General features: G+C 73.8%; 54 protein-coding genes, 1 pseudogene and 3 riboswitches (1 of these 58 only partly in view). Of the genes and pseudogenes, 31 read left to right on the plus strand and 24 right to left on the minus strand.

The annotated features are described in order from the left end of the window. From OO48_RS16300 to OO48_RS16310, 3 genes are all read left to right on the plus strand, one after another. A partial coding sequence (locus OO48_RS16300) for a cytochrome c oxidase subunit I (protein ID WP_033216770.1) occupies window positions 1-613 on the plus strand: 613 nt, incomplete at its 5' end. Next, window positions 610-1,026 (plus strand): cytochrome c oxidase subunit 4, encoded by a 417-nt coding sequence (locus OO48_RS16305; RefSeq protein ID WP_033216773.1) that lies wholly within the window; start codon window positions 610-612, stop codon window positions 1,024-1,026. The genes OO48_RS16300 and OO48_RS16305, both read left to right, overlap by 4 nt. Before the next feature lie 221 nt (window positions 1,027-1,247). Further along, the gene (locus OO48_RS16310; protein WP_033216774.1) at window positions 1,248-2,495 is read left to right on the plus strand and encodes a L,D-transpeptidase; all 1,248 of its coding nucleotides are present in this window, start codon (window positions 1,248-1,250) and stop codon (window positions 2,493-2,495) included. A gap of 46 nt (window positions 2,496-2,541) precedes the next feature. Here OO48_RS16310 and OO48_RS16315 read toward each other — a convergent pair whose 3' ends face one another. Further along, window positions 2,542-3,996: a purine-cytosine permease family protein gene (locus OO48_RS16315; protein ID WP_051732201.1), complete on the minus strand. Its 1,455-nt coding sequence runs from the start codon at window positions 3,994-3,996 to the stop codon at window positions 2,542-2,544. Between the two features lie 109 nt (window positions 3,997-4,105). Here OO48_RS16315 and OO48_RS16320 point away from each other — a divergent pair, with 109 nt between their 5' ends. After that, window positions 4,106-4,738 (plus strand): TetR/AcrR family transcriptional regulator, encoded by a 633-nt coding sequence (locus OO48_RS16320; protein WP_033216777.1) that lies wholly within the window; start codon window positions 4,106-4,108, stop codon window positions 4,736-4,738. Window positions 4,739-4,763: 25 nt separating this feature from the next. After that, window positions 4,764-6,371 (plus strand): amidohydrolase, encoded by a 1,608-nt coding sequence (locus tag OO48_RS16325; protein ID WP_033216779.1) that lies wholly within the window; start codon window positions 4,764-4,766, stop codon window positions 6,369-6,371. 112 nt (window positions 6,372-6,483) lie between these two features. On the opposite strand, the gene OO48_RS16330 is transcribed toward OO48_RS16325, so the two are convergent. From OO48_RS16330 to ctaE, 5 genes are all read right to left on the minus strand, one after another. Further along, entirely contained in the window at window positions 6,484-6,849 is a 366-nt protein-coding gene (locus OO48_RS16330) for a GntR family transcriptional regulator (RefSeq protein WP_033216783.1), read from the minus strand. 105 nt (window positions 6,850-6,954) lie between these two features. After that, complete coding sequence (gene qcrB / locus OO48_RS16335; RefSeq protein ID WP_033216789.1) at window positions 6,955-8,616, minus strand: cytochrome bc1 complex cytochrome b subunit; 1,662 nt, start codon at window positions 8,614-8,616, stop codon at window positions 6,955-6,957. Then, window positions 8,613-9,668 carry a cytochrome bc1 complex Rieske iron-sulfur subunit gene (gene qcrA / locus OO48_RS16340; protein ID WP_245194676.1) on the minus strand — a complete coding sequence of 352 codons (1,056 nt, stop codon included), beginning with the start codon at window positions 9,666-9,668 and terminating at the stop codon, window positions 8,613-8,615. Before qcrA ends, qcrB begins: the two co-directional genes overlap by 4 nt. A gap of 8 nt (window positions 9,669-9,676) precedes the next feature. Beyond that, a complete protein-coding gene (gene qcrC / locus OO48_RS16345) occupies window positions 9,677-10,498 on the minus strand; it encodes a cytochrome bc1 complex diheme cytochrome c subunit (RefSeq protein ID WP_033216791.1) in 822 nt (273 codons plus the stop codon). Window positions 10,499-10,590: 92 nt separating this feature from the next. After that, window positions 10,591-11,211, minus strand: a complete 621-nt coding sequence (gene ctaE / locus OO48_RS16350) for an aa3-type cytochrome oxidase subunit III (RefSeq protein ID WP_030460978.1) — start codon at window positions 11,209-11,211, stop codon at window positions 10,591-10,593. A 305-nt stretch (window positions 11,212-11,516) separates the two neighbouring features. On the opposite strand from ctaE, the gene OO48_RS16355 reads away from it, so the two are divergent. The 3 genes from OO48_RS16355 to OO48_RS16365 all read left to right on the plus strand — a co-directional run bounded on the left by OO48_RS16355 (window position 11,517) and on the right by OO48_RS16365 (window position 14,836). Continuing rightward, complete coding sequence (locus OO48_RS16355; RefSeq protein ID WP_033216796.1) at window positions 11,517-11,942, plus strand: response regulator; 426 nt, start codon at window positions 11,517-11,519, stop codon at window positions 11,940-11,942. Between the two features lie 130 nt (window positions 11,943-12,072). Beyond that, window positions 12,073-13,146, plus strand: a complete 1,074-nt coding sequence (trpD, locus tag OO48_RS16360) for an anthranilate phosphoribosyltransferase (RefSeq protein ID WP_051732202.1) — start codon at window positions 12,073-12,075, stop codon at window positions 13,144-13,146. 160 nt (window positions 13,147-13,306) lie between these two features. Continuing rightward, window positions 13,307-13,424, plus strand: a riboswitch (SAM riboswitch). A gap of 47 nt (window positions 13,425-13,471) precedes the next feature. Further along, entirely contained in the window at window positions 13,472-14,836 is a 1,365-nt protein-coding gene (locus OO48_RS16365) for an aminotransferase class V-fold PLP-dependent enzyme (RefSeq protein ID WP_033216798.1), read from the plus strand. A gap of 3 nt (window positions 14,837-14,839) precedes the next feature. Here the strand turns inward: OO48_RS16365 and OO48_RS16370 are convergent, their stop codons facing one another. Both OO48_RS16370 and OO48_RS16375 read right to left on the minus strand, forming a co-directional pair. Beyond that, window positions 14,840-15,121 (minus strand): Lrp/AsnC ligand binding domain-containing protein, encoded by a 282-nt coding sequence (locus OO48_RS16370; RefSeq protein WP_030460982.1) that lies wholly within the window; start codon window positions 15,119-15,121, stop codon window positions 14,840-14,842. Further along, a complete protein-coding gene (locus tag OO48_RS16375) occupies window positions 15,118-15,921 on the minus strand; it encodes a rhomboid family intramembrane serine protease (protein WP_245194677.1) in 804 nt (267 codons plus the stop codon). The genes OO48_RS16370 and OO48_RS16375 overlap by 4 nt, the downstream gene beginning before the upstream one ends. Before the next feature lie 149 nt (window positions 15,922-16,070). Here OO48_RS16375 and OO48_RS16380 point away from each other — a divergent pair, with 149 nt between their 5' ends. The 6 genes and pseudogenes from OO48_RS16380 (at window position 16,071) to OO48_RS16405 (ending at window position 23,150) form a co-directional block, all read left to right on the plus strand. Further along, window positions 16,071-16,337, plus strand: coding sequence for a hypothetical protein (locus tag OO48_RS16380; protein ID WP_033216800.1), 267 nt, complete (start codon window positions 16,071-16,073; stop codon window positions 16,335-16,337). A gap of 181 nt (window positions 16,338-16,518) precedes the next feature. After that, window positions 16,519-17,904, plus strand: coding sequence for an NYN domain-containing protein (locus tag OO48_RS16385; protein ID WP_033216802.1), 1,386 nt, complete (start codon window positions 16,519-16,521; stop codon window positions 17,902-17,904). Window positions 17,905-18,088: 184 nt separating this feature from the next. Continuing rightward, window positions 18,089-18,972: pseudogene (locus tag OO48_RS34445) on the plus strand (C40 family peptidase). Between the two features lie 378 nt (window positions 18,973-19,350). Beyond that, a riboswitch (cyclic di-AMP (ydaO/yuaA leader) is annotated at window positions 19,351-19,504 on the plus strand. A gap of 10 nt (window positions 19,505-19,514) precedes the next feature. Then, a complete protein-coding gene (locus tag OO48_RS16395) occupies window positions 19,515-20,591 on the plus strand; it encodes a C40 family peptidase (RefSeq protein WP_033216909.1) in 1,077 nt (358 codons plus the stop codon). A 208-nt stretch (window positions 20,592-20,799) separates the two neighbouring features. Further along, complete coding sequence (locus OO48_RS16400; RefSeq protein WP_033216804.1) at window positions 20,800-21,861, plus strand: C40 family peptidase; 1,062 nt, start codon at window positions 20,800-20,802, stop codon at window positions 21,859-21,861. A 194-nt stretch (window positions 21,862-22,055) separates the two neighbouring features. Beyond that, window positions 22,056-23,150 (plus strand): gluzincin family metallopeptidase, encoded by a 1,095-nt coding sequence (locus OO48_RS16405; protein WP_051732204.1) that lies wholly within the window; start codon window positions 22,056-22,058, stop codon window positions 23,148-23,150. Between the two features lie 31 nt (window positions 23,151-23,181). On the opposite strand, the gene OO48_RS16410 is transcribed toward OO48_RS16405, so the two are convergent. After that, window positions 23,182-24,087: a carbohydrate kinase family protein gene (locus OO48_RS16410; protein ID WP_033216806.1), complete on the minus strand. Its 906-nt coding sequence runs from the start codon at window positions 24,085-24,087 to the stop codon at window positions 23,182-23,184. A gap of 81 nt (window positions 24,088-24,168) precedes the next feature. After that, entirely contained in the window at window positions 24,169-25,527 is a 1,359-nt protein-coding gene (locus OO48_RS16415; RefSeq protein ID WP_063830691.1) for a glycosyltransferase 87 family protein, read from the minus strand. A gap of 258 nt (window positions 25,528-25,785) precedes the next feature. Here OO48_RS16415 and OO48_RS16420 point away from each other — a divergent pair, with 258 nt between their 5' ends. Further along, on the plus strand, window positions 25,786-26,928 hold the full coding sequence (locus OO48_RS16420; RefSeq protein ID WP_033216807.1) for a glycosyltransferase family 4 protein: 1,143 nt from the start codon (window positions 25,786-25,788) through the stop codon (window positions 26,926-26,928). 34 nt (window positions 26,929-26,962) lie between these two features. Here the strand turns inward: OO48_RS16420 and OO48_RS16425 are convergent, their stop codons facing one another. After that, the gene (locus OO48_RS16425) at window positions 26,963-28,759 is read right to left on the minus strand and encodes an AMP-dependent synthetase/ligase (RefSeq protein WP_033216808.1); all 1,797 of its coding nucleotides are present in this window, start codon (window positions 28,757-28,759) and stop codon (window positions 26,963-26,965) included. A gap of 247 nt (window positions 28,760-29,006) precedes the next feature. On the opposite strand from OO48_RS16425, the gene OO48_RS16430 reads away from it, so the two are divergent. From OO48_RS16430 to OO48_RS16450, 5 genes are all read left to right on the plus strand, one after another. Continuing rightward, window positions 29,007-29,438 carry an SRPBCC family protein gene (locus OO48_RS16430; RefSeq protein ID WP_033216809.1) on the plus strand — a complete coding sequence of 144 codons (432 nt, stop codon included), beginning with the start codon at window positions 29,007-29,009 and terminating at the stop codon, window positions 29,436-29,438. Between the two features lie 8 nt (window positions 29,439-29,446). Continuing rightward, complete coding sequence (locus tag OO48_RS16435; protein ID WP_342449651.1) at window positions 29,447-30,613, plus strand: ArsA family ATPase; 1,167 nt, start codon at window positions 29,447-29,449, stop codon at window positions 30,611-30,613. Window positions 30,614-30,661: 48 nt separating this feature from the next. Beyond that, entirely contained in the window at window positions 30,662-30,988 is a 327-nt protein-coding gene (locus OO48_RS41190) for a DUF5304 family protein (protein ID WP_033216811.1), read from the plus strand. Window positions 30,989-31,184: 196 nt separating this feature from the next. Next, window positions 31,185-32,126 (plus strand): ROK family glucokinase, encoded by a 942-nt coding sequence (locus OO48_RS16445; protein ID WP_033216813.1) that lies wholly within the window; start codon window positions 31,185-31,187, stop codon window positions 32,124-32,126. Between the two features lie 201 nt (window positions 32,127-32,327). After that, a complete protein-coding gene (locus OO48_RS16450) occupies window positions 32,328-33,134 on the plus strand; it encodes an endonuclease/exonuclease/phosphatase family protein (protein ID WP_051732205.1) in 807 nt (268 codons plus the stop codon). Between the two features lie 82 nt (window positions 33,135-33,216). Here the strand turns inward: OO48_RS16450 and OO48_RS16455 are convergent, their stop codons facing one another. Beyond that, window positions 33,217-33,849, minus strand: a complete 633-nt coding sequence (locus OO48_RS16455; protein ID WP_245194678.1) for a hypothetical protein — start codon at window positions 33,847-33,849, stop codon at window positions 33,217-33,219. A gap of 10 nt (window positions 33,850-33,859) precedes the next feature. Continuing rightward, complete coding sequence (locus OO48_RS16460; protein WP_033216815.1) at window positions 33,860-34,639, minus strand: alpha/beta hydrolase; 780 nt, start codon at window positions 34,637-34,639, stop codon at window positions 33,860-33,862. A gap of 176 nt (window positions 34,640-34,815) precedes the next feature. On the opposite strand from OO48_RS16460, the gene OO48_RS16465 reads away from it, so the two are divergent. From OO48_RS16465 to OO48_RS16475, 3 genes are all read left to right on the plus strand, one after another. Then, entirely contained in the window at window positions 34,816-35,613 is a 798-nt protein-coding gene (locus tag OO48_RS16465) for a lysophospholipid acyltransferase family protein (protein WP_033216921.1), read from the plus strand. A 157-nt stretch (window positions 35,614-35,770) separates the two neighbouring features. Then, window positions 35,771-36,874 (plus strand): MacS family sensor histidine kinase, encoded by a 1,104-nt coding sequence (macS, locus tag OO48_RS16470; RefSeq protein WP_051732212.1) that lies wholly within the window; start codon window positions 35,771-35,773, stop codon window positions 36,872-36,874. Then, window positions 36,871-37,542 (plus strand): response regulator, encoded by a 672-nt coding sequence (locus OO48_RS16475; protein WP_033216925.1) that lies wholly within the window; start codon window positions 36,871-36,873, stop codon window positions 37,540-37,542. The genes macS and OO48_RS16475 overlap by 4 nt, the downstream gene beginning before the upstream one ends. Before the next feature lie 13 nt (window positions 37,543-37,555). On the opposite strand, the gene OO48_RS16480 is transcribed toward OO48_RS16475, so the two are convergent. The 5 genes from OO48_RS16480 to OO48_RS16500 form a co-directional block, all read right to left on the minus strand. Next, a complete protein-coding gene (locus OO48_RS16480) occupies window positions 37,556-38,434 on the minus strand; it encodes a transporter substrate-binding domain-containing protein (protein ID WP_033216817.1) in 879 nt (292 codons plus the stop codon). 9 nt (window positions 38,435-38,443) lie between these two features. Then, a complete protein-coding gene (locus OO48_RS16485; RefSeq protein ID WP_033216820.1) occupies window positions 38,444-39,457 on the minus strand; it encodes a hypothetical protein in 1,014 nt (337 codons plus the stop codon). Between the two features lie 2 nt (window positions 39,458-39,459). Continuing rightward, window positions 39,460-40,365: a trypsin-like peptidase domain-containing protein gene (locus tag OO48_RS16490; RefSeq protein ID WP_033216822.1), complete on the minus strand. Its 906-nt coding sequence runs from the start codon at window positions 40,363-40,365 to the stop codon at window positions 39,460-39,462. Beyond that, window positions 40,362-40,712: a CU044_2847 family protein gene (locus OO48_RS38355; RefSeq protein WP_051732206.1), complete on the minus strand. Its 351-nt coding sequence runs from the start codon at window positions 40,710-40,712 to the stop codon at window positions 40,362-40,364. The genes OO48_RS16490 and OO48_RS38355 overlap by 4 nt, the downstream gene beginning before the upstream one ends. A gap of 106 nt (window positions 40,713-40,818) precedes the next feature. After that, on the minus strand, window positions 40,819-42,753 hold the full coding sequence (locus OO48_RS16500) for an anthranilate synthase family protein (protein ID WP_033216824.1): 1,935 nt from the start codon (window positions 42,751-42,753) through the stop codon (window positions 40,819-40,821). A 303-nt stretch (window positions 42,754-43,056) separates the two neighbouring features. On the opposite strand from OO48_RS16500, the gene OO48_RS16505 reads away from it, so the two are divergent. Together OO48_RS16505 and OO48_RS16510 are read left to right on the plus strand one after the other, a co-directional pair. Further along, complete coding sequence (locus OO48_RS16505) at window positions 43,057-44,388, plus strand: class II 3-deoxy-7-phosphoheptulonate synthase (protein ID WP_033216826.1); 1,332 nt, start codon at window positions 43,057-43,059, stop codon at window positions 44,386-44,388. Window positions 44,389-44,525: 137 nt separating this feature from the next. After that, on the plus strand, window positions 44,526-44,780 hold the full coding sequence (locus OO48_RS16510) for a (2Fe-2S)-binding protein (protein ID WP_033216827.1): 255 nt from the start codon (window positions 44,526-44,528) through the stop codon (window positions 44,778-44,780). A gap of 38 nt (window positions 44,781-44,818) precedes the next feature. Here OO48_RS16510 and bfr read toward each other — a convergent pair whose 3' ends face one another. Further along, the gene (gene bfr, locus OO48_RS16515) at window positions 44,819-45,298 is read right to left on the minus strand and encodes a bacterioferritin (protein ID WP_033216829.1); all 480 of its coding nucleotides are present in this window, start codon (window positions 45,296-45,298) and stop codon (window positions 44,819-44,821) included. Window positions 45,299-45,588: 290 nt separating this feature from the next. Between bfr and OO48_RS16520 the strand changes: the two genes are divergently transcribed. Next, the gene (locus OO48_RS16520; RefSeq protein WP_033216834.1) at window positions 45,589-46,227 is read left to right on the plus strand and encodes a sulfite oxidase-like oxidoreductase; all 639 of its coding nucleotides are present in this window, start codon (window positions 45,589-45,591) and stop codon (window positions 46,225-46,227) included. Between the two features lie 16 nt (window positions 46,228-46,243). On the opposite strand, the gene pknB is transcribed toward OO48_RS16520, so the two are convergent. From pknB to thiO, 4 genes are all read right to left on the minus strand, one after another. After that, window positions 46,244-47,980: a Stk1 family PASTA domain-containing Ser/Thr kinase gene (gene pknB, locus OO48_RS16525; protein ID WP_051732207.1), complete on the minus strand. Its 1,737-nt coding sequence runs from the start codon at window positions 47,978-47,980 to the stop codon at window positions 46,244-46,246. A 124-nt stretch (window positions 47,981-48,104) separates the two neighbouring features. Continuing rightward, complete coding sequence (locus OO48_RS16530) at window positions 48,105-48,896, minus strand: thiazole synthase (RefSeq protein ID WP_033216836.1); 792 nt, start codon at window positions 48,894-48,896, stop codon at window positions 48,105-48,107. 3 nt (window positions 48,897-48,899) lie between these two features. Then, entirely contained in the window at window positions 48,900-49,109 is a 210-nt protein-coding gene (gene thiS, locus OO48_RS16535) for a sulfur carrier protein ThiS (protein ID WP_033216840.1), read from the minus strand. Continuing rightward, window positions 49,106-50,260 (minus strand): glycine oxidase ThiO, encoded by a 1,155-nt coding sequence (gene thiO, locus OO48_RS16540; RefSeq protein ID WP_033216842.1) that lies wholly within the window; start codon window positions 50,258-50,260, stop codon window positions 49,106-49,108. Before thiO ends, thiS begins: the two co-directional genes overlap by 4 nt. Then, a riboswitch (TPP riboswitch) is annotated at window positions 50,256-50,368 on the minus strand. It overlaps the preceding gene by 5 nt. Window positions 50,369-50,444: 76 nt before the next feature. Between thiO and OO48_RS16545 the strand changes: the two genes are divergently transcribed. The 4 genes from OO48_RS16545 to OO48_RS16560 are packed head-to-tail and all read left to right on the plus strand — an operon-like array spanning window position 50,445 to window position 53,392. After that, entirely contained in the window at window positions 50,445-51,650 is a 1,206-nt protein-coding gene (locus tag OO48_RS16545; RefSeq protein ID WP_081952170.1) for an NAD(P)/FAD-dependent oxidoreductase, read from the plus strand. A gap of 16 nt (window positions 51,651-51,666) precedes the next feature. Next, the gene (locus tag OO48_RS16550) at window positions 51,667-52,032 is read left to right on the plus strand and encodes an Rv2175c family DNA-binding protein (RefSeq protein ID WP_033216844.1); all 366 of its coding nucleotides are present in this window, start codon (window positions 51,667-51,669) and stop codon (window positions 52,030-52,032) included. After that, window positions 52,029-52,676: a thiamine phosphate synthase gene (gene thiE / locus OO48_RS16555; protein WP_033216846.1), complete on the plus strand. Its 648-nt coding sequence runs from the start codon at window positions 52,029-52,031 to the stop codon at window positions 52,674-52,676. Before OO48_RS16550 ends, thiE begins: the two co-directional genes overlap by 4 nt. Before the next feature lie 53 nt (window positions 52,677-52,729). Beyond that, window positions 52,730-53,392 carry a VanZ family protein gene (locus tag OO48_RS16560; protein WP_081952171.1) on the plus strand — a complete coding sequence of 221 codons (663 nt, stop codon included), beginning with the start codon at window positions 52,730-52,732 and terminating at the stop codon, window positions 53,390-53,392. An 8-nt stretch (window positions 53,393-53,400) separates the two neighbouring features. Here OO48_RS16560 and OO48_RS16565 read toward each other — a convergent pair whose 3' ends face one another. Beyond that, a complete protein-coding gene (locus OO48_RS16565; protein ID WP_081952172.1) occupies window positions 53,401-54,507 on the minus strand; it encodes a polyprenyl synthetase family protein in 1,107 nt (368 codons plus the stop codon). Window positions 54,508-54,676: 169 nt separating this feature from the next. Here OO48_RS16565 and metF point away from each other — a divergent pair, with 169 nt between their 5' ends. Then, window positions 54,677-55,371: the 5' portion of a methylenetetrahydrofolate reductase [NAD(P)H] gene (gene metF / locus OO48_RS16570; RefSeq protein WP_033216848.1), read on the plus strand. Its footprint extends 220 nt past the window's final position; 695 of the gene's 915 nt are visible here — the first part of the coding sequence; the start codon lies at window positions 54,677-54,679; its stop codon lies beyond the right edge, outside the window.

Raw genomic sequence — 55,371 nt, forward strand, 5'->3', positions numbered from 1 at the left:
CCACGTCTCGGACTCGTACTTCGTCGTCGCGCACTTCCACTACGTGGTGTTCGGCACCGTCGTCTTCGCGATGTTCGCCGGCTTCCACTTCTGGTGGCCGAAGATGACCGGCAAGATGCTGGACGAGCGCCTCGGCAAGATCACCTTCTGGACGCTGTTCATCGGCTTCCACACCACCTTCCTGGTGCAGCACTGGCTGGGTGCCGAGGGCATGCCGCGCCGCTACGCCGACTACCTGGCGAGCGACGGCTTCACCACGCTGAACACGGTCTCGACCATCGGCTCGTTCCTGCTCGGCCTGTCGATCCTGCCGTTCCTGTACAACGTCTGGAAGACCGCCAAGTACGGCGAGAAGGTCGCCGTCGACGACCCGTGGGGCTACGGCCGCTCGCTGGAGTGGGCGACCTCCTGCCCGCCGCCGCGGCACAACTTCACCACGCTGCCGCGGATCCGCTCCGAGTCCCCGGCCTTCGACCTGCACCACCCGGAGATCGCCGCGCTGGACTACCTGGAGAACCACGGTGAGCCGGCCAAGCACTTCGAGGGTGTGACCCCCGCGCAGTACGACCGTCCGTCGCTGGGCAAGGGCAAGAATGAGGGTGACGCCCGATGAAGGAACAGGGCAAGATCTTCGCCGGTCTGTCCGTGTTCGTGCTGGCGATCGCCATCACCTACATGATCTGGACCGGTAAGTCGGACCACGGCCTGGAGGCCGCCGGCACCACCGCGCTGTTCCTGGCCTTCGGCCTGTGCGCCTTCATCGGCTTCTACCTGGCGTTCACCGCGAAGCGGGTGGACACCGGCGCGGGCGACAACCCCGAGGCCCAGGTCTCGGACGACGCCGGCGAGGTGGGCTTCTTCGCCCCGCACAGCTGGCAGCCGCTCTCCCTGGCGATCGGTGGCGCGCTGGCCTTCCTGGGCGTCATCTTCGGCTGGTGGCTGCTGTTCTGGTCGATCCCGATCATCCTGATCGGCCTGTTCGGCTGGGTCTTCGAGTTCTACCGCGGCGAGAACCAGAACCAGTAGGTTCCGGATCGCGCCAGTCGCACGGCGGGCCGGGTGCTCCCTTCGGGGGGTGCCCGGCCCCCGTCGTTCCCGGGGGTTACCGGGCGTCGTCCCCCGCCCGGGTTACCCGGAGTGCCGACCGGGTGACGCCTTCCTACGCTCTGAGGCAGGTTCACACCCCCTGGGAGGTTCCGTTGAAGGGCTCTCGGATAGCCGGCAGTACCCGGACCGCGCTGGCCGCCATGTTGGTGCTGGCCCCCGCCGCGGCCTGTTCCTCCGACGGCGGATCGTCGGAGAAGGACTCGTCCCGTCAGATCGACGTGACCCCGCTGCTCCACACCTCGGCCACCGGGGAGAAGGCCGACCCCGACGAGGCGTACAGCGTCACCACGGACGGCACCGCGAAACTCGACGCCGTCACCGTCACCGGACCCGACGGGAAGCCGGTGGCCGGTGAGCTCGCCGCCGACCAGCAGCACTGGCAGACCACCGACCCGCTCCGGGCCGGCGCCGCGTACACCGTCAAGGTCGCGGCCGAGGACGGCAAGGGCGGCCACGGCGAGACCGACTCCACCTTCACCACCGCCGAGGCGCAGCACGTCGTCACCGCCGAACTCGGCCCCGACAGCTCGGGCAGCGGCGTCTACGGCGTCGGCCAGCCGCTCACCGTCAAGCTCTCCGAGGCGGTCACCGACCCGGTGGCCAGGCAGCAGATCGAACGCGGCCTGACCGTCACCTCGCAGCCCGCCGTCACCGGCGCCTGGTACTGGGTCGACGACGAGAACCTGCACTTCCGGCCGCAGGAGTACTGGCCGGCCAACACCACCGTCAAGCTCGCCTACGACCTGCCCGGCATCCGGATATCCGACGGCGTCTACGGCGGCGAGGAGCAGACCCTCGCGCTGCGGACCGGCGACCGGGTCGAGGCGCTGGTCGACGCGGGCACCGACCAGCTGACGTACAAGCGCAACGGCGAGGTGGTGAAGACCATCCCGGTCACCACCGGCAAGCCCGGCTTCGACACCCGCAACGGGGTCAAGGTGGTGCTCGGCCAGGAGTCCGACGTCCGGATGAGCAGCGAGACGATCGGCATCGCGGCCGGCAGCAGCGAGGCCTACGACCTGGACGTGAAGTGGGCGACCCGGGTCACCTGGAGCGGCGAGTACGTCCACGCCGCGCCCTGGTCGGTGTGGGCGCAGGGCAAGGAGAACGTCAGCCACGGCTGCACCGGGATGAGCACCGACGAGGCGAAGTGGTTCTTCGACAACACCCGGGTCGGCGACATCGTGCAGGTGGTCAACAGCAAGGGCCACGAGATGGAGCCGTTCGGCAACGGCTTCGGCGACTGGAACATCGGCTTCGACGAGTACGTGAAGCACAGCGCGCTGGGCAAGCCGGTCAGCACGGCGGTGCCGGAGGAGGCGGTGAACGCGACGCCGAGCCCGTCGGTCAACACCGGCCCGGGTCCGTCGGCGAGCGCGAGCCGGTGACGCACGGGTCCCCGCGCCCCCCCCGGGGCGCGGGGATCTCCGCGGTTCAGCCGCGGGGCGCGGCCAGGGGCGGGTGGACGGGGCGGGGGGTCAGCAGCCGGTAGGCCGCGGCGGCGGTGAGCATGCCGGCCGGGAGGGAGAGGTCGGTGCCGTCCAGGGCGGCCGCGATCCAGCCGGTGAACAGGCGGGTGGAGAGGCAGAGCGCGGCGGCGGCGGTGCCGAGCAGCAGGGCGCTCGCGCCGGCCGGGTTGACGCCGCGGGAGTACCAGTAGGGGGAGTCGGGGGTCTCGTCGGTGAGGTCCGGGCCGTGGTAGCGGTTGCGGCGCAGCAGGATGTCGACGGCGTAGACGGCCATCACCGGGCCGGTGAGGGCGACCATCAGTTCCAGCGCGTCGTTGACGGTGTCGAGGAAGTCGGAGACCAGCAGCGCGTACAGGGTGAGCGCGACGCCGAGCACCCCGTCCAGGGCGACGCTGCGGGAGCGGCGGACGCGCAGGCCGACGGCCTGCAGGGCGAGGCCGGAGGAGTACGCGGTCATGGCGTTGTTGGCGACCGCGCTGAGCACGATGGCGAGCAGGAACAGCGGCCGGAACCAGCCGGGCAGGACGGCGGTGAGGGCGGACTGGGGGTCCGTCATGTCGAGGGTGGTGGCGGCGAGGGTGCCCAGCGCGGTGAACAGGACGCTGGGGACGAAGGCGCCCAGCGCCGTCCAGCCGGCCACCGCGCGCGGGGAGGCGGTGCGGGGCAGGTAGCGGGAGAAGTCGGCGCTGGTGGAGTAGGAGAGCGGGGCGGAGGCGATCAGCGCGGTGCCGCCGGCCAGCGCGGCGACCAGGGCGGCGCCGTGCAGGGGTTCGGCGGGCCGGTAGTGCCAGTCGGTGTGGCCGCCGGTCAGCAGGTAGCCGCCGAGCAGCAGGAAGACCGCGGTCAGGACGAGGGTGAACGGCCCGTACAGCCGGACGATGGCGGCGTGGCCGTACACCGAGATGGCCAGGGTGGCGGCCGCGATCAGCACGATCAGCAGGACCTTGAGCGGGGTGCCGGGGGTGAGGCCGGCCCGTTCGGCGAGGCCGAACGCGGCGAGCGAGGCGGCGGCCCAGTTGAGCGCGAGGTAGCAGACCGAGACCAGCCAGCCGGTGACGGCGATGTTCACCCGGTTGCCGCGGACGCCGAACATGGCCCGCATGATCACTTCGCTGGGGGCGCCGGCGGCCGGGCCGCTGACGGCGAGCAGGCCGACGCAGGCCCAGAGCAGGTTGCCGGCGACGACGACGGCCAGCGCCTGCCACAGGTCGAGCCCGGTCAGCACCAGGGTGCCGCCGACCACCAGGTTGAGGTAGCTGACGTTGGGGGCGGCCCAGACGGCGAACAGTTCGCGGGGGCGGCCGCGGCGCTCGGAGTCGGGGATGTGGTCGATGCCGTGGGCTTCGATCCGGCCGGCCCGGCCGGTCGCGGGCGGGTGCGTGGGGAGCTCCGTGTGGGGGTCTGGAATCGTGGATTCCATGGAGTCCTCCGAGGTTTCGAGTGCGGGTGCCGGTGCGGTCGGCGGTGCGGGAGCGGCCGATGCGGAAGGCGGCTTGTCTATTGGTCGCACATCCAATAGCGTGCGGGGCATGTCGTCAAGCGTCCAGCCGAAACGGGTGCGCAAGAACCCCGAGGCCAGGCGGGCGGAGATCGTGGCCACCGCGGCCCGGATCGCCCTCGCCGAGGGCCTGGAGTGCATCACGATGCGGCGGGTCGCCGAGGAGCTGGGCGTCCGCCCCGGACTGATCAGCCACTACTTCCCGGTCGCCGAGGAACTGGTCGCCGAAGCCTTCGGCGCCGCCGCGAGCGGGGAGCTGGCCGAACTGCTGCCCGACGCCGACGCCCACCTCCCGGCGGTGCGGCGGCTGGCCCGCTTCCTCGGCCGCACCGAGGGGCCGCGCTACGACGAGCTGAGCCGGCTGTGGCTGAACGCCCGCCACCTCAGCCGGTTCCGCCCCGCCCTGCGGGAACGGGTCGGCCGGCAGGAGGCGCTCTGGCGGGAAGGGCTGACGGCACTGCTGCGCGACGGCGTCGAGTCCGGGGAGTTCCGCACCCCGGACCCGCACGTCACCGCGATCCAGCTCCTGGTCGTCCTGGACGGCCTGGGGGCGCACGCCAACACCGACCGCACCGGCCGACCCGGGGCGGTCACCGGGATGGCGCACGCCCTCGCCGAACGCGGACTCGGCCTCCCGGCCGGAGCGCTCGGCACCCCGCACTGACCGCACCACCGCTGAGGAGCCACCCGTGCACCCCGACCTCGTCCTGACCAACGCCCGGCTGCTCGACCCCGGCAGCGGGGCCTTCCTGCCCCACGACACGCTCACCCTGAGCGGCGGCCGGATCGCCGGGTTCGGACCGGACGGCGGGCGGGGGAGCGGCGCCGAGGTGGTCGACCTGGACGGCGCGGTGGTCGTCCCCGGCCTGGTGGACGGCCACCTGCACCCCGTCTCCGGCGCCGAGCGCACCGCCGGGGCGGACCTGTCCGGCTGTACCGACCTGGCCGCCGTCCGCAGCGAACTCGCCGCCGCCCGGAGGGAGTTGAAGGACGGGCAGTGGCTGCGCGGCTGGGGCCTGGACCCGAACGCCTTCGGCGGGCTGCCGGTCTCGGCCGACAGCGTGGGGCCGGTGCTGGACGGCATCCCCGCCGCGATCGACCTGTTCGACGCGCACTCCATGCTGGTCAGCCGGCGGGCGCTGGAACTGGCCGGGATCGACGGCCCGCGCCGCTTCGATCAGGGCTCGGCCGAGGTGGTCTGCGACGACTCCGGCCGCCCGACCGGCCTGCTGCTGGAGGACGCCGCCTGCGAACTCGTCGAGGCGATCGCCCCCCGCCCGAGCTTCGAGGAACTCTGCCGGGCCACCGCCGACGTGCTGCGCCGGATGGCCGCGGCGGGCCTCACCGGCGGCCACGCGATGGACGCCAACGGGGACAGCCTGGCCGTCTACGCCGCCCTGGAGGAGCGCGGACAGCTCCCGCTGCGGCTGCGGATCGCCCCCTGGGTGCAGCCCGGCGCGGGCCCGGCCGAGCTGGCCGAACTGGTCCGCCGCCAGGGCGAGGGCGGACGGCGCTGGCAGGTCGCCGGCGCGAAGCTGTTCATGGACGGCACCATCGACAACGGCACCGCCTGGCTCGAACTCCCGGACTGCCACGGCGAGTCGACCGGCGCGTTCTGGCCCGACCCCGCCGCGTACACCCGGGTGATCGGCGAACTGCACCGGGCCGGGGTGGCGACCGCCACCCACGCGATCGGCGACGCCGCCGTCCGGCACGTCCTGGACGCGGTGGAGCTGGCCCTCGCCGAGCACGGACCGGGCGCCCGGCACCGGGTCGAGCACGTCGAGACGGTGCCCGACGACACCGTCGCCCGGTTCGCCGCGCTGGGCGTCACCGCCTCGATGCAGCCCACCCACTGCACCGACTACACCCGGGCCGACCACACCGACAACTGGTCCCGGCGACTCGGCGAGGAGCGCGCCAACCGGGCCTTCCGCTGCCGCGACCTGGCCGAGGCCGGAGCCCGGGTCGTCCTCGGCTCGGACTGGCCGATCGCCCCGTTCGAACCGCTGGGCGTGATGGCCGGCGCCCGGCACCGCCGCCCCAGCCGGGACCTGCAGCAGCCCCCGCACCTGCCCGGCCAGGCCCTCTCCCCGCTGCGGGCCCTGGCCGGGTACACCCTCGCCCCGGCCTGGGCGGCGGGCGAGGAGACCCGCGCCGGACGGCTGGCCCCCGGCTTCCGGGCGGACCTGACGGTGCTCGCCCGGGACCCGCTGACGGTGCCGGACACCGAACTGGCCCGGGTCCCGGTGCTGATGACGGTGCTCGGCGGGGAGGTCACGCACCGGGCGGTGTGAGGAAGCGAGCGGACGACGGCGCCACCGGCCCCTGCGCGGGAGCTGGTGGCGCCGTCCTCGCGTTCGGCCCCGCCCGGGAACCCCCGGGAGGGCACGGGCGGGCCGGGACGAGTCAGCGGTAGGCCACGCCGAGGGCGGTGGCGACGGCGGCCAGGGCCTCGTCGCGGGTGAGGCCGAGGCGGGCGGCGCGGGAGGCGTACTCGGCGGCGGCGCCGGCGGCCAGGCGGTGCGCGGCGTCCCCGGAGGGGGCGACGGTGGTGCCCGCCCGGCCGTGGGTCTCGACCACGCCGTCGGCCTCCAGCTCGCGGTAGGCGCGGGCCACCGTGTTCGCGGCGAGGCCGAGCCGCTCGGCGAGGGCGCGGACGGTGGGGAGCTTCAGGCCGACCGGGAGCTCGCCCGTACGGGCCAGGGCCGCGATCTGCGAGCGGATCTGCTCGTAGGGCGGGGTGGGGGACTGGGCGTCGATCACCAGGTGCACCCGGCCAACATAACAGGGCCCCGCGGCCGGGCCGCCCCGCTGTGACAGAACCCCCACCGGCCGGAGCCGGTGGGGGTTCTGACGTGGCGTGACAGCTACACGGGATCAGTGGTGGCCGTGGCCGCTGGTGATCTCGTGGTACTCCTCGGTGGTGGGCTTGGCGATCTGGTTGCCCTCGCCGTAGAAGCCCTCGGAGAGCTTCACCCGGGCCTTGGTGATCGCGCCGGCCTTGCGGGCCACACCGTTCTCGTCCGTCTCGGCGGGCAGCTCCAGCGGCCGGGGCTGCTCGTGGGCGGTGAGGGTGTGCAGGTCCTTCTGCGGCAGCGGCGTGTGGACCTCGACGAACTCACCGTGCGGCAGGCGCTTGATGATGCCGGACTCGCGCCCGTGCAGCACCTTGTCCTTGTCGCGGCGCTGGAGGCCGAGGCACCAGCGCTTGGTGACGATGAAGGTGAGGACCGGCACCACGAAGAAGCCGACGCGGACCGCGTAGGTGATCGTGTTGATCGACATGTGCAGGTGGGTGGCGACCAGGTCGTTGCCACCACCGACCAACAGGACCAGGTACAGCGCGATCCAGGCCGCGCCGAACGCGGTGCGGACCGGGGCGTTGCGCGGGCGGTCCAGGATGTGGTGCTCGCGCTTGTCGCCGGTGACCCAGGACTCGATGAACGGCCACACCGCGATGGCGACCAGCACCAGCGGGAAGATCATCAGCGGGATGAACACGCCCAGGTTCAGCGTGTGGCCGCCCCAGACCGAGATCTCCCAGCCCGGCATGAAGCGGATCAGGCCCTCGGCGAAGCCCATGTACCAGTCGGGCTGGGCGTCGGTGGAGACCTGGTCCGGACGGTACGGGCCGTACGCCCAGACCGGGTTGATCGTGGCGACCGCGGACATCACCGCGATGATGCCGAACACCAGGAAGAAGAAGCCGCCGGCCTTGGCCATGTAGACCGGCATCAGCGGCATGCCGACGACGTTCTTCTCGGTCTTGCCCGGGCCCGCCCACTGGGTGTGCTTGTGGTAGAAGACCAGGATCAGGTGCGCGACCAGCAGGCCCAGCATGATGCCCGGGATGAGCAGCACGTGGATGGTGAAGAAGCGCGGGATGATGTCGGTGCCCGGGAACTCGCCGCCGAACAGGAACATCTGGATGTAGGTGCCGACGATCGGCACCGCGAGGATCGCGCCCTCCATGAAGCGGATGCCGGTGCCCGACAGCAGGTCGTCCGGCAGCGAGTAGCCGAAGAAGCCGTCGAAGAAGCCCAGGCACAGCAGCAGGAAGCCGAACAGCCAGTTGATCTCGCGCGGCTTGCGGAACGCGCCGGTGAAGAAGACGCGCATCATGTGGACGAACATCGCCGCCACGAAGACCAGCGCGGCCCAGTGGTGGATCTGGCGGATCAGCAGACCGCCGCGGACCTCGAAGCTGATGTTCACCGTCGAGGCGTACGCCTCCGACATCCGGATGCCGTTCAGCGGCAGGTAGCTGCCGTGGTAGACGGTCTCCGCCATGCTCGGCTTGAAGAACAGCGTCAGGTACACACCCGTGAGGATGATGATGATGAAGCTGTAGAGGCAGATCTCGCCGAGCATGAAGGACCAGTGGTCCGGGAAGATCTTGCGCAGGTTGGCCTTGGCCAGGGAGTAGATCCCCAGCCGGCCGTCGACCCAGTCGGCGGTCGCCTCGGCCTTGTTCGCGGGCTTGGCCCGGGTGCTGGCCGGCTTGGAGGCACTGCTCTTGGTGCCGCTTGCGGAACTCATCGCGGACGCTCCCAGTAGCTCGGGCCGACGGGCTCGTCGAAGTCGCCGGTGGCGATCAGGAAGCCCTGCTCATCGGTGGTGATCTTCAGCTGCGGCAGCGGGTGGCCGGCCGGGCCGAAGATGACGCGAGCGCCGTCCGCCAGGTCGAAGGTCGACTGGTGGCAGGGGCAGAGCGCGTGGTGGGTCTGCTGTTCGTACAGCGAGATCGGGCAGCCGACGTGGGTGCAGATCTTCGAGTAGGCGAGGATGCCCTCGAAGCCCTTGTCACGGGACTCGGCGTCCTTGATGTCGCCCGGAGCGATCCGGACGATCATCAGCGCGTCCTTGGCGATCTGCTGCTGGAAGTCCTCGGCCGACTCCTCCAGACCCTCGGGCTTCGCGAAGGTCAGCGAGCCCTGGACGATGTCCTCGGGCTTCATCGGCTCGTTGGTGTTCATGTTGACGAGCTTGATCGGCTTGCTCGGCTCGGCCTCGTTCCAGCCGGTGTGGAGCAGCTTCTTCTCCGGCAGCGGGCCGAGGTCGCGCAGCAGCACCACGCCGGACAGCGGCACCAGGGCCATCGAGCCGATCAGGGTGTTGCGGATCATCTTGCGACGGCCGAAGCCGGACTCCGCGGCACCGGTCTTGAACTGCTCGATGACGTCGTTGCGGACGTCGTCGTCGGCCTCGATCGGGTGGCGCTCGGCCGGCAGCTCGTGGTCCGACATCAGGGTGCGGGCCCAGTGGACCGCGCCCGCGCCGATGCAGAACAGCGCCACGCCGAGGGTCATGCCCAGGGCGAAGTTGAGGGCGCTGACGTGGCCCAGCGGGAAGATGTAGACGATCTTGTCGGCGTCGATCGCGGCGTAGGACGCGATGAAGCCGACGGTCGCCAGCATCGAGACCACGAACATCAGCGACACCTGGCGCTCGGCCCGCTTGGCGGCCCGCTCGTCGATGTCGGTCCGACGCGGCTCGTGGGCCGGCAGGCCCGGGTCGGCGAACGGGTCGTCGTGGGAGACGACGTCCGTGCCGTGGGAGGCCACGTGGGCCTCCGGCAGGTTCTCTGACATGTCGTGGCTCATGACTTCTTGGCCTTGGTGGTGTGGGCGGCGACCCAGATCGCGATCACGATCAGCGTGCCGAGACCGAAGATCCAGCCGAACAGGCCCTCGGTCACCGGGCCGAGGCTGCCCAGAGCGAGACCGCCCTGGTTGGGCTCGTCGTTCGTGTGGCGGACGAACGCCACGATCTCGCGCTTCTGCTCTTCCGGCATGGTGGTGTCGGGGAAGGACGGCATGTTCTGCGGGCCGGTCTGCATGGCCTCGTAGATGTGCTTGGCGTCCACGCCCTCGAGGGACGGGGCGTACTTGCCGTTGGTCAGCGCGCCGCCCTTGCCCGCGAAGTTGTGGCACTGGGCACAGTTGGTGCGGAACAGCTCGCCGCCCTTGGCGACCTGCTCGGCGTTGGTCACCTCGTTGCTGGACGGCTCGTACTGCTCGGTGGTCGGGGCGACCGGGCCGGGGCCCAGCGAGGCCACGTAGGCGGCCAGCTGGTCGATCTCGGCCTGCGAGTAGACGTTCTTCTTGCTCGGGACCTGGGCGCCGGGCTGCTGGGCCGGCATGCGACCGGTGCCGACCTGGAAGTCGACCGCGGCGGAACCGACGCCGACCAGCGAGGGGCCGTCAGAGGTGCCCTGGCCGTTCAGGCCGTGGCAGGAGGAGCAGCCGACGGCGAAGAGCTTCTTGCCCTCGTCGATGGCGAGCGACTGCGCGGAGCTGTCGGCCTGCGCCTTCCCGGCGGGCGCGAAAGCGGCGTACAGCCCCCCGGTGGCCGCCAGGGCGAGAAGTAGGACGACGACCGCCGCCAGTGGGTGGCGCCGTCGTGCGGAGAGCTTTTTCACGGAATAACCCCGGTGTCAGGATCTGGTCGGCAGCAGCCTGCCCCCGACTCCCACGCGTCGAGGTGACGCGGGGTCAGGGGGCGGGGCGGCTGTTACTTGATCAGGTAGATGGTCGCGAACAGGCCGATCCACACGACGTCGACGAAGTGCCAGTAGTACGACACCACGATCGCCGCGGTTGCCTGCTCGTGGGTGAACCGCCGCGCCGCGTAGGTCCGTCCGAGGACCAGCAGGAAGGCGATCAGACCACCCGTCACGTGGAGTCCGTGGAAGCCGGTGGTCAGGTAGAACACCGTGCCGTACGGGTCGGAGGACAGCGAGAGACCGTCCTTCTTGACCAGCTCGGTGTACTCGAAGATCTGGCCGCCGATGAAGATGGCGCCCATCACGAAGGTGATCGTGAACCACGAGCGCAGCTTCTTCACGTCACCGCGCTCGGCGGCGAACACGCCGAGCTGGCAGGTGAGCGAGGAGAGCACCAGGATCGTGGTGTTGACCGAGGAGAACGGCACGTTGAGGGCATGGGCCTTCTCGTGCCAGAACTCGGCACCCTTGACCGAGCGGAGGGTGAAGTACATCGCGAACAGGGCCGCGAAGAACATCAGCTCCGAGCTCAGCCAGACAATGGTTCCGACGCTGACCAGGTTCGGCCTGTTGACCGCTCCGTGCGCGTGTCCGGTTTCTGTTGCTGTTGCTGTCGCCACGACGGACATTATGTCGGTCCCTTATTCCGTCTTCACGCCGGGGGGTGTCCCTCGGAGTGTCCGGTGCGTGAGGTATGCCCGCCTCGCGCACCGTCCGTTTTCTGACGGTTGTTCGGACCGGGTGGGCCCGCTGGGCCGCCGGAGTGAGTCCGGGGCGCGGCGGCTTGAGCGAGATCGCGCCGGGGTCTCCGCAGGAAGCGCGTGCGGGAGTAGCATCCGTCCAAGGACGTGGCCCGGGTCACACTGGGCCGTTCGGTCGGGGCCGCCCGGCGTGGGCACACATATAAGAGGACGAGCACCAGGAAGCAGGGGCCATGGCGCAGCACTCCGACGAGACGCTCACCGTTCTCGTCTACAGCGACGACCGCAACACCCGTGAGCAGGTGACCCTCGCCCTCGGTCGGCGGCCCGCCGCGGACGTCCCCGCCCTGGAGTACCTGGAGTGCGCCACCGCCCCCGCGGTGCTGCGCGCCCTGGAGAAGGGCGGCGTCGACCTCTGCGTGCTGGACGGCGAGGCCGTCCCGGCCGGCGGGCTGGGCCTCACCCGGCAGCTGAAGGACGAGATCTACGGCTGCCCGCCGGTCCTGGTCGTGATCGGCCGGCCGCAGGACTCCTGGCTCGCTGCCTGGAGCCGGGCCGACGCCGCGATCTCGCACCCGGTCGACCCGGTCGCCCTGGCCGACGCCGCGGTCACCCTGCTGCGGGCCCGGCTGGCCCGCCGGGCGCCCGCCGGGCGCTGACCGTCTCACGGGCGCGTCTCAACTGGAGAGAAGGGGACGGCAACTCCGGGCGGCCGTCCCCGCTCGCTCGATAGGCTGACGTCGTTTCTTCGGGATTCCTCCGGGACGATGACGAGAGCTGGAGTCAGCCATGGTGAACGTGCACTCTGCGAACGGCGGTAGCGACCCCGCGCAGGTGGTCCGCACCTGGCCGGACCTGCTCTCCTCGCTGCTGGGGGGCAACGACCTGGCGCAGGCCGACACCGCGTGGGCGATGGACCGCATCATGAGCGGCGAGGCCAGTCCCGTGCAGGTGGCCGGCTTCCTGATCGCCATGCGCGGCAAGGGCGAGACGGTCGAGGAGATCGCCGGCCTGGTCGAGGCGATGTACGCGCACGCCCTGCCGCTGGACATCCCCGGCCCCGCGGTCGACATCGTCGGCACCGGCGGCGACCGGGCCAAGACGGTCAACATCTCCACCATGTCCGCGGTGGTCGCGGCCGCCGCCGGGGCGAAGGTCGTCAAGCACGGCAACCGGGCCTCCTCCTCCGCCTCCGGCTCCTCGGACGTGCTCGGGCGGCTCGGCGTCAACCTGGAGCTCTCCGCGGAGCGGGTCGCGGCGGTGGCCGAGGAGGTCGGCCTGACCTTCTGCTTCGCCGCGAAGTTCCACCCCTCGATGCGCCACACCGCCCAGGCGCGCGCCGAGTTGGCCGTCCCCACGGTCTTCAACATCCTCGGCCCGCTCACCAACCCCGCCCGGGTCACCTCGCACGCCGTCGGCTGCTTCGACACCCGCCTGGCCGGGCTGATCGCCGGCGTGCTGGCCCGGCGCGGCGCGCAGGGCCTGGTCTTCCGCGGCGACGACGGGCTCGACGAGCTGACCGTCACCACGACCTCGCAGGTGTGGGTGGTCCGCGACGGCGAGGTGACGGAGACCCGGTTCGACCCGCGCCAGGTGGGCATCGAGCTGGCCGGCGTCGAGGCCCTGCGGGGCGCCGACCCCGAGTACAACGCGGACGTCGCCCGGAGGGTGCTGAACGGCGAGCGCGGCCCGGTGCGGGACGCCGTCGTGCTCAACAGCGCGGCCGCGCTGGTCGCGCTCGACCTGGGGGAGGCGCCGCTCACCGAGCAGCTCGCGGCGGCGATGGCCCGGACGGTGGCGGCGATCGACTCCGGCGCGGCGGGGGCGCTGCTCAAGCGCTGGGCGGAAGCGACGCAGGCGTGAGGCGTCCGGCGGCTCGGGCCTCCGGTGGGCTCCGGCCGGTAGCGGCCGGGACCCGCCGTTCCCCGGGCCGCCGGACCGCTCCCCCTCGTCTCCCGGGAAGTCCGTCTCGGCATCCGGACGGGTGTTGAGACGGGGCGGGTGTCGTGTAATCTCTTCGCCAGGTCATGAGTGACAGCGCGTAGCCCCAGCTGGCTGTCCGGCAACCCTCCGTCCGTGGCGGGGTGCCCTGGGTGAGGACCGGGCTGCGCGGCGACAGGTCCGCGTGGCAAGCGCGGACCTGCGGAGCCAATCCTCCGGGGTCCTGACCCCGTGGAGGAGTGCACCCATGTCTGTCACCACCGAGATCTGCGAGCCGCTGGCGGTACTGGGCGCGGACGTCGAGGTTCCGCTGGCTTCCGGCGAGAAGGTCGGGTACGCGGCGCTGGACTACGCGGCGAGCGCCCCGGCGCTGAAGCGGGTGTGGGACGACGTCGCGGCGTACGCGCCGTACTACGGCTCGGTGCACCGCGGGGCCGGTTACCTCTCGCAGCTGTCGACCGACCTGTTCGAGCAGAGCCGGCGGACCGTCGCGGAGTTCCTGGACCTGCGGGACGGGGACCAGGTGGTGTTCACCCGGGCGACCACCGACTCGCTGAACCTGCTGGCGGGCGCGGTGCCGGCCGGCACCGAGGTGTTCGCGTTCGAGACCGAGCACCACGCCTCGCTGCTGCCGTGGCGGCGCGAGGGCCTGACGGTGCGCTACCTGCGGGCGCCGCGTTCGCACGCCGAGGCGGTGGCGGCGCTGGAGGAGGCGCTGCTGGGCGCGGCCGAGGGCCCGAAGCTGTTCTGCGTGACCGGCGCGTCCAACGTGACCGGCGAGCTGTGGCCGGTCAAGGAGCTGACCGCGGTCGCGCACCGCTACGGCGCCCGGGTGGTGCTGGACGCGGCCCAGCTGGCCCCCCACCACCGGGTCTCGGTGCGGGAGCTGGGCGTCGACTGGGTGGCGTTCTCCGGGCACAAGCTGTACGCGCCGTTCGGCGCCGGCGTGCTGGCGGGCCGCTCCGACTGGCTGGACGCGGCGGAGCCGTACCTGGCCGGCGGCGGGGCGAGCCGGACGGTGGCCCGGGAGCTGGACGGCTCGGTCGCGGTCGAGTGGCACACCGGCCCGGCCCGGCACGAGGCCGGCTCGCCGAACGTGATCGGCGCGTACGCGATCGCCTCGGCCTGCCGGGCGCTGGACGAGGCGGGCTTCGAGGCGCTGGAGGCCCGGGAGCGGGCGCTGGTGGCGAAGCTGACCGAGGGCCTGGCGGAGATCCCCGAGGTGCGGGTGCTGAACCTGTTCGGCGAGGGCTCCGACCGGGTCGGCGTGGTGTCGTTCGTGGTGCGCGGCTGGAACAGCTCGCACTTCTCGGCCGCGCTGTCCGCCGAGTACGGCATCGGCGTCCGGGACGGCCTGTTCTGCGCCCACCCGCTGGTGCGCACCCTGCTGGGCGGCGAGGAGTCGGGGCCGAGCGAGTGCGGGGCGCCGGAGCCGTCGCTGCCGGGGGAGCGCAGCCTGAACGCGATCCGGGTCAGCTTCGGCGCCGGGACGCCCGTCGAGCACCTGGACCGCTTCCTGTCGGCCGTCCGGGAGCTGGTCAGTGACGGCGCGAAGTGGAGCTACCGCAACGAGGGCGGCCGCTGCGTCGCCGACACCGGGCAGCAGCGCTGAGGCTCAGCCGTCCAGGCCGAGCGAGAACGCCGCCTCCAGGTCGTGCTGGGAGTAGGTGCGGAAGGCGATGTGGGTCTCGGTGTTCGTCACGCCCGGGACCTTGTTGAGGCGGCCGGGGATCACCTCGGCCAGGTCCTCGTGGTTGCGCACCCGGACCATCGCGACCAGGTCGTACGTCCCGGTGACGGAGTAGACCTCGCTGACGCCCTCGATGGCGGCGATGGCCTCCGCGATCTCGGGGATCCGGTCGACGTCGGTGTTGATGAGGACGATCGCGGTGATCACTGAGCAACTCCTGTTCGAGAAGGTCCGCCCAGGGTATCGCCCGCCGGACGGGCGGCCCAGGCGAACAACCAGCCCGTCACGAAGCCGATCACGTGCACCAGGTAGGCCACCCCGTCGCCGCCGGAGGTGACCGACCAGAACTGCAGGGCGAACCAGAGGCCGAGCACCAGCCAGGCCGGGAAGCGCAGCGGCAGGAACAGCAGGACCGGCACCAGCGTGGTCACCCGGGCCCGCGGGTGCAGCCGCAGGAACGCGCCCAGCACCCCGGCGATCGCGCCGGACGCGCCGACCAGCGCCCGCACCGCGTCCGGGGTGCCCTCCTCGGCCAGCGCGTAACCGTAGGTGGCCAGGACGCCGATCGCCAGGTAGCCGACCAGGAAGCGGACCCGGCCCAGCCGGGCCTCCACCGCCGGGCCGAAGACGAACAGGAACAGCAGGTTGCCGACCAGGTGCAGCCAGCCCGCGTGGACGAACAGCGCGGTTACCGCCGACAGTTCGGGGATCTTGCCGGGGGTGGCCGGCAGCACGCAGCCGGGCGCGGCCGGGGGGAGCGCCGCCAGCTCGGCGGCCGACAGCGGGTGCCCGCCCAGCAGCTCGGCCGGGACGGCGCCCCAGCGGTGCTCGTAGCGCTGCTCGGCACAGGCCCGGGCGTCGCCGCTGCCGTACAGCGGGTTCAGGCCGGACGGGCCGGTCAGCATGGCCAGCGCGGCCAGGGCGATCAGCAGGTACGTGGCGACCGGGGTGCGGGCGGCCCGCACGGCCGCCGGCGAGCCGGCCCGGGCGGGGGCGGAGAGCACCATGCCGGTCAGCATTCCTCGGGGGCGCACCCGCGACACCGGGCGCTGCTCCGGCCGGGTGAGCGTCCGGGCTGTGGACCGGTGGGCCGTCCGTCCGGCCGCAGGCAATAGGCTGGAGGCCCGGAACCGGGACCAGCCGAGAGGGACCACTGATGAGCATTGCCGCGCCGACCGCCGAGACCCGCTGGCGCTGCACCCTGTGCGGCAACCTGACCCGTTTCGACGTCACCCGTTCGTCCCGGGTGACCGACTTCCTGCACTTCGACCTCTCCGGCGAGTCCAAGGTCGAGGAGACCCAGGTGCTGTCCGAGACCATCGAGTCCGTGCGCTGCCGCTGGTGCAACGCCGTCGACCAGGTCGAGCTGGTGGCCCGCCCCGGCGCGGAGGAGGCCCCGGAGGACGGCGCCCAGCAGGGCTGACGCGACTTCGACCGCCCCGCGTTCCCGTCCGGCCCGGACGGGGGCGCGGGGCGGACTCGTCGGCGGGGTGCTGTCGGTGCGGCACGGTAGACGGGACAATTGGCAGCAGCGGCGGACACCAACGCCCCGCCCGGCACCCGCCGGAGGGGCCCGCCCGGGATCAGGATCGGAGCCGAGGACAGTGGCGGAGGCAGCGAACGCGCCCGCGGGCACGGACGGGACCGCGCCCGCCCCGGCCCCGGAGCCGCACGGAGGTGCGGAGACGGCCGGGCGCCCCCTGCCCGAGGGCGTGCGCCGGCGGGTGGTCGGCATCGCCTCGGACGCGCTCGGCGGCATCGCGGCGGGCGAACTGCCCGCCTCGCTGCGCCCGTACGCCAAGTTCACCCCGGCCCGGCGGGCCAAGTACGCGGCGACCGCGCTGGCCGCCGCGCTGGAGTCGGACCCGGCGTTCCGGGTCCGGATAGCCGAGCGGCTGCGGCTGGGCCAGCCCGACCTGGTGCAGGCGCTGGAGGCGGGCACCGTCCCGGCCGCCGCGGACCCGATGGACGTCGCGGCCGCCGCCTACCTGGTGCGGCCGTCCGGCTGGACCCGGCTGGTGGAGGAGGCCGGCGAGGAGGCCGAGCGGGTCGACGCCGAGGGCGCGGTGGCCGAGGCGGCCCGGCTGGCCGAGAAGCTCCAGGAGGAGCTGGCGGAGGCCCGGACGGCCGCCCGGGCCGAGCTGGAGCGCCACCGGGCCGAGGCCGAGGGGGTGCGCAGGGACGCGGAGTCGCTGCGCAAGAAGGTCCGCTCGCTGGAGGCGGACACCCGCCGGGCGCAGGCCGAGAGCCGACGGCTGGTCGGGGAGCTGGAGGCGGCCCGGGCCGCCGCGGCCGCCGAGCGCAGCGCTGCGGAGAGCGAGGCCAGGCGGCTGCGGCACCGGATCGCCGAGCTGGAGGCCGCGGTGGAGAGCGGGCGGCGCACCGCCCGCGAGGGCCGCAGCGTGGAGGACATGCGGCTGCGCCTGCTACTGGACGCCGTGCTGCAGTCCGCCCAGGGCCTGCAGCGGGAGCTGGCGCTGCCGGTGACGGCGCTGCGCCCGGCCGACCTGGTGGAGGCGGTGGAGCCGGGTTCGGCCTCGCCGCACGACGTGGCCCGGCGCGGCCTGGCCGAGGACGACCCGGCGCTGCTGGACCAGCTGCTGGCCATCCCGCAGGTCCACCTGGTGGTGGACGGCTACAACGTGACCAAGAGCGGCTACCCCCAACTCCCGTTGGAGCAGCAGCGGATGAGGCTGCTGGGCGGGCTGGCGATGCTGGCCCAGCGCACCCAGGCCGAGGTGACCTGCGTCTTCGACGGCCAGGACCTGGACGTGCCGGTGATCATGGCTCCGCCGCGCGGGGTGCGGGTGCGCTTCAGCCGGACCGGGGAGACCGCGGACGAGCTGATCCGCCGGCTGGTGCGGGCCGAGCCGCAGGGCCGGCCGGTGGTGGTGGTCTCCGCGGACAAGGAGGTCGCGGACGGGGTGCGCAAGGCGGGCGCCCGGCCGGTGGCCTCGGTGCTGCTGCTGAACCGGCTGGCGCGCAGCTGAGGCGCGGTCAGGGGGCCGCCGGGCGGCCGGAGTGTGACGGTCCGGTGAAGGGGGTCGCACGAGGTGGACCGGAAGCCCCCGGGAGTGGACGCGAGGCCGGGGACTTCACTAGGGTCTGGCGTCAAACCTATATTCCGGACTGTCACTCGTTGGGGTGAGTCCAGCAGGAAGAAGGAGCACCCCCTTGGCCTCCCACCGCCGTCCCAAGCAGCCGAGCCGTGCGCGGATCTCCGTGTTCACCGCCGCCGCCGCGACCGCGGTCGCCCTGACGGCCCAGGCCAGCGCGCACGCCGCCCCGGCCCAGCCGAACAAGGACGAGGTCAAGGCGCAGGTCGACAAGCTGCTGGAGGAGCAGGAGCAGGCGGCCGAGAAGTACAACGGCGCCAAGGAGCGGGCCGACCAGCTGCGCAAGCAGGCCGCCGACCTGCAGGACCAGGTGGCCCGCGGCCAGGAGCAGCTGACCGAGCTGGCCTCGGGCCTCGCGGTGGTCGCCGGGGACCAGTACCGGCAGGGCGGCGTCGACCCGTCGATGCAGCTGATCCTCTCCGCCGACCCGGACCAGTACCTGGCCAAGGCGTCCTCCTTCGACCAGGCCGCCAGCTCTCCAAGCTGAACGCCGCCGACCGGGCCGCGATCCTCCAGGGCGACGGCGGCGGCACCGCCTCGCGCGGTTCCTCCCGGTCCACCGTCGACCCCTCGACCCTGCCGAAGGCCAGCGGCTACGCGGCGGTCGCGGTGAGCGCGGCGCTCGGCAAGCAGGGCTCGCCGTACGTGTGGGGCGCCACCGGGTCGAGCACCTTCGACTGCTCGGGCCTGATGGTCTGGGCGTACAAGCAGGCCGGCGTCTCGCTGCCGCGCACCTCGCAGTCGCAGGGCAGCTACGGCGTGAACGTGGGCACCGACTGGCACAACGCGCAGCCCGGCGACCTGGTCATCTACTACGGCGACCGGCACCACGTGGGCATGTACATCGGCAACGGCCTGGTGGTGCACGCGCCGCGCACCGGCGACGTGGTGAAGACGATGAAGGTCGACACCCTGCCGATCTCCACCATCCGCCGGGTCTGACCGGTCGACCTGACGGGCCGACGAACCGGACAAACGCCCCACCGGGCGACAACTGACGCATCGTGACACGCCCGGACGGGTCGAGATCCCCCTGTGATCCGCGACACGTCCGGGCGTGGCATTTCTCAACCATATGGTGAGAATTATTACGCTCAGTGTAGCGAATCGATCACGTTCGGTCATATTTGCCGGGGTATTTGATTCAGAATCAGATTTTTTTCTGACAAGGATTTGAACGGATCACGGATCGGTTACTAGGGTCTTGCCTCGACCACCGCAGAGTCGATCGCCCAAGGGGGGCGACGGCGGAGGTCGCCGCCGAGTCCGTGACGCAGCGGGCAGACCGTCACCACCGGGTCTGCCGACGGGGATACCCCCACGGGGGTGCTGTCGAACGGAGCCGGGGAACCACGTTCCCCCGGGGTGAATCGGCGCCGGGCCGACCGCGGTACGCGGCCGGTGAGGCGTCGTAGGGCGTCTCTTCCGGCCCGAACCCGTCAGCTCACCCGGTAGGCGGTGTGAGGAAGAAGGAGTCCGCCTTCGTGGCGTCCCATCGCCGTCCCAAGCCCGCAGGCCGTGCCCGGGTCTCGATTCTCACTGCCACCGCCGCCGCTGCCGTGGCGCTGTCCGCCCAGGGCGGAGCGCACGCCGACCCCGCGCCGACCAAGGACCAGGTCAAGCAGCAGGTCGACCAGCTCAACGAGGAGGCCGAGGTCAAGACGGAGGCGCTCAACGCGTCCGTCGAGAAGCAGCAGGAGCTGCAGAAGCAGGTCGGCCAACTGCAGGACCAGCTCGCCCGGCAGCAGGAGCAGGTGACCACCGCGCAGGAGGGCCTGGCCGGCATCGCCGCCGAGCAGTACCGCACCGGCCGGATGCCGCAGACCGTGCAGCTGATGCTCTCCAGCAGCCCGGACGCCTTCCTCGGTCAGGCCGGCACGATGAACGCGGTCGGCTCCACCCAGGCCGACCTGCTCAAGACCTTCAAGGGCGAGCAGGCCAAGCTCGACGCGCAGCGCAAGGAGGCGGAGGCCAAGCTCGCCGAGCTGGACGCCACCACCAAGTCGCTGCAGGCCGACAAGGACGAGGTCAAGGCGAAGCTGGCCAAGGCCCAGGACCTGCTCAACACGCTCACCCAGCAGGAGCGCGAGCAGCTCGCCGCCGCCGAGGCCAAGGCCGCCGAGAACGCCAAGGCGCAGGCCGAGGCCGCCGCCCCGCAGCGGGCCTCCCGGGACACCGCGCGCGAGGTGCTCAACGCCCCGGCGACCTCCAACTTCGCGGGCAACGCGGTCGGCGCGGCCCTCTCCAAGCTGGGCAGCTGGTACTCGTACGGCGCGGCCGGGCCGAGCACCTTCGACTGCTCCGGCCTGATGCAGTGGGCCTACAAGCAGGCCGGGGTGTCCATCCCGCGGACCTCGCAGGCGCAGGCCTCGGCCGGCACCAGCCTGGGCACCAACATCGCCAACGCCCGGCCGGGCGACCTGATCATCTACTACGGCGACCAGCACCACGTCGGCATGTACGTCGGCAACGGGCAGATCGTCCACGCCCCGCACACCGGCGCGCAGGTCCGCTACGAGTCGGCGACCGTGATGCCGATCAACAAGATCGTCCGGATCTGACGGACCGGCAGGCCCGGTGGCCCGGTACCCCGCACGGGGTGCCGGGCCGTCCTCGTTCTGCTGTCCGATTCGCGGTCAAATATTCGCTGCTGTCGGGGTTTGGACTGGATCGATCCGACTCGCTAACCTCTGCCCCCGGGCCCCCGCGAGGACGGCCGTCCGACGGCGGACGGCGGCGGAGGCCGGCCGCAGATCGGAGCCGTCGCGCGTGTCCGTGCACCGTCGCACCCCACTGCCCGGCGTCCAGCGCCTCGCCCGCGCCCTGGCGCTCACCGCCGCCGCCACCGGCGCGCTCGGGCTCACCGTGAGCGGGGCCGCCGCCGCGCCGCGCAGCCCGGCCGAGCCGGTGGGCCGCAGCGAGGTCAAGTCCCGGGTCGACCAGCTCTACGAGGAGGCCGAGCGGGCCTCGGAGAAGTGCAACGCCACCCAGGAGCGGCTCAGGCGGCTGCAGGTCGAGGCCGGCGGCCTGCAGGACCAGGTCGCCGCCGGGCAGGAGGAGCTCAACCGGCTGCGCGGCGACCTGGCCGCCGTCGCCGCCGCCCAGTACCGCTCCCAGGGCATGGACCCCACCGTCCGCCTGATGCTCGACCAGGACCCGGCCGGCTACCTGACCGGCGCCCGCTCGCTCGAACAGGCCACCTCCCGGCAGACCGACAGCCTCCGCGAGCTCGCCGAGCGGCAGCGCCGGCTGGACGAGCGGCGGCGCGAGGCGGGCGCCAAGCTCGCCGAACTGGAGCAGGTCCGGCAGCAGCTGTCCGCCGCCAAGGACGACGTCCGGGACCGGCTGGCCAAGGCCCAGCGGCTGCTGAACGGCCTCGCCCCCGCCGAACGGGCCGGGATGGCCGCCGACGACGCCCGGGAGGCCAGGCAGCGCGCCACCCGGGGCACCGACCGGATCGACCTCGGCGACCAGCCGCCCTCCTCCGACCGCGCCGCCGCCGCGCTGGCCGCCGCGATCTCCAAGATCGGCTCCCCGTACGTCTACGGATCCACCGGCCCCGGCACCTTCGACTGCTCCGGTCTGATGTACTGGTCGTGGCGGCAGGCCGGAGTGACCCTGCCGCGGACCTCGCAGGCGCAGGCCACGGCCGGCCGGCGGGTGAGCCTCGCCGACGCCCGGCCCGGAGACCTGGTGATCTTCTACAGCGACAGGCACCACGTCGGCATGTACGCCGGCGGGGGCGTCGTCGTGCACGCGCCCTACCCCGGCGCCCGGGTCCGCTACGAGAGCGTCGGCGCGATGCCGGTCAACACGGTGGTGCGGGTCTGAGCCTCGTCGACGAACCCCTGGTCACCGACCTGCCGACGGCCGCCGGGCCGCCGCGGGCCGGTGTCCCGCTGTCCCGGCGGGCCGCCCTGCTGCTGGCCGCCGCCGGGGCCGCCCAGCTGTCGCTGCCCCGGGTGCTGCCGGAGCGGCCGCGTCCGGCCGCCCCGCGGCAGGACGCCGGGGGGTCGCCGTCCGGGGTGCGGGAGAGCGTCGTCCGGCTGCTGTCGCTGCGCGGTCGGGCCGTCGCCGCCCGGGACACCGAAGGGCTGCTGGCGCTCGGCGCGGCGGGCACCGAGGAGGCCGACCGGGACCTGCTGACCCGCACCGCCGGGCTGCGCTTCACCGAGTACGCGCTGCGGCTGACCTCGTTCGCCGAGCCGCCGGACGGGACGGACCGGTTCACCGTCGGCGCCCAACTCGGCTACCGGCTGGGCGGCGTGGACGACTACCCGGCGCTGCTGGAACGGCAGGTCGAACTCGTCCGGGAGGCGGCCGGCTGGCGGGTGGCCCGGGAGACGCCGACCGGCGCGGCCGCGCCCTGGGACCTGGGCACCGTACGGGTGGTGGAGGGCGGGCGCAGTACGGTGCTCGGCCTCGGCGAGGGCGCGGAGCTGACCGCCCTCGCCGCGCTCGCGGACCACGCGGTGCCCGCGGTGGAGGCCGTCTGGGGCCCGTCCGAGGCCCGGCTGCTGCTCGAACTGCCGATCACCGAGCAGCAGTTCGCCCGCCGGATGGACGTCGCGGCGGACGCCTACCAGGGCATAGCCGCGGTCACCCTGGCGGTCGGCGGCGCCCCCGTGCACACCCCCGCCGACCGGATCGTGGTCAACCCCGAGGCCTACCGGCAGCTCAGCGACCTCGGCCGCCGGGTGGTGGTCACCCACGAGGCCACCCACGTCGCCACCCGGGCCGACACCAGGCCGTGGACGCCGCTGTGGCTCTCCGAGGGCGTCGCCGACTACACCGGCTACCTGGACTCCGGGCGCACCGCCCGGCAGATCGCCCCCGAGCTGGCCAAGGACGTCCGGGCCGGCCGGGTGCCGACCGCGCTGCCCGTCGACGCGGCGTTCACGGCCGGGGCGGCGGGCATCGCCCAGGCCTACGAGCTGGCGTGGATGGCCTGCGAGCTGATCGCCCGCAGGTTCGGGCAGGACCGGCTGGTGGCGTTCTACCGCACCGTCGGGGCCTTCGGCGAGGGCGGGCTCGACCGTGCGATGAGGGCCCAACTCGGGATCGGCGTGGCGGAGTTCACCAGGGACTGGACGGGCGAGGTGGCCAGGCTCGGGGCGTGACCTCGGCGTTCGGAAGGCGTTCGGGAGGCGCTCAGGAGGCGGCGAGCGCCCGCTCCAGGCCCGCCGCGTCCAGGAACGCGGTGTGGGTGCCCGCGACGGTGCAGGTGTACGCCCCGGCCACGGCGCCGGCCCGCATGCACTCCTCCACCGGGCGGCCCGCCAGCCGGTGGTGCAGGAAGCCCGAGACGAAGGCGTCGCCCGCGCCGTTGCTGTCCACGACCGGCGCTCCCGGGTCGACGGTCGGGAAGTGCCGGGGCGCGGCGTCGTCGCGGGTCAGCAGGAAGGCGCCGTCCGCGCCCGCGGTGGCCACCACCAGCTCGGCCCGACCCCGCTCCAGCACCGCGCGCATCGCCGCCTCCGGGCGGTTCGCCAGGCCCGCGGCGGAGAGGAACACCACGTCCGAGCGCAGGGCGTAGTGCAGGTGGTGCTCGTTGGCGCCGTCCCAGGCGTGCAGGTCGGTGGAGCTGCTGCGGCCCAGGCGCTCGATGTCCGGGTACATGTCCCGGTTGACACCGGTGATCGACAGGTGGACGTGCGCCGAGCGCTCCAGCAGCGGCAGCCAGAACTCGCGCGGCAGTCGGGCGTCGGCCGGGTGCCGGCCGTCGTAGAAGGAGAACCGCAGGCCGTCCCGGTCGACCAGGTTGACGCTGCGCGGGGTGCCGGCCGGGGCGGGCAGGTGGCTGAAGTCCAGGCCGCGGCGGGCGTACTCGGCGAGGATCAGGGCGCCCTGCGGGTCGTCGCCGAGGAAGTCGGCGAACTTGGTGCGCAGGCCGAGCGCCAGGCAGGCCAGGGCCACGCCGTTGCCGGTGTGCGCGGGGTAGTCCAGCACCGGGGGGACGCCCACCGAGTCGCGGCCCGGCGGGACCTCCAGCCGGTCCACCCGCACGATGGTGTCCACGCCGACGCCGCCGACGATCAGGATGTCGTAGTCGATCATCCGGCGATGGTGGCAGCACCGGGCCCCGCTCTGCAAGGAGTTTCAGAAACTTGCAGAAACGGGGGTCGGGGGTCGGAGGCGTCAGCCCCGGTCGGCCGGGGTGAGGTCGTCCAGCAGGTCCTGCTCGTAGGCGATGCCCGGGCGCACCGGGTACTGCGGGGCGATCTGTTCGGCCGGCAGCACCACCGTGGTCAGCGTCTCCGGGCGCCGGGTCGAGCGCCACAGCCGGTACGCCGAGAGCACCGTGCACACCACCAGCAGCAGGTTGCGGGCGGTCAGCACCAGCACCCCGCCCAGCTCGCTGTGGTTCACCGCGCCGAACATCACCGGGAACTCCACCGTGGTCAGCACCGACGCCACCAGGATCGGCACGGCCACCGGCCGCTGGCTGCTGCCCCGCACCGTCAGGCACACCGCGACCAGGCCGACCACCCAGATCATGTACTGCGGCGAGATCACCCGGCTGGTCGTGATGAAGATCAGCAGCGCGCACAGCGCCGCGTCGAAGGTGGTCGCCGACGACCAGCGGGCCGCCCGCAGCCGCCACACCAGCAGCCAGCCGAAACCCGCCACCGACAGCCCGACCATCACCTTGGAGATCACCGGCACCCACGGCCCCAGGAACTCCGTCGAGCCGTAGTTCATCGTCACGGTGCCGTGCCACGACCCGGCCAGCCGCGCGAAGTGCAGCGGCAGCGCGCCCACCGACTCGATCTCGATGCCGCGCTCCGACTGGAACTTCAGGAACTCGAACGCCCCGTTCATGCCCGCCGTCAGCAGGAAGCCCAGCGCGGCCGCGAACGCCAGCGCCGAGGTCCACACCCGCCTGGTCCGCCGCCCGCGCGGCGAGCCGATCAGCGCCAGCAGCGGCCACACCTTCAACAGCCCGCCCAGGCCCAGCAGCACCCCGCTCAGCGCCGGGCGCCGCAGCATCACCAGCAGCCCGGCGATCGCCAGCGCCGTCACGATGATGTCGTAGCGGCAGTACGCCGTCGGCCCGAGCAGCGGCACGCCCACCACCCAGTACCAGGCGCCCAGGTAGCTGCGGCCCTTGCGGACCCCGGCCCGCATCAGCAGCGCCATCGCGGCCGCGTCCACCACGCCGCAGATCACGAAGAACGACACCAGGTACGACCAGGGCAGCAGCCCCGGCGCCAGGATCACCAGCGCCGCGCCCGGCGGGTACTGCCAGGTCACGTCGTCCAGCGGGAAGGTGCCGGTGCGCAGCACCTCGTACCAGCTGTGGTAGATCACCGAGATGTCGGAACTCACGTCGCCGATCTTCACGACGTTGACGACCATCAGGATGATCAGCGTCCGGGTCGCCACCCAGCCCGCCCCCAGCGCCCACAGCGGACGGCGGCTCGGCGCGGCACCGGCCCGGGACGGCGGAGCCACCGGCTCCGCGCCGCCGGCCTTCTCGGCCTGGGCTGACTCCACTGCGCTCCTTCAGGTCGTCGCGTGCGCGTCGGGACACCGGGCGCGTCGGGGGCCCCACCGGTAAAGGACCGAAGTCCCGCCCGAAAGGTTGCGACGGTGGCCCCCACCTTCACCGAACCGTGTCCGACCGGCCCTTGCGGGCTCCGGACCCGGCCCCGCCGGAGCGCCGGACCGTGTTCCCGTTGAACGGACACGGTGACCTATCGTACGGACCACGCAAAGGTAGTCCGCGCACCCCCCGACCGAGCGAGCCGAGGCATGCACAAGACACTCATCGTCACGAACGACTTCCCGCCCAGGCCGGGCGGGATCCAGACGTTCGTCCACAGCATGGCCGTCCGGCAGCCCGCCGACTCGATCGTGGTGTACGCCTCCACCTGGAAGGACGGCCGCGCGGCCGCCGAGTTCGACGCCCGCCAGCCCTTCCGGGTGGTCCGCGACCGCACCGGGATGATGCTCCCCACCCCGCGGGTCACCCGCCGGGCCGCCGAGATCCTGCGCGCCGAGGGCTGCACCTCGGTCTGGTTCGGCGCCGCCGCCCCGCTCGGACTGATGGCCCCCGCGCTGCGCAGGGCCGGCGCCGAGCGGCTGCTCGGCATGACCCACGGGCACGAGGCGGCCTGGGCCGGGCTGCCGGTCTCCGCCCGGTTGCTGCGCCGGGTCGCGGCCCGCACCGACGTGCTGACCTACCTCGGCGAGTACACCCGCTCGCGGATCGCCCGGGCCGTCGGGCCGGCCGCCGCCCGGCGGATGGTCCAACTGCCGCCCGGCGTCGACGAGTCCGTCTTCCGGCCGGACTCCGGCGGCGACGCGGTGCGGGCCCGGCTCGGGCTCAGCGAGCGGCCGGTGGTGGTGTGCGTGTCGCGGCTGGTGCCGCGCAAGGGGCAGGACACCCTGATCCGGGCCCTGCCGCAGGTACTGGCGGCCCAGCCCGACGCGGCGCTGCTGATCGTCGGCGGCGGGCCCTACCGGGCCGAACTGGAGAAGCTGGTGGACGCGGTGGGCGTGCGCTCCTCGGTGGTCTTCACCGGCGAGGTGCCCTGGGAGGAGCTCCCGGCCCACTACGGGGCCGGCGACGTCTTCGCGATGCCCTGCCGCACCCGCCGGGGCGGCCTGGACGTCGAGGGCCTGGGCATCGTCTACCTGGAGGCCTCCGCGACCGGCCTGCCGGTCGTCGCCGGGGACTCCGGCGGTGCGCCGGACGCGGTCCGCGAGGGCGAGACCGGGTACGTGGTGCCGGGCAGGGGCGGGGAGTCGCTGCTCGCCCAGCGGCTGGTGCGACTGCTGGGCGACGAGGGCCTGCGACGCGGCATGGGCGAGGCCGGCCGCAAGTGGGTGCACGAGGCCTGGCGCTGGGACATGCTCGCGGAGCGGCTCACGGGGCTGCTGCAGGAGCGCTGAACCCGGCCGGGGCGGAACCCGGCCGGGCGCGGGGCTACTTGGTGTAGAGGCCCTCGATCTCGGCGGCGAAGTCCTTGAGGACGACGTTGCGCTTGAGCTTGAGGGAGGGGGTGAGGTGGCCGCCGGCCTCGGTGAAGGTGGTGGTGAGGAGGCGGAACTTCTTGACCGCCTCGGCGTGCGAGACGGCCTGGTTGCCGTCGTCGATCGCGGCCTGGACGGCCGCGAGCAGGTCGGGGTCCTCGCGCAGCTGCTCGACCGTCGCGTCGGCGGGCTTGCCGTTGAGGGCCTTCCAGCGGGGGAAGAACTCGTCGTCGACGGTGACCAGGCAGGCGATGAAGGGCTTGCGGTCGCCGACCACCATGACCTCGCCGACGATCGCGTGGGCGCGGATGCGGTCCTCGATCACGGCGGGGGCGACGTTCTTGCCGCCGGCGGTGACGATGATCTCCTTCTTGCGGCCGGTGATGGTCAGGTAGCCCTCGTCGTCGAGGGTGCCGAGGTCGCCGGTGGCGAACCAGCCGTCGCGCAGCGCCTCGGCGGTGGCGGCGGGGTTGTTCCAGTAGCCGGTGAACACCTGCGGACCCTTGAGCAGCACCTCGCCGTCCTCGGCGATCCGGATCGCGGAGCCGGGCAGCGGCTGGCCGACGGTGCCGATCTTGGGCTTGTCGTCCGGGTTGAAGGCGGTGGCGGCGCAGGACTCGGTGAGGCCGTAGCCCTCCAGGACGGCGAAGCCGATGCCGCGGTAGAAGTGGCCCAGCCGTTCGCCGAGCGGGGCGCCGCCGGAGATGGCGGTCTTGCAGCGGCCGCCGAGGGCGGCCCGGAGCTTGCCATAGACCAGCTTGTCGAAGACCGCGTGGCGCAGGCGCAGGCCGAGCGAGGGACCGCCGGCGTCCAGGGCGCGGCTGTAGGCGACGGCGGTGTCGGCGGCGCGGTCGAAGATCCTGCCCTTGCCGTCGGCCTGGGCCTTGGCGCGGGCGGTGTTGTAGACCTTCTCGAACACCCTGGGGACGCCGAGGATCAGGGTCGGCTTGAAGGAGCCGAGCTCCTCGGTGACGTTCTTGATGTCGGAGACGTGGCCGAGCTTGACCGGGGCGATGGCGGCGGCGATCTCGGCGATCCGGCCGAGCACGTGGGCGAGCGGCAGGAACAGCAGGACGGAGGACTCGCCGGTGCGGAACAGCTCGGGCATCCGGGCGGTGACGTTGCCCAGTTCGGAGAGGAAGTTGCCGTGGGTGAGCTGACAGCCCTTGGGACGGCCGGTGGTGCCGGAGGTGTAGACGATGGTGGCGATCGAGTCCGGCCCGGCCAGCACCCGGCGCCCGGCGATCACCGCGTCGTCCACGCCGGCGCCGGCCAGGGTGAGCGCGGCGATGCCGTCCCGCTCGATCTGCCAGGTGTGCTTCAGCCCGGGCAGGGAGCTGCGGACCTCCTCGACCACGGCGGCGTGGGCGTCGGTCTCGGTGACGACGGCGAGCGCGCCGGAGTCGCCGAGGATCCACCGCACCTGCTCGGCGGAGGAGGTCTCGTACACCGGGACGGTGACCGCGCCGGCGGTCCAGATCGCGAAGTCGAGCAGCGTCCACTCGTAGCGGGTGCGGGACATCACGGCGACCCGGTCGCCCGGGCCGAGGCCGGCGGCGACCAGGCCCTTGGCGACGGCGTGCACCTCGGCGAGGAACTGGGCGGCGGTGAGGTCCTGCCACTGACCGGCGGACTTGCGGCTGAGCACAGCGACGCCCGGGTGCCGCTCCGCGTTCTGGTGGACCAGGTCGGCGAGGTTGCCGTCGCTCGGGACCTGGTAGCGGGCCGGAAGGCTGAACTCGTCGAGCAAGACTGCTCCTCGTCTGCGACGCTGCGGGACGACTGGACGTTACTGCCGGGTAGGCACGTTCGACCAGGGGGGTCGGCCCCGGTGTTCCGATCGTCACACCGCAGGTCGGAAGTGGGGCGGGTCGAATCGAACCCTACGGCAGCGCGGAGGTGACCCGCCGGTAGGTGCCCGCGCGGGAAGCGCGCGGCCCCGCCCGCGATAGCCTCTGCTGGGCGCACAGCAGCACAGGGAGATCGCGGAGGCCGCAATGGCGGAGCACACCAGGTCGAGCATTGTCATCGACGCCACCCCGGCCGAGGTCATGGCGGTGATCGCCGACTTCGCCGCCTACCCGCAGTGGACCGGCGAGGTCAAGGAGATCGACGTCCTGGAAGCGGGCCCCGACGGCCGCGCCGCCAGGGTGCGGCTGCTGCTGGACGCCGGAGCCATCCGCGACGAGCACACCCTCGCCTACACCTGGGACGGCGACCGCGAGGTCAGCTGGACCCTGGTCAGCAGCCAGATGCTGCGGGCCCTGGACGGCTCGTACGCGCTCGCGCCCGCCGGCAAGGGCACCGAGGTCACCTACCAGCTGGCCGTGGACGTCAAGATCCCGATGCTCGGCATGATCAAGCGCAAGGCCGAGAAGGTCATCATCGACCGGGCACTGGCCGGACTGAAGAAGCGCGTGGAGGGCTGACCGGGCCCGTGGCCATCCGCACCGTACTGGTCAGCGGCCCGGAATCCGGCCGGATCGCCGCCGCCACCGCCCTGCACCACGCCCGACGGGGCAGCGACACCCTGCTGCTCGCCGCCGACGACCCGCACCGCGCCGTCGACGACCTGCTCGGCGTCCGGCTCGGCCCCGAACCCGTCGGACTGGAAGCGCGCCTGGCCGCCGTCCGGCTCGACGAGCAGGCCGCCTTCCGCGCCGCCCTCGACGGCTGCCGCGACCGGCTCGCCCCCGCCCTCGACCTGATCGGCGCCCAGCCGCTCGACCCCGAGGAACTCGCCCCGCTGCCCGGCACCCGCGCCCTCGCCCTGCTGCGCGAACTGCCCCGGGCCAAGGCCGAGGTGCTGGTGGTCGCCGCCCCGCCACCCGCCGAACTGATCGCCACCCTCGCGCTGCCCGCCCAACTGGAGCGCTACCTCGCCCGCTTGCTGCCCGAACAGCGCCAGGCCGCCCGCGCGCTGCGCCCGCTGCTGGCCAACCTGGCCGGCGTCCCGATGCCCACCGACCGGCTGTTCGAGGCCCGGGCCGCCGCCTCCGCCGCGCTCGCCGAGGCCGCCGCCGCGATCTCCGCCCCCGGCACCACCGTCCGCCTGGTGCTGGACGCCGCCCGCCCCGCGCCCCGCGCGCTGGCCCGGATCCGGGCCGGACTCGCCCTGCACGGCCTCCCGCTGGACGCCGTGGTCGCGCACGGCGCGCTGCCCGCCGCCGCGGCCGGCTCCGCCGACCCCTGGCTGGCCGCGACCGCCGCCCGGCAGGACGGGCAACTCGCCGAGGTCGCCGAACAGTTGGGCGAAGTGCCGGTGCTGGTAGCCCGGCAGCCCGACGGCGGCCTGGAGCAGCTGGCCGAACGGCTCTACGCCGCCGGGGACCCGCACCCGCCCGCCCCCGCCGAGCCCCGGGTCGAGGACCTGCTCGCCGCCGAGAACCGGCTCGTCTGGCACCTGCCGCTGCCCGGCGCCGACCGGGGCGAGCTGGAACTGCTGCGCCGCGGCGACGAGTTGGTGATCGGCGTCGGAGGTTACCGGCGAGTCCTGGCACTCCCGTCCGGTCTGCGCCGTTGCACGGTCAGCGGGGCCGGACTGGCGGACGGGGTGCTGTCGGTGCGGTTCACGCCCGATCCCGCGCTCTGGCCGCGCGGATAGCGGGCAAGCGGGTACGCACGGTCGGCCTGACGGATGAGGAGTGGCGCGGTGAGCACCGGACAGCAGCAGGAGCAGGGACAGGGTTCCGACCAGGACCAGGAGCGGGAGCGGCCGGGCGCGGCGGGGGAGTTCGCGCCGCTGGTCGAGGAGGTGCGCAAGTTCGCCACCGCGCTGGGCGTCAAGGCCGTGGAGATCGGCGGCCGGCTGCGCGAGTCCAACCCCGAGGTGTACGGCCACCTCGCGGCCGCCGGCGGTGAGCTGCTGGCCGCCTACCGGGCCGCCGTCACCGGGCACGAGCGGAGCTGGTCCGCGCCCCAACACGCCGAGGCCGAGCGGGTGGACCTGGACGGGCCCGCAGGGGCGTCCGACAAGTAATCAACCCGGTCGAGCAGGGCTGTCACACTGCGGCCCCGACCAGTTACCGAACGGTACCGTTGGTATGACTTCTGAAGGCACCATGACCAATGGGTCTGGAATTGCCTTCGAATAATGTACGCCTGACTGTATACGTGGGTACCCCCCAGCGGGTACGGTTCCGCTGAGCGGGAACGAGTGAATAGCTGAGGGACACATGGCTCTGACCATCGGCGTGGACGTCGGCGGTACCAAGATCGCAGCAGGCGTGGTCGACGAGTCCGGCGAGATTCTGGCCAAGACCCGGGTGCCGACCCCGGCCGACCCCCAGTGGGCGGTCGACGCGATCGCCCAGGGCGTACGGGAGTTGAAGGAGCAGTACCCCGACGTCGCCGCGGTCGGCGTCGGCGCCCCCGGGTTCGTCAACCGGGACCGCTCCACCGTCCTGATGGCGCCCAACATCGCCTGGGAGAACGAGCCCCTCAAGCAGCGCGTCGAGGAACTCACCGGCCTGGAGACCGTCGTCGAGAACGACGCCAACTGCGCCGCCTGGGCCGAGTTCCGGTTCGGCGCCGCCGCCGAGTACGAGGACATGGTCCTGATCACCGTCGGCACCGGCATCGGCGGCGGCATCGTCCTCGACGGTCGGCTGCACCGCGGCCGGTTCGGCGTGGCCGGCGAGATCGGCCACCTGAACATGGTCCCCGACGGCCTGGAGTGCGGCTGCGGCGGCCACGGCTGCTGGGAGCAGTACGGCTCCGGTCGGGCGCTGCGCCGCTACGGCCGCGAGCGCGCCGCCGCCGACCCGATCGCCGGCAAGCGGATGCTCGAACTCAACGACGGCGTCGCCGAGACGATCCGCGGCATCCACATCACCGAGGCCGCCGAGGAGGGCGACGCGCTGGCGCTGTCCTGCTACGCGGAGCTCGCCGACTGGCTCGGCCGCGGCATGGCCGACCTCGCCGCGCTGTTCGACCCGGGCGTCTTCGTCCTCGGCGGCGGCGTCTCCGACTCCGGCCACCTGCTGCTCGACCCGGTCGCGGCGAGCTTCCAGCAGTACCTGACCGGCGGCCCGGCCCGGCCCCGCGCCAACGTGGTGCTGGCGTCGATGGGTTCGGCCGCGGGCATCGCGGGCGCGGCGGACCTCGCGCGGATCTAGCCTCCGGCACCGGAACGCGAACGGGAGCACGAGCGCGCGGCGGGGCCGCGACGGACCGGCAGGTCACTGCCCCGTCGCGGCCCCGCCGCGCGCCCGCCTCCTGCCGCCGGCCTCGCCCCGCGCCCCGGGTGCACGCTTCGCGCCCGGTGTCTGCACGTTTCCGCAACCCTCCACCGCGCCCGTCCTGTTACTGTCGGTCAGGTGACGGACACTGATGTTGCGTTGGCCTCGTCCGGGGCGGAGCCGGACGGGGCGCGGCGGGTGCGGGTGCTGAGTTACAACGTGCGGTCGCTGCGGGACGACCGGGCCGCGGTGGCCCGGGTGATCCGGGCGTGCGAACCGGACGTGGTGTGCGTGCAGGAGTCGCCGCGGTACTGGAAGACCGAGAAGGCGGCGGCCTGGCTGGCGCACAGGACCGGGCTGGTGATCCTGGCCGGGGGCGGGCGGGTGGCGGCGGGGCCGCTGCTGCTGGGCAACCTGCGGGTGGACCTGCTGGAGCTGCGGGACGTACTGCTGCCGAAGACCCGGGGGCTGCACGCGCGCGGGTTCGCGAGCGCGCTGCTGCGGATCGGCGGGAGCCGGCCGTTCTCGGTGACCAGCTGCCACCTGAGCCTCGAACCGACCGAGCGGCTGCGGCAGTTCGACCTGCTGCGCGGCCAACTGCGGCCGGGGGAGCCGGGGGTGATCGCCGGAGACTTCAACGAGCCGCCCGAGGGCCCCGGTTGGCGCGCGCTCGCGGCCGAGCTGACCGACGCGCACGCCAAGGCGCCCTGGGGCGGGACGTACACCTCGGTGCCGAAGCTGCCCTACCAGCGGATCGACGGGGTGTTCACCACGCCGGACGTCGAGGTGCTGGGCTGCGGCGTGCCGTACCCGCTGCCTGGAGTCTCGGAGGCGGACCTGCGCGCGGCCACCGACCACCTGCCGGTGCTGGCGGCGCTGCGGATCCCCGCGCCGGAGCGAGCCGAGGCGGAACGAGCCGCGCCGGAGCGAGCCGAGGCGGAGTGATCCCAGGCGGAGTGGCCCGGACCGGAGCCGACCGCGTCGGCGCCCGGGCGGACGCCCGAACCCCCGCGCACGGTACGGCCGTTCAGACGACCGCGCCGCCGTTCGGGTCCTCCGGCTCGTCCTCGTCGCGGTCCTTCATCCGGGCGACCAGGGTGCCGAAGCCGCCGAGGAAGGCCAGCAGACCGACCCAGGCCGGCCAGCCGGAGACCTCGTGCCAGACCACCGCGTCGAACAGCAGCAGCGCGGGGCCGCCCAGCACGGCCAGCCAGGCGAACTTGGCGGTGGTGTCGGCGGGGGGCAGCGGCGGCGGCTCCGGCGGGACGAAGTGGCCCTCGTCCGGGTCCTCGGCGGGGGTGTGGTCGCGCGGCCCGTCGCCTGGGCGGGGGACGGGGCGCGGGGTGAAGTCGCCCAGGCCGCCGTTGGTCGTGGTGGGCGCCGTCGGGCCGGGCCGCTGCTCCCGCTCGCCGCGCGCCCGCAGGTTCTCGGCCTCGGGCCAGGCCGGGTCGGTGAGGTCGACCGGGTCGTCGAACTGGGCGACCAGCGCGGCGAAGATCGCGTCCTGCTCGGCCTGGCTGCCCGCGGCGGGACGGCGCGGCGCGGCCGGCGCGGTCGCGGCCCCGGCGCCCTCCGGTTCGGCCGGCTTGGCCGCCCCGGCGTCCTCGCGGGCCTCGCGGGGCAGGTCCTCGTCGTCGTTCGCCTTGCTGGTCTCGTTCACATTCGGCCTTTCAGCCCGAGTGGGTACCGGCATCGACCGCCGCTGCCGGGGCCAGCCGCCGGACGAAGTCGAGGCTCGCCCCGAAGACCAGACCGGCGTCGTGGTCCAGCGTGGCCACGTGGAAGCTGCGCGTCAGCGGCAGCTCCGTCACATCGGTCGAGGATATCCGGGCGAGCACCATGGCCGAGTTGCGCGGCGAGACCACGTGGTCCTGCGGACTGTGCATCAGCAGAACCGGCTGGGTGACCGCCGGCATTCCCGCCCCGGCCTCCTTCCACAGCCGGGCCAGCGACCAGGCGGCGTGCAGCGGGACGCGGTCGTAGCCGACCTCGGTGGCGCCGGGGAGGGCGATGTCGCCCGCCACGCCGGGGAGGGACGGCAGCAGGTGGCGCAGCAGGGGGAGGAGTGCCGTCGCGGGGTTGTCGGAGCGCACCGACGGGTTGACGAGCACCAGCCCGGAGACCCGGTCGCCGTGCTTCGCGGCGAGCCGCAGGGCCAGCGAGCCGCCCATCGAGAGCGCGCAGACGAAGACCCGCTCGCAGGCGGCGGCGAGTTCCTCGAAGGCGGTCTCGGCGGTGGCGTACCAGTCCTCCCAGCGGGTGGCCTGCAGGTCCTGCCAGCGGGTGCCGTGGCCGGGCAGCAGCGGGACGGAGACGGTCAGGCCGGCGTCGGCGAGGTGTTCGGCCCACGGGCGCATGGACTGCGGGGAACCGGTGAAACCGTGAATCAGCAGCACACCGACCGGACCGCCCGCTCGGCGGTACGGCTCGGCTCCCGGCAGCAGCGGCATGCGGTACTCCTGGAGGTGCGGGCAGGGTGAGGGTGGATCGATGGTCCCACGGGCGCGATGCGCCGTACAGGGGCCCGGTGCGGGGGCGGACGGTTCGCCGGTGCACCGGGCGGCAGACGGGGGCATTAGGATCGTCCGGTCCGCACCACAGGAGGCCCCGGTTGTTCTACCGACTGATGAAGATGATCGTCGCGCCGCTGCTGCGGATCTTCTTCCGGCCGTGGATGGAGGGCGAGGAGAACATTCCGGACGAAGGTCCGGCCATCCTCGCCAGCAACCACCTTTCGTTCTCCGACTCGTTCTTCCTGCCGGCGCTGCTCAAGCGCCGGGTGACCTTCATCGCGAAGGCCGAGTACTTCACCACGCCCGGCATCAAGGGCCGGCTGACCGCCGCGTTCTTCAAGGGCGTCGGCCAGCTCCCGGTGGACCGCTCGGGCGCCCGCGGCGCCGGTGAGGCGGCGATCCGCAGCGGCATCGCGGTGGTCGAGCGGGGCGAGATCTTCGGCGTCTACCCGGAGGGCACCCGCTCGCCCGACGGCAAGCTGTACCGCGGCAAGGTCGGCGGCCTGGCCCGGGTCGCGCTGGCCACCGGCGCGCCGGTGATCCCGGTCGCGATGATCGACACCGAGAAGGTGCAGCCGCCCGGCCAGGTGATGCCCAACTTCGGCGTCCGGCCCGGCATCCGGATCGGCCGCCCGCTGGACTTCTCCCGCTACCAGGGCATGGAGAACGACCGGTTCATCCTGCGCTCGGTCACCGACGAGGTGATGTACGAGATCATGCGGCTGTCCGGCCAGGAGTACGTGGACATCTACGCGACCGCCGCCAAGCGGCAGCTGGCCGAGGAGAAGAAGGCCGCGGACGCCGACCGCAAGGCGCAGCAGAAGGCCGAGAAGGCCGAGAAGGCGGAGGCCGAGAAGGCCGGAGCCGAGGGGAAGGCCGCGGCGGACGAGCAGAAGGACGACGGGGCCTGACGGCCCGTCACCACAGGGGGGGCTCGGGATGGAGGACCACAGACCCGTCGTCGGGACGGTGGAGGAGCGCGGACCCGCCGCCGCGCCGCGCCGCGCGCCGGAACGGGCGGGCGGGCCGGTGCCGGCCGGGCCGGCGGCGGCCGTGGTGGCCGGCGGGATGTCGGTGGAGCTGCCGCTGTGGCGCGCCATCGGCTACTTCCGGGTGCTCGCGCTGGCGTACGCGGTGCTGCGCTACCTCACCGCGTACCGGGAGTTCCTGCACCCGGTGTCCGGCTGGATCTTCCTGGGCGCGCTGAGCCTGTGGACGCTGGCCTCCACCCGGGCGTTCGCCGGGCCGCAGCGGTGCACCTGGCCGGTGCTGGGCACCGACCTGACGGTCGCGGTGACCGGCATCGTGATGAGCGGGATCATCGACACCCCGGCCCGGATCCACGCGGGCGCGCCCACCCTGCCGACCATCTGGGCGGCCGGCACCGTGCTGGGCTTCGCCGGCCGGGGCGGCTGGCGGGCGGCCGCGTTCGCCGGGGCGGTGATCGGCACGGCCAACATCCTCGGGCACGGCGGGATCAGCCCCGACAACCTGCACAACATCGTGCTGCTGCTGGTGGCCGGCTGCGCCATCGGCTACGTGATCGAACTGGCCCGGGCCAGCGAGGCGGTGCTCACCCGGGCGCTCCAGGTGGAGGCCGCCACCCGGGAGCGCGAACGCCTCTCCCGGGACATCCACGACGGGGTGCTGCAGGTGCTCGCCCTGGTGCACCGCCGGCAGGGCGACGCCGCCGAACTCGGCCGCCTGGCCGGCGAGCAGGAGCGCGCGCTGCGGGCCCTGATGGCCGGGCAGGCGGCCGAGCCGGACGAGCCGGGCGGCGAGCGGGACCTGCGCCCGCTGATCTCCCGGCACGCCGACGAGCGGATCACCGTCGCCGCGCCCGCCACGCCCGTCCTGCTGCCCGCCGCGGCCGCGTCCGAACTGGCCGCCGCGGTCGCCGCCGCGCTCGACAACGTCCGCCGGCACGCGGGGGAGTCGGCCCGGGCCTGGATCCTGGTCGAGGACGAGCCGGAGGCGGTCACCGTGTCGGTGCGCGACGACGGCCCCGGCTTCCCGGCCGGGCGGCTCGCCGAGGCGCAGCGCGACGGCCGGCTCGGGGTCGCGCAGTCGATCCGCGGCCGGATGCTCGACCTCGGCGGCAGCGCCGAGCTGTACTCGGCGCCCGGGGAGGGCGTCGAAGTGGAACTGCGGTGGCCGAGGAGCGGGGCATGACGACTGACCAGCCGGTGCGCGTGATGGTGGTGGACGACCACCCGATGTGGCGCGACGGGGTGGCCCGGGACCTGGCGGAGGCCGGGTTCGCCGTGGTGGCCACCGCCGGGGACGGCGAGGAGGCGGTGCGCCGGGCCCGGGCCAGCACCCCGCAGGTGGTGGTGCTGGACCTCAACCTGCCCGCGCTGTCCGGCGCCGAGGTGTGCCGCCGGGTGGTGGCCGCCGACCCGGCGGTGCGGGTGCTGGTGCTGTCCGCCAGCGGCGAGCACGCGGACGTGCTGGAGGCGGTGAAGTCCGGGGCGACCGGCTACCTGGTGAAGTCGGCGGGCCGGGAGGAACTGCTCGACGCGGTGCGCCGCACCGCCGTCGGCGACCCGGTGTTCACCCCCGGCCTGGCGGGCCTGGTGCTCGGCGAGTTCCGCCGGCTGGCCGCCGAGCCGGGCGCCCACGCCGAGCCGGCCGCGCCGCAGCTGACCCCGCGCGAGACCGAGGTGCTGCGGCTGGTCGCCAAGGGCCTGTCCTACCGGCAGATCGCCGACCGCCTGGTGCTCTCGCACCGCACCGTGCAGAACCACGTCCAGAACACCCTGGGCAAGCTGCAGCTGCACAACCGGGTCGAGCTGGTCCGGTACGCGATCGAGCAGGGGCTGGACGAGGAACTGGGCTGAGCGCCGCCGGAGTTCAGGCCGAGCAGCGGTCCCCGGCGGAGGTGGTGACCGGCTTGAAGGTGTCGCGCAGCTCCTTGTCGGTGAAGTCCGGGCCGAAGCCGAAGGAGGTGCGCAGCGCGTTCATCCAGTCCGGGTCCTGCAGGTAGTCGTTGATGGCCCCGCGCAGCAGTTCGCAGGCCTTCTGGTGGCCCTTGGGCAGGACCATCATCAGGAACTGGGTCTTGCCGATGTGGGCGTCCCGGGCCACCCGGTAGGCGCGCCGGCCGCCGCTGCCGGAGTTGACGGCGACGCCCTGCAGCACCAGGTAGTCGGAGAGCACCGCGTCGGCGGTGTCGTCGTCGACCCGGTCCAGGCACTCCTTGAGGTTGGCGCCGGTGACGGTCACCCGGGGGCCGATGTCCTTGAGCTGGGCCTCGGCGGTGGTGCCGCCGCTCACGCACACCCGCAGCGGCTTCAGGTCCTCGGACTTGGCGACCGTCCGGGTGTCGTCGGCCTTCAGCAGCACGCCCAGCGGGGTCTGCAGGTAGGGGCCGGCCAGGTCGTAGTCCCGTTTGAGGCTGTCGCGCTCGGAGATGTCGGCGACCACCAGGTCGACCTTGTTGTGGTTGGCCTTGCCGTCGGTGAGGGCGTCCTCCCAGTTGGCGGTGGTCACCGTCAGCGAGGTGTACTCGATCTTGCGGGAGCCGAGCACCCTCATCGTCAGGTGCGGCTCGAAGCCGTCGTACACCCCCTTGTCGGTGAACTCGGACATGCCGGGCCGGTCGGTCTTGAAGCCGACCTTGACCGGCAGGCCGTCGAACGGGGACTTCTCCTGCCCGCCGGAGCAGCCGGACGCGGCGGTGCCGAGCAGGAGCAGGCCGGCCGCCAGGCGGGCGGGGCGCGGGACGTGCACGGGGGCCTCCTAGCGGGTGAACCGGACGGTCTGGATGTCGATGTCCTGGGTGCAGTTGTCCATGCCGTTCAGCTTCAGCGTCAGGCGCAGGCCGGTGCGGCCGGAGGGCACGGGGACGGAGACCTTGGCCTTCAGGGGCCGCGGGCCGCTGCTGCCGCCCTGGTCGATGCTCAGCTCGCCGGTCAGGCCGACGCAGGTGCCGGTGTCCGGGTTGGAGTCGCTCAGCGCGAGCTCGGTCTCCAGCCGCTTCGCGCCCGGCGGGACGTCGACCGTGGTGAAGGACGTGCCGCCCGGGTCGACGGTGCGCTTGACCCAGATCACGCGCTGCTCGGGCAGCGGCGGCGGGTCGTCGGGCCAGGCCACCGCCGTCACCAGGCCGGCCGTCGCCAGCAGGGCCAGGCCGACGGCCGCCAGGACGAGCCGGCGGCGCTCCCGGAGCGGCGGGGACACCGGGAGCCGGGGCGGCTGCGGGGGCGGCTCCGTCTCCCGCAGCGGCGGCGGCCCGTTGCGGGACTTCTCCACCTCCTGCCGGGCGTGCCACGCCAACTGCCCCTCCTGCTGGGCGGACAGGTCCTCCAGCAGCAGGGTCGGGCTGCCGATCACCAGGGCGTGGGTGGCCATCTCGACCAGCCGCCGCCCGTCGGCCCGCACCGGCGTCACCGGCGGGAAGCACAGCACGCCCGCGATCACCACCAGGTCGGCCCGCTCGTGGACGGTCAGCCCCGGCGCGCCCTGCACCCGGGCCAGGAACGCCACCCAGTCGCCGCGCAGCTGCGCCCCGGCGACGCCGACCAGCCAGTCGTGCAGGTGGCCGATCGCGGCGGACGGCTGCCCGTGCTCCTCGGCCAGGAACTTGGCGATCCGGGCGGCGGACACCGACAGCTCGTGGTGCTGCACCTGGACGGGGTAGTTGGTGGTCTCGGCCAGGTGCCGCTCCAAGTCCGGCAGCACGGGCGCGAGTTCGTGCCAGCCCGCCAGGATGCGCTGCAGCAGGCGCCGGGTCTCCCAGGTGCAGCGGTCCATGCTCACTCCTCCGGTCCGGGGTCCGGGCCGAGGCCCAGCAGGGCGCCGAGCCCGTCCAGCGCCCGGTGCGGGCCGCACAGTTCGCGGGCCCCGGCCAGCAGGGCGCGCAGCGCGCCGGCGGGGTCGCGGTGCTCCAGGCAGGCCGCCGCGAGCGAGCGCAGGTGCACGGGCGCGAGCGCGTGGTACGGGACCCTGAGCTCCTGGCCGGGGCCGAGCCCCTCGTTGACCGCCCGCACCAGCTCCAGCCGCACCGCCGGGTCCTGCAGCGGGAACGGTTCGCCCAGCAGCCGGGCGACCGCGCCGGCCGTCACCGCCGGGCCGGGCGCCGGGCGGGCCGCCGGTGCGAGCGCGGGCGGCAGCAGCGGCAGCAGCGCGGACAGCGGCGTCAGCCAGCCGCCCACCGGGTCGTCGCCGTCCGCGGTGGCCTTGACCACGCCGACCACCCGGCCGTGCCCGTCCAGCGCCATGCTGCCGCTCAACCCGCGCTGGATCCAGCCCTGTTGGACGCGCAGCCCGAGACCGGAGGGCCCCGCCACGGTCAGCCGGGCGGACTCCGGGCCGACCTCGCCGGTCACCGGGTTCACCGCGAAGCCGTGCACCAGGACGGCCGCGCCGCCCGCCGGGTCGCGCTCGCCGAGCGGCACCGCGGGGGCGCCGGCCAGGCCGGGCGCGGTGAGCAGCGCGAGGTCCGGCGGCGGGTAGGCGGCCGCGCCGGGCGCCGGTTCGGGCGGGAACAGCCGGGCGGCGCGCACCGGGTGGGCGGCCGCGCCGTGCCGGACGGTCAGCTCCGGGTGGCCGTGCACCACGTGCGCGCAGCTGACCAGCAGGCCCGCGCCGAGGTGGAAGCCGCTGCCGAGGAAGGCGCCGGCCGGGTCGGCGAAGCGGACCGCGGCGCTGTCCGGGCTCACTCGGCGGTGCGGTCGTCCGGCCGCCGCCAGCTCAGCCGGACCACCAGGCTGGCCTCGCCGGTGGCCTCGGCGAGGACGCCGATCAGGCGGCCGGATTTCATCCCCAGGGTGAGGCCGAACTCCACCTCGAACTCGTCCGGGTCGCCCGCCTCGCGCGCCGTCTCGCGCGCCCAGCGGCCGACCGAGCGCACCGTGCGCCGGACTTCGCCGAGGCCGTGGGTGACCGCCGAGGAGACCGCCCCGGCGTCCCCCGCCGGGCGGCCGGGGCCCTGGCGGACGGCGGCGTGCAGGACGGTGCCGTCCTCCAGGGCGATCTCCACGGTGTCGAGCACCGGTGCGTTCGTCATGTCTCCCCCAATTCATGACCGACGGGCAGGATATGAATACCAGTCAGTTCGGAAGAGATCCAGACCTTTCCGGAAGAGCGGGGGCGGCGGGAGCGGGCGGCCGGTTTCAGCCGCGCACGGCCGCGGCGGTGCCCATCAGCCCGGCGACGATCTCCACGCCCTCCCGGGTGAGCACCGACTCGGGGTGGAACTGCAGTCCGGCGAAGCCGGGCCCGCGCAGCGCGTGCACGTCGCCGGTGCGGGCGTCCCGGGAGACCTCGATCCCCTCGGCGGCCAGCCGCTCGGCCGCCGCCGCGTCGCAGCGGGCGGTGAAGGTGTTGTAGAAGCCGACGGTGCGGCGGGTGCCGAACAGGTCCACCGCCTCCTGGGCGCCCTGGTAGGGCACCGCCTTGCGGGCCAGCGGCAGCCCGAGTTGCGCGGAGAGCAGCTGGTGGCTGAGGCAGACCGCGAGCAGCGGCGCGGTGCGCTCCCCGGAGCGGACGGCGGCCAGTGCGTCGGCGACGACCGGGCGCAGCAGCGCCATCTTCGGGTCGGCCGGGTCGGCCGGGTCGCCGGGGCCGGGGCCGAGCACCAGCGGGCCGCGGTGCGCGGCGGCCAGTCCGCGCAGCCCGGGGGCGTCGTAGCGGACCACGGTGACGGTGTGGCCGAGCGAGCGCAGCAGGTGGGCGAGCATCGCGGTGAAGGTGTCCTCGCCGTCCACCACCAGGGTGTCGGCGCCGGGCAGCGGCGCGGCGGGCTGCTGCATCCGCAGCCAGAACGGGGCCAGGCCGGCCCGGCGGGAGTCCAGGGCGGCCTGCACCCGGTGGTCCTCGCCGAGCCGGGGCCGGGCGGCGCTCTCCTTGGCGGTCCTGGCCGGGCGGGCGCCGATCGCGGAGAGCACCCCGGCGGCCTTGGCGTGCGTCTCGGCGACCTCGGAGTACGGGTCGGAGTGCCGCACCAGGGTGGCGCCGACCCGGACCACCAGCGAGCCGTCGGCGGGGTCGATGTCGGCGGCCCGGATGCAGATCGGCGAGTCCAACTGCTGGCCGCCGCTGGCCGAGCGGCCGATCAGGGCGAGCGCGCCGGAGTAGTAGCCGCGCCCGCCGCGCTCGTACCGGTCGATCACCCGGGTGGCGTTCTGCACGGGGCTGCCGGTGACGGTGGCGGCGAACATGGTCTCCCGCAGCACCTCGCGGACGTCCAGCGAGGTGCGGCCGCGCAGCTCGTACTCGGTGTGCGCGAGGTGCGACATCTCCTTCAGGCGCGGGCCGAGCACCTGCCCGCCGAGGTCGCCGACCGCGCACATCATCTTCAGCTCCTCGTCGACCACCATGGTGAGCTCCTCCAGCTCCTTGGGGTCGCGCAGGAACTCCAGCAGCGAGTCGGCGGTCGGGCCGCCGGCCGGGTAGCGGTAGGTGCCGGAGATCGGGTTCATCACCACGGTGCCGCCGGACTGCCGGACGTGGACCTCGGGGGAGGCGCCGACCAGCACCCGGTCGCCGGTGTGCACCAGGAAGGTCCAGTACGCGCCGCGCTCGTGCTCCAGCAGCCGGCGGAACAGGGTCAGCGCGGTGGCGGTGGAGTACCCGGCCAGCTCGGCCCGGAAGTCGCGCCGGATCACGAAGTTGGCGCCCTCGCCGCGTCCGATCTCGTCCTCGATCACCCGGCGGACGATGCCCGCGTACTCCTCGTCGTCGATGTCGAACTCCCCGCCGCGCAGTTCCACCGGGGCGTCGGGCAGCGCGGCCAGCACCTCGGCCAGCGGCAGCGCGTACTGCTCGTCGACGGACAGCGCCCGCAGCGGGGTGCCGTCCTGGCGGGCCGTGAAGCCGCGCTCGCGGATCTGCGCGTACGGGACGAGGGCCAGCAGGTCGTGCCGCGGGCCGCCGGCCGGGACGCCCGCGGGCAGCGGGAGGTCGGCCAGCGTCCGGTGGTCGGAGACCTCGCCGACCAGCAGTTCGACGGTGTCGGGGGCGAGTCGGGGCGCGCGCCGGTGCAGCAGGGCGAAGGCGGGGGCGCCTGGGGCGGCGAGTCGGGCGAGCAGGGCGGCGGTGGTGGTCACGGCTGCGGGTTCCTTCCGGGAGGTTGCTCTGCGGGGGTTCCGCCGCCTCCGGGAGGCCGTGACGCTGCACACACGCGTCGACGGCCGCCCCGGAGGGCGGCCGTCGTTCGTCGCTAGGGACGCGCGATCAATGGGCCGCCCAACGGGCTGGCCCACCACCAGGAGAAGGGGTGCGTCACGGTCACGGACCAGACCATAGCCCACCGGCGGGCGGCGCGGGGAGGGATCGACGGGATGTCCATTTCCCGTCTCACCCAGCGGGCGGCACCCCACGTCGCCCCTGCCACCCCGTAGCCTTGCCCTGTGACCGTGACTAACCACTCCTGGCAGTCCCTGCCCGCGGCGCAGCAGCCTGAATGGCCGGACCAAGAGGCTCTGCGCAAGACCCTTGCCGAGCTCGCCTCCTATCCGCCCCTCGTCTTCGCCGGCGAGTGCGACCAGCTGCGCGCCCGGCTCGCGGCCGTCGCGCGTGGTGAGGCGTTCCTGCTCCAGGGCGGCGACTGCGCCGAGGCGTTCGACGCCGTCTCGGCCGACCAGATCCGCAACAAGCTGAAGACCCTGCTGCAGATGGCGGCCGTGCTCACGTACGCGGCGTCCGTGCCGGTGGTGAAGGTCGGCCGGATCGCCGGCCAGTACTCCAAGCCCCGTTCGAAGAGCACCGAGACCCGCGACGGCGTGACGCTGCCGACCTACCGCGGCGACTCGGTCAACGGCTTCGAGTTCACCGCCGAGGCCCGCGTCCCGGACCCGGAGCGCCTCAAGCGGATGTACAACGCCTCCGCCGCGACGCTCAACCTGGTGCGCGCCTTCACCACCGGTGGTTACGCCGACCTGCGCCAGGTGCACGCCTGGAACCAGGACTTCGTGCGCAACTCCCCGGCGGGGCAGCGCTACGAGCAGCTGGCCCGGGAGATCGACCAGGCGCTGGCCTTCATGAACGCCTGCGGGGTGGCCCCGGAGGAGTTCAAGACGGTCGAGTTCTTCTCCTCGCACGAGGCGCTGATCCTGGACTACGAGACGGCGCTGACCCGCACCGACTCGCGCACCGGCGAGCTGTACGACGTTTCCGGCCACATGGTGTGGATCGGCGAGCGCACCCGGCAGCTGGACCACGCGCACATCGAGTTCGCGTCGAAGATCCGCAACCCGATCGGCGTCAAGCTCGGCCCCACCACCACGGTGGACGACGCGCTGACCCTGATCGACCGCCTCGACCCGGAGCGCGAGCCCGGCCGGCTCACCTTCATCACCCGGATGGGCGCGGGCAAGATCCGCGAGCACCTGCCCACCCTGGTGGAGAAGGTCACCGCGTCCGGCGCCCAGGTGGTGTGGATCACCGACCCGATGCACGGCAACACCTACGAGGCGTCCAGCGGCCACAAGACCCGCAAGTTCGACGACGTGCTGGACGAGGTCCGGGGCTTCTTCGAGGTGCACCGCGCGCTGGGCACCCACCCGGGCGGCATCCACGTGGAGCTGACCGGCGACGACGTCACCGAGTGCGTCGGCGGCGGCGACGAGGTGCTGGTCGACGACCTGCACCAGCGCTACGAGACGGCCTGCGACCCGCGGCTCAACCGCAGCCAGTCGCTGGACCTGGCGTTCCTGGTCGCCGAGATGTACCGCGGCCAGTAAGCCCCCGCGCCCTGCGGGGCGGATGTGACGAAGGCCCCTCCGTTTCCGGGCGGTTCCGGACGGAGGGGCCTTTTTCGTACCCGGAGCACCGGGTAAGGTAAGCCTCAGCAAACCGAACCGATCGGAAGGGGCCGCACATGTACGTGTGCATGTGCCACGCGGTCACCGAGGCCCAGGTCAAGCAGAAGATCGACGAGGGGGCCAACACCCCCCGCCGGATAGCCCAGGGCTGCAAGGCCGGCACCGACTGCGGTTCCTGCGTGCGGCGCATCCAGGCGCTGCTCGGCGAGCACGGCGCCCGCCCCTGCCCGACCGCCCGGCTGGCCGAACGGCTCGGCCTGGCCGATCCGGCCACCGCTCCCGCCGTCGCCGCCGCCCCGAAGGCCGCCTGACCCGGAGGCCGGCTGGCCCGCCCGGGCGGTTCCCCGGCTCAGCTCTCCGGCTGCTCGATCAGCTGCGCGATGTAGAGCGCCTCGCCGAGCTTGTCCAGCAGCTCCAGCTGGGTGTCCAGGTAGTCGATGTGGTGTTCCTCGTCGGCGAGGATGGCCTCGAAGATGTTCGCCGAGGTGACGTCGTTCTTGGCCCGCATCACCACGATCCCGCGCCGCAGCCGGTCGATCGCCTCGACCTCGACCTGCCGGTCGGCCTCGAACATCTCCTTGACCGTCTGCCCGATCCGGACGTGGAACAGCCGCTGGTAGTTGGGCAGGCCGTCCAGGAAGAGGATCCGGTCGGTCAGCACCTCGGCGTGCTTCATCTCGTCGAAGGACTCGTGCCGGGTGTACTTGGCGAGCTTGGTCCAGCCGAAGTTCTCCTGCATCTTCGCGTGCAGGAAGTACTGGTTGATGGCGGTGAGTTCGGCGGTCAACTGCTCGTTGAGGAACTCGATGACCTCGGGGTCGCCCTGCATGGCCTGCCTTCCTGTGCGCATTCCGGTCGGTGCCCGGATGCCCCGAATCGTGGCAGCTGAACGGGTGCGGTTCCAGTAAGTTCACGCTTACAGCCGCCCCGGAGATCGGCTTTTCCGGCCCGCCGACACCGCTGTGACCTGCGGCGACGCGGAAAGCATTGCGCCGTTCGGGGGTATCTCACCCGAACGCCCGCACGCATTCCCCCCGCGTTTCCCCCCTCCGCCGCGGTGGATTTCCCCGGGGGCGCGCGGCAGGGGCGCGTACGGTTCGGCGCCCGCCGTCTGTCACCATGGAGGACATGGGTCAGCACGAAGCGGAACAGCGGCCGGAGACTGACCCGAGGCTCCCCCCGGGGCAGCGGCCGCAGCGCGGCTGGCCGGTCCTCCACTACGGGCCGGTGCCCCGGTTCAAGCCGCAGAGCTGGGACTTCCAGGTGTTCGGGGCCACCGCCGACGCGGAGAAGGCCGGCTGGGACTTCACCGGCTTCCACGCCCTGCCCAAGACCACCGTCCGGGGCGACTTCCACTGCGTCACCAAGTTCTCGATGCTCGACAACGAGTGGACCGGCGTCGCCGCCCGGACGGTCCTCGACCTCGTCCCGCCCGACCCGTCGGTCACCCACGTGATGGTCTGGGCCGAGTACGGCTACAGCGCCAACCTGCGGCTGGCCGACTTCGCCGACCCGTCCACCGTCCTCGCCACCCACCACGACGGCCGCGTCCTCACCCTCGAACACGGCTTCCCGGTCCGCCTGGTGGTGCCCCACCTGTACGCCTGGAAGGGCCCCAAGTGGGTGCGCGCCGTCGAGTACATGCGGGCCGACCGGCGCGGCTTCTGGGAGGAGCGCGGCTACCACAACCTCGCCGACCCGTGGCGCGAGCAGCGCTACTCCTACCAGGAGGGGCCCGGGGACGGCCCGCTGCGCTGAACCCCGGGCCCGGGCGTCAGAACAGGCTGATGGTGATCGTCACGGTGCTGCCCTGCCTGGCCGGGGTGTCCGCCGCCGGGGACTGGCCGGTGACCTTGCCGATCGGGATCAGGCCGGCGATCTCCGGCACGAACCCGGCGTCCTGCAGGGCCTTCGTGGCGTCCTCCTTGCTCATCCCCTCGACGTCCGGCACCGCGTGCATGCCCTTGGAGACGGTCAGCGCCACCGGCGAACCCGGCGACTGCCGGCTGCCCGCCGCCGGCTCGGTGGAGATCACCGAACCCTTCGGCACGGTGTCGCTGTACTCCTCGCGGCTGGTGCCCGCCGTCAGCCGGGCGTCGCCCAGCGCCTTGGCGGCGTCCGCCAGCGGACGGCCCTTGACGTCCGGCACCTGCACCCGCTCCGGACCGCGCGAGAGCACCACCTTCACCGCGTCGCTCTTGCGGACCCGGGTGCCCACGCCCGGGTCGGTGGAGATCACCGAGCCCTCCGGCGCCGACTCGCTGAACTGCTCGCTGAACGAGCCGTGCAGGCCGTCCCTGTCCAGCGCCGCCGCCGCCTGCTCCCGGTTCTGCCCCAGCACGCTCGGCACCGTCGCGTACACCGCGTTGGACAGCGCGTACGTCACTCCGCCGACCAGCAGCAGCACCGCCGCCAGCACCGCCGACCAGATCAGCGGCCGCCGCCCGAAGCCGAAGCGGCGGGCGGGGCGCGGCCGGCCGCGCGGCGGGTCGTCGTCCACCGCCGGGCGCACCGGCGGCAGCAGCTCCGGCGGGACCTCCAGCACGCTGGTGCGGTCCAGCGCCGGGACCTTCTCGATCACCGCGGTGGCCTCGCCCGGGCTGTAGCGCGGGGCGGGCCGGGTCGAGGCGGGCGGCTCCGCGTCCAACTGCTCGACGGGCAGCGAGCGGCGGGCCCGCTGCACCGAGGCCAGCAGCTCCACCGCGTCCCACGGCCGGTCCTGCGGGTCCCGGGCGGTCGCCGCCGCCACTATCGCGTCCAGCTCCGGGCCCACCGCGGGGGCGGTCAGCGACGGCGCCGGGACGTCCTCGTGCAGGTGCCGGTACATCACCTGGGCGGCGTGCTCCCCGGTGTGCGGCTTGACGCCGGTCAGCATCTCGTACAGCAGGATGCCCGCCGCGTAGACGTCCACCCGCTGGTCGGTGGGCTCCTGGCGGATCTGCTCCGGCGCCAGGTACGAGACGGTGCCCAGCAGCTGGCCGGTCTCGGTGGCCGAGGTGGCCGCCGAGTCGGTGCCCGCCAGCACCCGGACCAGGCCGAAGTCGGCGACCTTCACCATGCCGTTGTCGGTGATCAGCACGTTCTCCGGCTTGACGTCCCGGTGCACCAGACCCGCCCGGTGCGCCGCGCCGAGCGCCGCCAGCACCGGCTCCAGCACGTCCAGCGCGGCCCGCACCGACAGCGCCCCCCGGTCGCGCAGCACCTCGCGCAGGTTGCCGCCCGGCACGTACTCCATCGCCATGAACACGGCCCGCGGGTCGGCGCCCTGGTCCAGCACGTTCACCACGTTCGGGTGGGCGAGCCGGGCCACCGCCTTGGCCTCCCGGATGAAGCGCGCCGTGAAGTCGGCGTCCCCCGCCAGCGAGGGGTGCATCACCTTCAGCGCCACGGTGCGGTCCAGCCGGGTGTCGGTGCCCCGGTAGACGGTCGACATGCCGCCGACCGCGATCCGCTGTTCGACCCGGTAGCGGCCGTCGAGCAGCACGCCGTACAGGGGATCGTCGAGGGTCATGTCCACCCGATGAGTCTAGTGCCGAGGGGGTGCCGCCCCGGGCGGGCCGGGCACCGGGGCGGGTCGGCGACCCGCCCCGCCACCTGGGACGCCACCCGGCGGCGGCCGGTTCGCCCCCGCCGGCTCAGAACGCCGGGCGCTCGCGGGTGTCGGCCAGGCCGGCGGTGGGGGAGGAGGCCTCGGCGTAGTAGCGGCGCGGGATCCGGCCGGCCCGGTGGGCGAGCCGCCCGGCCTCGACGGCCCTGCGCATCGCCTCCGCCATCAGCACCGGGTCCTGGGCGCGGGTCACCGCGGAGGCCAGCATCACGGCGGAGCAGCCGAGTTCCATCGCCAGCGCGACGTCGCTCGCGGTGCCCGCGCCCGCGTCCAGCACCACCGGGACGCCCGCCGCCTCCACGATCAGCTGGAAGTTGTGCGGGTTGCGGATGCCCAGGCCGGAGCCGATCGGCGAGCCCAGCGGCATGATCGCCGCGCAGCCGACATCCTCCAGCTTGCGGGCCAGCACCGGGTCGTCGTTGGTGTACGGCAGCACGGTGAAGCCGTCGTCGACCAGCGTCTCGGCGGCGTCCAGCAGTTCGATCGGGTCGGGCAGCAGCGTCCGCTCGTCGGCGATCACCTCCAGCTTCACCCAGTCGGTGCCGAGCGCCTCGCGGGCCAGCCGGGCGGTCAGCACCGCCTCGCCCGCCGTGTAGCAGCCCGCCGTGTTGGGCAGCACCCGGATGCCGTTGCGCTCCAGCACCTCCAGGACGGAGCCCTGGGTGGCGGTGTCGACCCGGCGCATCGCCACCGTGGTCAGCTCGGTGCCGGAGACCTGGAGCGCCTGCTCCAGCACCTCCAGGCTGGGCGCGCCGCCGGTGCCCATGATCAGGCGGGAGCCGAGGACGGTGCCGCCGATGACGAGTGCGTCGTCAGCCATGGTTCAGCCTCCCTGGACGGCGGTGAGGATCTCGACCCGGTCGCCCTCGCCGAGCGCCGTGGCGGACCACGAACCCCGGGGCACCACGGCCTCGTTGACGGCGGCGGCGACACCGGTGTTGGCGGCCGACACCTCGGCGACCACCACGTCCAGCGTGGTGGCGGCGGGCAGGGTGCGCGGCTCGCCGTTGACGGTCAGGGCGATGGTGTTCATGCGGCGGCCTTCGGGGTGAAGCGGGCGGGGGTGAAGTCGGCGGCCAGCGGCGGGAGTTCGCCGGTGGCCAGGTAGTCGGCGAGCAGGTCGGCGGTGACCGGGGTGAGCAGCACCCCGTTGCGGTAGTGCCCGGTGGCGGCGGCCAGGCCGTCCAGCGCGGTCGGGCCGAGCAGCGGCGCGTTGTCCGGCGAGCCCGGGCGCAGCCCCGCCCCGGTCTCCACCAGCGGCAACTCGGTGATGCCGGGCACGAGTTCGTGCGCGTCCCGGAGCAGCTCGTAGACGCCGCCCGCGGTGACGGTGGTGTCGTGGCCCAGCTCCTCGGTGGTCGCGCCGACCACCAGCTCGCCGTCGGCCCGCGGCACCAGGTACAGGTGCTGCCCGCGCACCACCGCCCGCACGTTGCGGGACAGGAACGGGCCGTGCGCGGTGGGCATCCGCAGCCGCAGCACCTGGCCCTTGACCGGGCGGACGGCCGGCAGCACCCCGGTCGGCAGGCCCGGCAGCAGGTGGCTGCGCGAACCGGCGGCCAGCACGGTGCGCCCCGCCGTCACCCGCTCGCCGGTCGACAGCCGCACGCCCGCCGCCCGGCCGCCCTCCACCAGCAGCTCGGCGGCCTCCGCCCGGTGGAACACCACGCCCGCGCGCTCGCAGGCGGCGACCAGCGCGGCGGCCAGGCGGCGGCCGTCCACCTGGTGGTCCTCGGCGACGTGCAGGCCGCCGCGCACCCCGGGAGCCAGCATCGGCTCCAGCCGGCGGCACTCGCGGCCGGTCAGCCACTCGGACGCCAGGCCCAACCGGCCGTGGAAGGCGTGCAGTTCGCGCAGCTCCGCGCGGTCGTCGGAGTCCAGCGCGACGGCCAGCGTGCCGGTGGCCCGGTAGCCGGTGTCCAGCCCGGTCAGCTCGGTCAGCTCGGCGGCGAACGCGGCGTACCGCTCGTTCGACGCCATCCCCAGGCGCAGCAACGGCTCCTCGCCGTACTGGAGTTCCGTCACCGGGGCGAGCATGCCCGCGGCGACCCGCGCCGCGCCCCCGCCCGGCCGGGGGTCGACCAGCGCGACCGCCAGGCCGCGCTGCGCCGAGCGCCAGGCGACGCCCAGCCCGATGATGCCCCCGCCGACCACCAGCACGTCGGGCGCGTCGGAATGTGCCACAGCGGCTGAATCTCCCTTCGCCGGCATGACCCGGATCAGGTTCGGACGGTCGCGGGCCGCCGCAGCCCGCCTCTCAGCCCGGTGCGCCGGGCTCCCGTGTGAAGTGAAGTCACCCCCACCATAACGCCGGGCCGCCGCCCACCCGAAGGCACGGCCCCGGGGCGGCCGTCCGGCGGTGGGTAGGGTGGACGGCGTGGCTGAGCTGAGGGCAACGGACCGGGTCGTCGTGGTCGGAGCGGGCATGGCGGGCGCCCAGGCCGCCCTGGGCCTGCGGCAGGGGGGCTGGCGGGGGCCGCTCGCCCTGGTCGGCGAGGAGCTGCACCTCCCCTACGACCGCCCCCCGCTCTCCAAGGACGTCCTGCTCGGCAAGGCCGACGCCACCGCCTTCGAGATCGACTGGCACGACCTCGGCGTCGACCTGCTCACCGGCCGACGCGCCACCGGCCTCGCCGACGGCGTCCTGCGCACCGACCGCGGCGAGCTCCGCTACGACGCCCTGGTGATCGCCACCGGCGCCGCCCCGCGCACCCTGCCCCACCTGCCCGGCGCCCGCACCCTGCGCACCGTCGACGACGCCCACGCGCTGCGCGCCGCGCTCACCCCCGGCCGCCGGATCGTGCTGGTCGGCGCCGGCTGGATCGGCGCCGAGACCGCCACCGTCGCCCGCGGGCTCGGCTGCGAGGTCACGGTGGTGGAGGCCGCCGCCACCCCGCTGGCCGGCGCGCTGCCCGCCGAACTCGGCGCCCTGATGGCCGACTGGTACGCCGCCGCCGGCGTCGACCTGCGCTGCGGCACCGCCGTCGTCGGCGCCGCCGACGGCGGGGTGCTGCTCACCGACGGCACCCGCCTGCCCGCCGACGAGGTCGTGGTCGGCATCGGCGCCCGCCCCGCCACCGACTGGCTGGCCGGCGGCCCGCTCGCGCTCGACCCCGACGGCACCGTCCCGGTCGACGACCGGCTGCGCACCGCCCTGCCCGGCGTCCTCGCGGCCGGCGACTGCGCCTCCTACCCCTCCGCCCGCTCCGGCACCCGGCTCGCCGTCCAGCACTGGGACCACGCCCTGCACTCCGGCGCCGCCGCGGCCGCCTCCCTGCTCGGCACCCTCGACGCCCCCTACGACCCCGTCCCGTACTTCTGGTCCGAGCAGTTCGGCCGCACCGTCCAGTACGCCGGGCGGCACGCCGGGGCCGACCACCTGCTGTGGCGCGGCTCCCCGTCCGACCCCGGCTGGACGGTGCTGTGGCTGCGCGACGGGGCCCCGGTCGCGCTGCTCGCCGTCGACCGGCCGCGCGACCTGGCCCAGGGCCGCCGCCTGATCGAACGCGGCGCGGTGCTCGACCCGGCGCGCGCCGCCGATCCGGCCGTCCAGTTGAAGGCCGCGGCCCGGTAGCGCCTAGGCTGGGACCGTGAGCGAGATTGATCCCAAGATTGACGCCCTGGTCCCCGCCTGGCTGTACCTGCCCGACATCTCGGAGCGGTGGGGCGTGGTGATCACCGAGGTCCGTGACATGGTGCGCAACCGCACCCTGCTGGCCGTCCGCCGCGGCCCCAACAAGTCCCTGCAGGTCCCCGCCGACTTCATCGAGGACGACGGCCCGGTCAAGCACCTGGTCGGCACCCTCACCGTGCTGCGCGACTGCGGCTTCTCCGACCAGGAGATCCTCGAGTGGATGTTCACCGAGGACGACTCCCTGCCCGGCAGCCCGATCCAGGCCCTCCGCGAGAACCGCGGCACCGAGGTCAAGCGCCGCGCCCAGGCCATGGCCCTGTGACGGCCGCCCCCACCACCCGGCGGCGGCTGGCCGACGCCCGGCTCTACCTCTGCACCGACGCCCGCCGCGAACAGGGCGACCTGCCCGAGTTCCTGGACGCGGTGCTGGCGGGCGGCGTCGACATCGTCCAGCTCCGCGACAAGGCCCTGGAGGCCAAGCAGGAGCTGGAGCACCTGGAGGTCTTCGCCGACGCGGCCCGCCGGCACGGCAAGCTGCTGGCCGTCAACGACCGCGCCGACGTCGCGTACGGCGCCCGGCCCGACGTGCTGCACCTCGGCCAGGACGACCTGCCGGTGGCCGTCGCCCGCCGCATCCTCGGCGAGGACGTGCTGATCGGCCGCTCCTGCCACGCCGAGGACGAGGTCGACACCGCCCTCACCGAACCCGGCGTCGACTACTTCTGCACCGGCCCGGTCTGGCCCACCCCCACCAAGCCCGGCCGCCACGCCCCCGGCCTCGACCTGGTCCGCCACGCCGCCGCGCGGCGGCCCGAACGCCCCTGGTTCGCCATCGGGGGCATCGATCAGGACAACCTCCAGCAGGTCCTGGACGCCGGTGCCACCCGCGTCGTCGTGGTCCGCGCCCTCACCGCCGCCGAGGACCCGGGCGCGGCCGCCGCCGCCCTCGCCGCCCGCCTGCGCTGAGACCCGCGCCCCCGCCGGGAACCGCGCGGGGGCGGACCGCACTCCGTGCAGGCATGGACCACACCGCGCCCGCCGCCCGGCGCGCCCGCCGGACCGCGCTGCTCGTCCCCGCGCTGCTCGGCGCGGTCGCCGTCGCCTTCCTCGCCCAGCGGCCGCTGCACCACGCCGGGTGGCACGGCTGGACGGGCACGGCCAACGGCATCGTGTTCCTGACCGTGGCCACCCTGCCGGCCGCCGCGCTGACGGTGCGGGTACTGGCCCGGCGCCGCCGCGCCGCCGGGGCCGAGCCCGGGTGGGCGCGGCGCTCGGCGCTGGCCGAGGTCGGCATGGTGTACGGGACGGTGCCGTGGGTGCGGATGATCCTGCTGCCGGGCGTCGACCCGGGCGGTCCGCGCCGCCGGGTGTCCCCGGTGCCGCTGCACGACATCGCGGAGATCGTCGCCGCCGGCCCGCCCGCCACCGCGGCGGCCCAGATCGTCGGCAACCTGCTGGTGTTCGCCGCGCTCGGCTTCCTCGCCCCGGTGCGGTTCGCCGCGCTCGCCTCGGTGTGGCGGGTGCTGGCGCTCGGCGCGGCCTGCTCGGTGCTGGTGGAGGCCGCCCAGTACGGGTTGCGGCTGGACCGGGTCTCCTCGGTCGACGACGTGCTGCTGAACGCGGGCGGGGCGGCGCTGGCCGCGCTGGCCGCGCGCCGCTGGTGGCGCCGCCCGGCGGCGTGAGGCCCCCGTCAGTACTTGCGGACCGTCGCGGCGTCGGCCAGCGCCCGGAGCACCTCGCGGGTCGGGCCGCCGGCGATCGGGGCCGCGTCCAGGGCGTCCAGCGCCTCGGCGAGCAGCGCGTCGATCCGGGCCTCGACCAGGTCCGGGGCGCCGCTCAGGGTGATCAGGTCGCGCAGGGCGGCGATCTCGTCGGCGTCCAGGCCGGGCGCGCCGAGCCGGGCGTCCAGGTGGGCGGCGTCGGCCGGGCCCAGGCCGCGCATGGCGTGCGCGACCAGCAGGGTGCGCTTGCCCTCGCGCAGGTCGTCGCCGGCCGGCTTGCCGGTGACCGCGGGGTCGCCGAAGACGCCCAGCAGGTCGTCGCGGAGCTGGAAGGCCTCGCCCAGCGGCAGGCCGAAGCCCCCGAGCGCGTCGACCAGGCCGGGGTCGGCGCCGGCCAGCAGCGCGCCGACCTGGAGCGGCCGCTCGATGGTGTACTTCGCGGACTTGTAGTGCAGGACGGTCCGGGCCCGGTCGATCGCCCCGCCGTCGGCGGAGTCGCCCGCGACCGGCTCCAGCACGTCCAGGTACTGGCCGATCATGACCTCGGTGCGCATCAGGTCGAACGCGGGCTTGGCGGCCGACACGGCGGACGTCGGCAGGCCCGAGCGCTGGAACAGCTCGTCGCACCAGATCAGCAGCAGGTCGCCGATCAGCACCGCCGCGGACGCCCCGTACTGCTCGCGGTCGCCGCGCCAGCCGCCCGCCCGGTGCAGGTTCTCGAAGCGGCGGTGGACGGCGGGCAGGCCGCGGCGGGTGTCGCTGCGGTCCATCAGGTCGTCGTGCACCAGGGCGCTGGCCTGCAGCAGCTCCAGCGCGGCCGCCGCCCGCTCGATCCCGGGCTCGTCCGCGGCGCCGCCGGCCGCCCGCCACCCCCAGTAGCAGAACGCCGGGCGCAGCCGCTTGCCGCCGTCCAGCAGGAAGTCGCGCAGCGCGTCGGCGACCGGCCCGAGCCGGTCGGAGATCCCGGAGAGCAGGGCCGCCCGCTCGACCATGAACGCGCCGAGGGTGCGGTTCACGCGGTCGCGCACGTCCTCCGCGTCGACGGGGTTGCGGGGAAGGCGGATGGAGGAGGGCACCTGAGACTCCGGATCGATGGGGCTGACAGTCAGATTAACGCTCTGAGCGGGGTGGCCCGTTCCACCGGGCTCCGGCGCCCCGCGGCCGGTCGGCCGAAAATGCCGGGTGGTGTCTCAGGAGGTGGACGTCGTGTGTCCGGCCCGAGCCGCCGACGGATAACCTGCCTGCATGGCACTCGGGATTCCCAGCACCAGAAACGACCGCGCGCAGACCGTGCGCGACCTGCTGGCGGCCGGCGACCGCTCCTTCTCCTTCGAGTTCATGCCGCCGCGCAACGAGGAGGCCGAGCGCAAGCTCTGGGACGCGATCCGCCGGGTGGAGTGCCTGGAGCCGAACTTCGTCTGCATGACGTACGGCGCGGGCGGCTCCTCGCGCGGCCGCACCGTCGACCTGGTCGGCCGGATCGCCACCGAGACCACGCTCACCCCCGTCGCCCACCTCACCGCCGTCGACCACTCGGTGGCCGAACTGCGCAACATCATCGGCCAGTACGCCGACCAGAACGTGCGCAACGTGCTCGCGGTGCGCGGCGACCCGCCCGGCGACCCGCTGGGCGAGTGGGTCCGCCACCCCGCGGGCGTCACCTACGCCGCCGAGCTGGTCGAACTCATCAAGGGGATCGGCGACTTCTGCGTCGGCGTCGCGGCGTTCCCGCAGATGCACCCGCGCTCGGAGAACTGGGACGAGGACATCCGGCACTTCGTCGCCAAGTGCCGGGCCGGCGCCGACTACGCGATCACCCAGATGTTCTTCGAGGTCGAGGACTACCTGCGGCTGCGCGACCGGGTCGCCGCGGCCGGCTGCGACACCCCGATCATCCCGGAGATCATGCCGGTCACCAACGTCCGCCAGCTGGTGCGCTT

Origin of the sequence: Kitasatospora phosalacinea, from assembly GCF_000716545.1 — a bacterium.
In the GTDB taxonomy this organism is placed as follows: domain Bacteria; phylum Actinomycetota; class Actinomycetes; order Streptomycetales; family Streptomycetaceae; genus Kitasatospora; species Kitasatospora phosalacinea.

Excerpts from the sequence above, each read along its gene's own strand:
- OO48_RS16305 (WP_033216773.1), top strand. The coding sequence starts at position 610 with ATGAAGGAACAGGGCAAGATCTTCGCCGGTCTGTCCGTGTTCGTGCTG.
- OO48_RS16510 (WP_033216827.1), top strand. The coding sequence starts at position 44,526 with ATGTACGTGTGCATGTGCCACGCGGTCACCGAGGCCCAGGTCAAGCAG.
- qcrA (WP_245194676.1), bottom strand. The coding sequence starts at position 9,668 with ATGTCAGAGAACCTGCCGGAGGCCCACGTGGCCTCCCACGGCACGGAC.
- OO48_RS16530 (WP_033216836.1), bottom strand. The coding sequence starts at position 48,896 with ATGGCTGACGACGCACTCGTCATCGGCGGCACCGTCCTCGGCTCCCGC.
- OO48_RS16375 (WP_245194677.1), bottom strand. The coding sequence starts at position 15,921 with ATGGTGCTCTCCGCCCCCGCCCGGGCCGGCTCGCCGGCGGCCGTGCGG.
- OO48_RS16320 (WP_033216777.1), top strand. The coding sequence starts at position 4,106 with ATGTCGTCAAGCGTCCAGCCGAAACGGGTGCGCAAGAACCCCGAGGCC.
- trpD (WP_051732202.1), top strand. The coding sequence starts at position 12,073 with ATGGTGAACGTGCACTCTGCGAACGGCGGTAGCGACCCCGCGCAGGTG.
- OO48_RS38355 (WP_051732206.1), bottom strand. The coding sequence starts at position 40,712 with ATGACGAACGCACCGGTGCTCGACACCGTGGAGATCGCCCTGGAGGAC.
- OO48_RS16520 (WP_033216834.1), top strand. The coding sequence starts at position 45,589 with ATGGAGGACATGGGTCAGCACGAAGCGGAACAGCGGCCGGAGACTGAC.
- OO48_RS16420 (WP_033216807.1), top strand. The coding sequence starts at position 25,786 with ATGCACAAGACACTCATCGTCACGAACGACTTCCCGCCCAGGCCGGGC.
- OO48_RS16315 (WP_051732201.1), bottom strand. The coding sequence starts at position 3,996 with ATGGAATCCACGATTCCAGACCCCCACACGGAGCTCCCCACGCACCCG.
- bfr (WP_033216829.1), bottom strand. The coding sequence starts at position 45,298 with ATGCAGGGCGACCCCGAGGTCATCGAGTTCCTCAACGAGCAGTTGACC.
- OO48_RS16460 (WP_033216815.1), bottom strand. The coding sequence starts at position 34,639 with ATGCCGCTGCTGCCGGGAGCCGAGCCGTACCGCCGAGCGGGCGGTCCG.
- OO48_RS16445 (WP_033216813.1), top strand. The coding sequence starts at position 31,185 with ATGGCTCTGACCATCGGCGTGGACGTCGGCGGTACCAAGATCGCAGCA.
- pknB (WP_051732207.1), bottom strand. The coding sequence starts at position 47,980 with ATGACCCTCGACGATCCCCTGTACGGCGTGCTGCTCGACGGCCGCTAC.
- OO48_RS16475 (WP_033216925.1), top strand. The coding sequence starts at position 36,871 with ATGACGACTGACCAGCCGGTGCGCGTGATGGTGGTGGACGACCACCCG.
- qcrB (WP_033216789.1), bottom strand. The coding sequence starts at position 8,616 with ATGAGTTCCGCAAGCGGCACCAAGAGCAGTGCCTCCAAGCCGGCCAGC.
- OO48_RS16560 (WP_081952171.1), top strand. The coding sequence starts at position 52,730 with ATGGACCACACCGCGCCCGCCGCCCGGCGCGCCCGCCGGACCGCGCTG.
- OO48_RS16380 (WP_033216800.1), top strand. The coding sequence starts at position 16,071 with ATGAGCATTGCCGCGCCGACCGCCGAGACCCGCTGGCGCTGCACCCTG.
- OO48_RS16465 (WP_033216921.1), top strand. The coding sequence starts at position 34,816 with ATGAAGATGATCGTCGCGCCGCTGCTGCGGATCTTCTTCCGGCCGTGG.
- ctaE (WP_030460978.1), bottom strand. The coding sequence starts at position 11,211 with ATGTCCGTCGTGGCGACAGCAACAGCAACAGAAACCGGACACGCGCAC.
- thiS (WP_033216840.1), bottom strand. The coding sequence starts at position 49,109 with ATGAACACCATCGCCCTGACCGTCAACGGCGAGCCGCGCACCCTGCCC.
- OO48_RS16365 (WP_033216798.1), top strand. The coding sequence starts at position 13,472 with ATGTCTGTCACCACCGAGATCTGCGAGCCGCTGGCGGTACTGGGCGCG.
- OO48_RS16410 (WP_033216806.1), bottom strand. The coding sequence starts at position 24,087 with ATGATCGACTACGACATCCTGATCGTCGGCGGCGTCGGCGTGGACACC.
- OO48_RS16430 (WP_033216809.1), top strand. The coding sequence starts at position 29,007 with ATGGCGGAGCACACCAGGTCGAGCATTGTCATCGACGCCACCCCGGCC.
- OO48_RS16355 (WP_033216796.1), top strand. The coding sequence starts at position 11,517 with ATGGCGCAGCACTCCGACGAGACGCTCACCGTTCTCGTCTACAGCGAC.
- macS (WP_051732212.1), top strand. The coding sequence starts at position 35,771 with ATGTCGGTGGAGCTGCCGCTGTGGCGCGCCATCGGCTACTTCCGGGTG.
- OO48_RS16310 (WP_033216774.1), top strand. The coding sequence starts at position 1,248 with ATGTTGGTGCTGGCCCCCGCCGCGGCCTGTTCCTCCGACGGCGGATCG.
- OO48_RS16485 (WP_033216820.1), bottom strand. The coding sequence starts at position 39,457 with ATGGACCGCTGCACCTGGGAGACCCGGCGCCTGCTGCAGCGCATCCTG.